This is a genomic window from Streptomyces angustmyceticus (assembly GCF_040701845.1).
GTDB lineage: Bacteria > Actinomycetota > Actinomycetes > Streptomycetales > Streptomycetaceae > Streptomyces > Streptomyces angustmyceticus_A.
On sequence record NZ_JBFBHQ010000004.1, the window covers coordinates 398,429 to 456,099 of the forward strand.

Annotated in this window: 38 protein-coding genes (2 of these 38 running past the window's edge); 19 read left to right on the top strand and 19 right to left on the bottom strand. The window is 73.4% G+C overall.

Annotated features, from left to right (window positions below; all coding sequences use genetic code 11):
- The 3 genes from AB0411_RS12560 to AB0411_RS12570 all read left to right on the top strand — a co-directional run.
- Positions 1–13,561 carry the 3' portion of a non-ribosomal peptide synthase/polyketide synthase gene (locus AB0411_RS12560; protein ID WP_366417247.1) on the top strand. Its footprint begins 6,470 nt before the window's first position, so only the last 13,561 of its 20,031 coding nucleotides appear in the window; its start codon lies beyond the left edge, outside the window; it ends in the stop codon at positions 13,559–13,561.
- Positions 13,562–13,823: 262 nt separating this feature from the next.
- Positions 13,824–14,027: an MbtH family protein gene (locus AB0411_RS12565; protein ID WP_366417248.1), complete on the top strand. Its 204-nt coding sequence runs from the start codon at positions 13,824–13,826 to the stop codon at positions 14,025–14,027.
- An 856-nt stretch (positions 14,028–14,883) separates the two neighbouring features.
- Positions 14,884–15,504, top strand: coding sequence for a GNAT family N-acetyltransferase (locus AB0411_RS12570; RefSeq protein ID WP_366417249.1), 621 nt, complete (start codon positions 14,884–14,886; stop codon positions 15,502–15,504).
- A gap of 25 nt (positions 15,505–15,529) precedes the next feature.
- Here the strand turns inward: AB0411_RS12570 and AB0411_RS12575 are convergent, their stop codons facing one another.
- Positions 15,530–16,285, bottom strand: a complete 756-nt coding sequence (locus AB0411_RS12575) for a dienelactone hydrolase family protein (RefSeq protein WP_366417250.1) — start codon at positions 16,283–16,285, stop codon at positions 15,530–15,532.
- A gap of 180 nt (positions 16,286–16,465) precedes the next feature.
- Between AB0411_RS12575 and AB0411_RS12580 the strand changes: the two genes are divergently transcribed.
- The gene (locus AB0411_RS12580) at positions 16,466–16,948 is read left to right on the top strand and encodes a hypothetical protein (RefSeq protein ID WP_366417251.1); all 483 of its coding nucleotides are present in this window, start codon (positions 16,466–16,468) and stop codon (positions 16,946–16,948) included.
- Here the strand turns inward: AB0411_RS12580 and AB0411_RS12585 are convergent.
- Positions 16,897–17,475 (bottom strand): hypothetical protein, encoded by a 579-nt coding sequence (locus tag AB0411_RS12585; RefSeq protein WP_366417252.1) that lies wholly within the window; start codon positions 17,473–17,475, stop codon positions 16,897–16,899. The two genes, AB0411_RS12580 and AB0411_RS12585, sit on opposite strands and share 52 nt — an antisense overlap.
- A 115-nt stretch (positions 17,476–17,590) precedes the next feature.
- Entirely contained in the window at positions 17,591–18,382 is a 792-nt protein-coding gene (locus AB0411_RS12590; protein WP_366417405.1) for an SDR family NAD(P)-dependent oxidoreductase, read from the bottom strand.
- 244 nt (positions 18,383–18,626) lie between these two features.
- On the opposite strand from AB0411_RS12590, the gene AB0411_RS12595 reads away from it, so the two are divergent.
- The 4 genes from AB0411_RS12595 (at position 18,627) to AB0411_RS12610 (ending at position 25,301) form a co-directional block, all read left to right on the top strand.
- On the top strand, positions 18,627–19,196 hold the full coding sequence (locus AB0411_RS12595; protein WP_366417253.1) for a TetR/AcrR family transcriptional regulator: 570 nt from the start codon (positions 18,627–18,629) through the stop codon (positions 19,194–19,196).
- Positions 19,197–19,634: 438 nt separating this feature from the next.
- Complete coding sequence (locus AB0411_RS12600; protein ID WP_366417254.1) at positions 19,635–22,298, top strand: LuxR C-terminal-related transcriptional regulator; 2,664 nt, start codon at positions 19,635–19,637, stop codon at positions 22,296–22,298.
- A 616-nt stretch (positions 22,299–22,914) separates the two neighbouring features.
- Positions 22,915–24,147 (top strand): acyl-CoA dehydrogenase family protein, encoded by a 1,233-nt coding sequence (locus AB0411_RS12605; RefSeq protein ID WP_366417255.1) that lies wholly within the window; start codon positions 22,915–22,917, stop codon positions 24,145–24,147.
- The gene (locus AB0411_RS12610) at positions 24,144–25,301 is read left to right on the top strand and encodes an acyl-CoA dehydrogenase family protein (protein WP_366417256.1); all 1,158 of its coding nucleotides are present in this window, start codon (positions 24,144–24,146) and stop codon (positions 25,299–25,301) included. The genes AB0411_RS12605 and AB0411_RS12610 overlap by 4 nt, the downstream gene beginning before the upstream one ends.
- A 106-nt stretch (positions 25,302–25,407) precedes the next feature.
- Here the strand turns inward: AB0411_RS12610 and AB0411_RS12615 are convergent, their stop codons facing one another.
- The 4 genes from AB0411_RS12615 to AB0411_RS12630 form a co-directional block, all read right to left on the bottom strand.
- Positions 25,408–28,410, bottom strand: coding sequence for an ATP-binding protein (locus tag AB0411_RS12615; RefSeq protein ID WP_366417257.1), 3,003 nt, complete (start codon positions 28,408–28,410; stop codon positions 25,408–25,410).
- Between the two features lie 27 nt (positions 28,411–28,437).
- Positions 28,438–30,600 carry a 3-hydroxyacyl-CoA dehydrogenase NAD-binding domain-containing protein gene (locus AB0411_RS12620; RefSeq protein ID WP_366417258.1) on the bottom strand — a complete coding sequence of 721 codons (2,163 nt, stop codon included), beginning with the start codon at positions 30,598–30,600 and terminating at the stop codon, positions 28,438–28,440.
- A gap of 55 nt (positions 30,601–30,655) precedes the next feature.
- Positions 30,656–31,861, bottom strand: coding sequence for an acetyl-CoA C-acetyltransferase (locus AB0411_RS12625; RefSeq protein ID WP_366417259.1), 1,206 nt, complete (start codon positions 31,859–31,861; stop codon positions 30,656–30,658).
- A gap of 103 nt (positions 31,862–31,964) precedes the next feature.
- The gene (locus AB0411_RS12630) at positions 31,965–33,113 is read right to left on the bottom strand and encodes a CaiB/BaiF CoA transferase family protein (protein ID WP_366417260.1); all 1,149 of its coding nucleotides are present in this window, start codon (positions 33,111–33,113) and stop codon (positions 31,965–31,967) included.
- Between the two features lie 786 nt (positions 33,114–33,899).
- On the opposite strand from AB0411_RS12630, the gene fabG reads away from it, so the two are divergent.
- Positions 33,900–34,661, top strand: coding sequence for a 3-oxoacyl-ACP reductase FabG (gene fabG / locus AB0411_RS12635; protein ID WP_366417261.1), 762 nt, complete (start codon positions 33,900–33,902; stop codon positions 34,659–34,661).
- Entirely contained in the window at positions 34,658–36,667 is a 2,010-nt protein-coding gene (locus AB0411_RS12640; protein ID WP_403147873.1) for an AMP-dependent synthetase/ligase, read from the top strand. Before fabG ends, AB0411_RS12640 begins: the two co-directional genes overlap by 4 nt.
- A 161-nt stretch (positions 36,668–36,828) precedes the next feature.
- Here AB0411_RS12640 and AB0411_RS12645 read toward each other — a convergent pair whose 3' ends face one another.
- Together AB0411_RS12645 and AB0411_RS12650 are read right to left on the bottom strand one after the other, a co-directional pair.
- Complete coding sequence (locus AB0411_RS12645; RefSeq protein WP_366417263.1) at positions 36,829–37,971, bottom strand: serine hydrolase domain-containing protein; 1,143 nt, start codon at positions 37,969–37,971, stop codon at positions 36,829–36,831.
- Between the two features lie 110 nt (positions 37,972–38,081).
- Positions 38,082–38,579 (bottom strand): MarR family winged helix-turn-helix transcriptional regulator, encoded by a 498-nt coding sequence (locus AB0411_RS12650; protein WP_366417264.1) that lies wholly within the window; start codon positions 38,577–38,579, stop codon positions 38,082–38,084.
- Between the two features lie 59 nt (positions 38,580–38,638).
- Here AB0411_RS12650 and AB0411_RS12655 point away from each other — a divergent pair, with 59 nt between their 5' ends.
- The gene (locus tag AB0411_RS12655; protein WP_366417265.1) at positions 38,639–39,595 is read left to right on the top strand and encodes an amidohydrolase family protein; all 957 of its coding nucleotides are present in this window, start codon (positions 38,639–38,641) and stop codon (positions 39,593–39,595) included.
- Positions 39,596–39,683: 88 nt separating this feature from the next.
- Here the strand turns inward: AB0411_RS12655 and AB0411_RS12660 are convergent, their stop codons facing one another.
- Positions 39,684–40,445, bottom strand: coding sequence for a class I SAM-dependent methyltransferase (locus AB0411_RS12660; protein ID WP_366417266.1), 762 nt, complete (start codon positions 40,443–40,445; stop codon positions 39,684–39,686).
- Between the two features lie 218 nt (positions 40,446–40,663).
- Between AB0411_RS12660 and AB0411_RS12665 the strand changes: the two genes are divergently transcribed.
- Positions 40,664–41,212, top strand: a complete 549-nt coding sequence (locus AB0411_RS12665; RefSeq protein WP_366417267.1) for a hypothetical protein — start codon at positions 40,664–40,666, stop codon at positions 41,210–41,212.
- Between the two features lie 216 nt (positions 41,213–41,428).
- Here the strand turns inward: AB0411_RS12665 and AB0411_RS12670 are convergent, their stop codons facing one another.
- Positions 41,429–42,586: a serine hydrolase domain-containing protein gene (locus AB0411_RS12670; RefSeq protein WP_366417268.1), complete on the bottom strand. Its 1,158-nt coding sequence runs from the start codon at positions 42,584–42,586 to the stop codon at positions 41,429–41,431.
- Between the two features lie 262 nt (positions 42,587–42,848).
- Between AB0411_RS12670 and AB0411_RS12675 the strand changes: the two genes are divergently transcribed.
- On the top strand, positions 42,849–43,022 hold the full coding sequence (locus tag AB0411_RS12675; protein WP_366417269.1) for a hypothetical protein: 174 nt from the start codon (positions 42,849–42,851) through the stop codon (positions 43,020–43,022).
- Positions 43,015–43,392: a hypothetical protein gene (locus AB0411_RS12680; protein ID WP_366417270.1), complete on the top strand. Its 378-nt coding sequence runs from the start codon at positions 43,015–43,017 to the stop codon at positions 43,390–43,392. The genes AB0411_RS12675 and AB0411_RS12680 overlap by 8 nt, the downstream gene beginning before the upstream one ends.
- 15 nt (positions 43,393–43,407) lie before the next feature.
- Here AB0411_RS12680 and AB0411_RS12685 read toward each other — a convergent pair whose 3' ends face one another.
- The gene (locus tag AB0411_RS12685; RefSeq protein WP_403147863.1) at positions 43,408–44,007 is read right to left on the bottom strand and encodes an MBL fold metallo-hydrolase; all 600 of its coding nucleotides are present in this window, start codon (positions 44,005–44,007) and stop codon (positions 43,408–43,410) included.
- A 236-nt stretch (positions 44,008–44,243) separates the two neighbouring features.
- Here AB0411_RS12685 and AB0411_RS12690 point away from each other — a divergent pair, with 236 nt between their 5' ends.
- The gene (locus AB0411_RS12690) at positions 44,244–45,833 is read left to right on the top strand and encodes an alpha/beta hydrolase (protein WP_366417272.1); all 1,590 of its coding nucleotides are present in this window, start codon (positions 44,244–44,246) and stop codon (positions 45,831–45,833) included.
- 160 nt (positions 45,834–45,993) lie between these two features.
- Here the strand turns inward: AB0411_RS12690 and AB0411_RS12695 are convergent, their stop codons facing one another.
- A complete protein-coding gene (locus AB0411_RS12695; protein ID WP_366417273.1) occupies positions 45,994–46,461 on the bottom strand; it encodes a VOC family protein in 468 nt (155 codons plus the stop codon).
- A gap of 476 nt (positions 46,462–46,937) precedes the next feature.
- Between AB0411_RS12695 and AB0411_RS12700 the strand changes: the two genes are divergently transcribed.
- Both AB0411_RS12700 and AB0411_RS12705 read left to right on the top strand, forming a co-directional pair.
- A complete protein-coding gene (locus AB0411_RS12700) occupies positions 46,938–47,624 on the top strand; it encodes an HdeD family acid-resistance protein (RefSeq protein WP_366417274.1) in 687 nt (228 codons plus the stop codon).
- A gap of 506 nt (positions 47,625–48,130) precedes the next feature.
- The gene (locus AB0411_RS12705; RefSeq protein ID WP_366417275.1) at positions 48,131–48,655 is read left to right on the top strand and encodes a MarR family winged helix-turn-helix transcriptional regulator; all 525 of its coding nucleotides are present in this window, start codon (positions 48,131–48,133) and stop codon (positions 48,653–48,655) included.
- 91 nt (positions 48,656–48,746) lie between these two features.
- Here the strand turns inward: AB0411_RS12705 and AB0411_RS12710 are convergent, their stop codons facing one another.
- Positions 48,747–49,427 (bottom strand): DUF4142 domain-containing protein, encoded by a 681-nt coding sequence (locus AB0411_RS12710; protein WP_366417276.1) that lies wholly within the window; start codon positions 49,425–49,427, stop codon positions 48,747–48,749.
- A 190-nt stretch (positions 49,428–49,617) separates the two neighbouring features.
- The gene (locus AB0411_RS12715) at positions 49,618–50,109 is read right to left on the bottom strand and encodes a MarR family winged helix-turn-helix transcriptional regulator (protein WP_366417277.1); all 492 of its coding nucleotides are present in this window, start codon (positions 50,107–50,109) and stop codon (positions 49,618–49,620) included.
- Between the two features lie 111 nt (positions 50,110–50,220).
- On the opposite strand from AB0411_RS12715, the gene AB0411_RS12720 reads away from it, so the two are divergent.
- On the top strand, positions 50,221–50,967 hold the full coding sequence (locus AB0411_RS12720) for a dienelactone hydrolase family protein (protein WP_366417278.1): 747 nt from the start codon (positions 50,221–50,223) through the stop codon (positions 50,965–50,967).
- An 82-nt stretch (positions 50,968–51,049) separates the two neighbouring features.
- Here AB0411_RS12720 and AB0411_RS12725 read toward each other — a convergent pair whose 3' ends face one another.
- Positions 51,050–52,768, bottom strand: coding sequence for a PKD domain-containing protein (locus AB0411_RS12725; RefSeq protein WP_366417279.1), 1,719 nt, complete (start codon positions 52,766–52,768; stop codon positions 51,050–51,052).
- A 514-nt stretch (positions 52,769–53,282) separates the two neighbouring features.
- On the opposite strand from AB0411_RS12725, the gene AB0411_RS12730 reads away from it, so the two are divergent.
- Complete coding sequence (locus tag AB0411_RS12730; RefSeq protein WP_366417280.1) at positions 53,283–53,711, top strand: hypothetical protein; 429 nt, start codon at positions 53,283–53,285, stop codon at positions 53,709–53,711.
- 234 nt (positions 53,712–53,945) lie between these two features.
- Here AB0411_RS12730 and AB0411_RS12735 read toward each other — a convergent pair whose 3' ends face one another.
- The 3 genes from AB0411_RS12735 to AB0411_RS12745 all read right to left on the bottom strand — a co-directional run.
- Positions 53,946–55,703: a beta strand repeat-containing protein gene (locus tag AB0411_RS12735; RefSeq protein ID WP_366417281.1), complete on the bottom strand. Its 1,758-nt coding sequence runs from the start codon at positions 55,701–55,703 to the stop codon at positions 53,946–53,948.
- 155 nt (positions 55,704–55,858) lie between these two features.
- Positions 55,859–56,650: an IPT/TIG domain-containing protein gene (locus AB0411_RS12740; RefSeq protein ID WP_366417282.1), complete on the bottom strand. Its 792-nt coding sequence runs from the start codon at positions 56,648–56,650 to the stop codon at positions 55,859–55,861.
- A 660-nt stretch (positions 56,651–57,310) separates the two neighbouring features.
- On the bottom strand, positions 57,311–57,671 hold the 3' end of the coding sequence (locus tag AB0411_RS12745) for an IPT/TIG domain-containing protein (protein ID WP_366417283.1). The gene runs 1,376 nt beyond the window's last position; 361 of the gene's 1,737 nt are visible here — the last part of the coding sequence; its start codon lies beyond the right edge, outside the window — the gene reads right to left on this strand; its stop codon occupies positions 57,311–57,313.

The window sequence follows — 57,671 nt, forward strand, 5'->3', positions numbered from 1 at the left end:
CCGCGCCGACCTCGAACGGCGCCCCGCCACCGGCCCGGAACCGGCCCGCCGCCCGCTGCCCGAGCACCCCGCCTACGTCATCTACACCTCCGGCTCCACCGGCCGGCCCAAGGGTGTGGTCGTCCCGCACGCCAACGTGGTGCGGCTGTTCTCCCGCACCCAGGACCGGTTCGCCTTCGACGAGCACGACGTGTGGACGCTGTTCCACTCCTACGCCTTCGACTTCTCCGTCTGGGAGATCTGGGGCGCGCTGCTGCACGGCGGCCGGCTCGTCGTCGTCCCGCACGAGGTCGCCCGCTCCCCCGAGGAGTTCCTGCGCCTGCTGGCCGACGAACGGGTCACGGTGCTCAACCAGACGCCCTCGGCGTTCTACCCCCTGATGCGCGCCGACGCCGAACACCCGGAGACCGGGGCACGGTTGGCCCTGCGACGGGTGATCTTCGGCGGTGAGGCGCTGGACCCGGGACGGCTCACCGACTGGTACGCGCGGCACCCGGACGCCGCGCCCGTCCTGGTCAACATGTACGGCATCACCGAAACCACCGTGCACGTCTCCTACGCGCCCCTCGACCGTGCCACGGTCACCGCCGCCACCGGCAGCTCCATCGGCCGTGGCATCCCCGACCTGCGCGTCCGGGTGCTCGACGGCCGCCTCGCGCCGGTTCCGCCCGGCGCCGTCGGCGAGATGTACGTGGCCGGCGAGGGCCTGGCCCGCGGCTATCTGAACCGGCCCGGCCTGACCGCCGCGCGGTTCGTGGCGGACCCGTTCGGCCCGCCCGGCACCCGCATGTACCGCACCGGCGACCGGGCCCGCTGGCGGCCCGACGGCACCCTGGAGTACCTCGGCCGGGCCGACCAGCAGGTCAAGATCCGCGGATTCCGGATCGAACCCGGCGAGATCGAGGCCGCCCTGACCGCCCACCCGGACGTCGCCGAGGCCGTGGTCGGGGTGCGCGAGGACACCCCCGGGGTGCGGCGGCTGGTGGCCCATGTCGTGGGCACCGGCCAGGGCGCCGCGCCGTCCGCCGCCGCGCTGCGCGCCCACCTGGCCCGGACCCTGCCCGCCCACATGGTGCCCGCCGCCTACGTCGCCCTGGACGCGCTGCCGCTGACCGTCAACGGCAAGCTCGACCACCGCGCCCTGCCCGCGCCCGGCCCGGACGGCTTCGCCGCCGGCGAGGACCGCACCGCACCGCGCACCGAGGCGGAGCGCCTCGTCGCCCGGGTGTGGGCCGAGGTCCTGGACGCCGGAGAGGTCGGCGCGGAGGACAGCTTCTTCGCCCTGGGCGGCGACTCGATCCTCGCCATCCGCGTCACCTCCCGCCTGCGCGCCGCCCTCGGCGCCGAGGTCTCGCCCCGGCTGCTGTTCACCCATCCCACCGTCGCCGCCCTGGCCGCCGCCCTGCCGGACCCGGCCACCGCCCGACGGGCACCGGACGACGCGATCCCCGCGGCCGACCGCACCGCCGCACTGCCGCTGTCGTTCCCCCAGCAGCGCCTGTGGTTCCTGGACACCTTCGAGCCGGACAGCACCGCCTATGTGACCTTCTTCGTGCTGCGCCTGCGCGGCCCCCTCGACGAAGCGGCCCTGCGCACCGCCCTGGACGCCCTGGTGGCCCGGCACGAACCGCTGCGCACCACCTTCGCCGAACAGGACGGCCACGCCCGCCAGCACGTCCACGCCCCCCGGGCGACCGACCTGCCGCTGGACGACCTGTCCACCGTCCCGGCCCACGCCCGCGACGGCGCACTCGACGCGCTGCTGGCCCGCGAGGGCGCCCTCCCGTTCGACCTGGGCAACGGGCCGCTGCTGCGGACCCGGCTGGTCCGGCTCACCGCCGACGAGCACGTCCTGACCCTGGCCATGCACCACATCGTCACCGACGGCTGGTCCACCGCCGTGCTCGGCCGGGACCTGGGCGAGCTCTACGCCGCCGCCCTCCAGGACCGCCGCCCCGACCTGCCCGAACTGCCGCTCCAGTACGCCGACTACGCGGCCTGGCAGCGGGCCCGCGCGGCCGACGCCGGCGACGTGCAGCTCGCCTACTGGCAGCGGAAGCTGTCCGATGTGGCGCCGCTGGAGCTGCCCACCGACCGGCCGCGGCCCGCCGTCCGCACCGAGAACGGCGCGCTGCTGGAGTTCTCCCTGCCCGCCGCGCTGACCGACCGGCTGCGGGAGACCGGCCGCCGCGCCGACGCCACCCTCTACATGACCCTGCTCGCGGCCTGCAAGGTGCTGCTCGCCCGCTGGGCCGGCCAGGAGGACGTCGCGGTCGGCACCGTCGCCTCCGGACGCGAACGTCCCGAACTGGAGCACCTGGTCGGGATGTTCGTGAACACCCTGGTGCTGCGCAGCCGGGTGCCCGGCGACCTGCCGTTCACCGCGCTGCTGTCCGAGGTGCGCGCCACCGTCCTGGACGCGTTCGCCCACCAGGACGTGCCCTTCGAGCAGCTCGTCGATGTGCTCCAGCCCGAACGTGACACCAGCCGCACCCCCCTCTTCCAGGTCATGGTGGCCCTGCACAACCTGGGCGGCGAGGCACCGCACCTGCCGGGCCTCGACGTCGAGACCGTCCAGCCGCCCGGCCGGCACGCCGCCTTCGACCTCGGCTTCGACTTCGTGGAGCGCGACGGCGGCCTCACCGGCTACGTCGAGTACAACACCGACCTGTTCGACGCGGACACCGTCGAGCGGGCGACCGCCCGGCTGCGCCTGCTGCTGGAAGCGGTCGCGGACGACCCCGCCCGCACGGTCGGCGACCTGCCGCTGCTGTCCGGTGCCGAGCGGCGCCAGATGCAGGAGGAGTGGCAGGGCGAGACCCTGCCCGTCCCGGACCGGACGTTCGTGGACCTCTTCGAGGCGCAGGCGGCGCGCACCCCGCACGCCACCGCCCTGGTGGCCCGGGACGCCACCCTCGACTTCGCCACCCTCAACGACCGCGCCAACCGGCTGGCCCACCACCTCATCTCCCTCGGCGTCGGCCCGGAGCGGGTGGTCGCCGTGCAGCTGCCGCGCACCTCGGACATGCTGGTGGCGCTCCTCGCCGTCCTCAAGGCCGGCGGCACCCAGCTGTCCCTCGACCCCGAACTCCCCGCCGAACGCCGCGCGTTCCTGCTCTCGGACGCCGCACCGCGGACCGTCCTGACGGCCGACGTGCTGCGCGACGTCCCCCTGGAGCGGCAGCCCGGCCACAACCCCACCGACGCCGACCGCACTTCGCCGCTGTACGGCGCCCACACCGCGTACCTCAACTACACCTCCGGCTCCACCGGCCGGCCCAAGGGCGTCGCCGTCGAACACCGCCAGCTCGTCAACCTCTGCCACGACCACCTGGCCGGGCTCGTCACCCCGCACACCACCGACGGCCGGCCGCTGCGCTTCGCGCTGAGCGCCGCCTTCTCCTTCGACACCTCGTGGGAGGGCCCGCTGCTCCTGGCCCTGGGCCAGGAGGTCCACCTCGTCGACGAGGACGTGCGCCTGGACCCGGCGGCCTTCGTCCGCCAGGTCGCCGAAAACCGCCTGGACTGCGTCAATGTGACACCGTCCTTCCTGCACGAGCTGCTGGCCGCCGGGCTGCTCACCGGCGACCACCACCGCCCCCGCCTCGTCATGGTCGGCGGCGAGGCCGTCGGCGCCCCGCTGTGGCGGGAGCTGCGGGAGACCGAGGGCGTCACCGCGTACAACGTCTACGGGCCCACCGAGTGCACCGTCGACGCCGTGTACGGCCCCTTCGCCGGCGACGCCGGGCGTCCCGTGATCGGCCGCCCGGGCCGCAACCTGCGCGCCCATGTGCTCGACGGCGCCCTGCGGCCGGTCCCGGTCGGGGTGCCGGGCGAGCTGTACCTCGCCGGCGCCCAGGTCACCCGCGGCTACCTGGGACGCCCCGGGCTCACCGCCGGGCGCTTCGTCGCCGACCCGTTCGGCCCGCCCGGCACCCGGATGTACCGCACCGGCGACCGTGCGCGCTGGGACCGGCACGGGCAACTGGAGTACCTGGGCCGCACCGACGAACAGGTCAAGATCCGGGGCTTCCGCATCGAACCCGGCGAGATCGAGGCCGCCCTGCTCGGCGACCCCGCGGTGGCCGACGCCGTGGTGGTGGCCGCCGACCACGCGGGACGGGCCCGGCTGGTGGCCTACGTGGTGCCCGCCGGGTCGCAGCCGCCCGCGGCCGAGGAGCTGCGGGTCCGGCTGCGCCGCACCCTGCCGGACTACATGGTCCCCGCGGTGTTCGTCCCCCTGGACCGGATCCCCAGGACCAGCAGCGGCAAGACCGACCGGCGCGCCCTGCCCGCGCCCCCCGCCCAGCCCGACACCACGACCCCGTACACGGCTCCGCGCACCGACACCGAGACCTGCCTCGCCGGCATCTGGGCGGAGGTGCTGGGCGCCCCCCGGGTCGGCGTCGAGGACAACTTCTTCGCCCTGGGCGGCGACTCGATCCTCAGCATCCAGATCGTCTCCCGGGCCCGCCGGGCCGGACTCGGCCTCACCTCCAAGGACGTCTTCCGCCACCAGACGATCGCCGAACTCGCCCTGCGCACCGCCGCCGTGGGCCCGCCGCCCGCCGACGGCACCGCGGCGCCGGCCGGCCCCGCGCCGCTCACCCCCATCCAGCACTGGTACCTCGACGACCGCCGGCCCGGGGACGCGCTGCGCTTCACCATGACCAACCGGCTGGAGCTGGCCCCGCACAGCGACGAGACGGCGCTGCGGCACGCGGCCGCCGCCCTGGTGGCCCACCACGAGGCGCTGCGCACCCGCTTCCGCCGCACCGACGGCACCTGGCACCAGGAGGTGCTGCCGGCCGCCCCCGGGGACGTCTTCGCGCGCCACGACCTGACCGGCCTCGACGCTCCCGGCCGGGAGGAGGCCGTCCAGCACGCGACCGCCGCCGCCCAGTCCTCCTTGGACGTCACCGAGGGCCGGGTCGTACAGGTCCTGTACTTCGACTGCGGGCCCGACGTCCCCGCCCAACTCGTCGTCACGGCACACCACTTGGTGGTCGACGGGGTCTCCTGGCGCATCCTGCTCGGCGACCTGGAGGCCGCCTACCGCGACGCCGCCGCCGGCCGGCCGCCCGCCCTCGCCCCGGCGAGCAGCGGCTACGGACACTGGGCGGCCCGGCTGGAGCGGCACGCCCGCTCGGGCGCCCTCGACGGCGACCTGGCGTACTGGACCCGGGCCTGCCGGGCCCCGGCCGGCCTCCCCGCCGACCGGCCGGGCGGCAACACCCACGGCACCGCCGCCACCCTCACCGTCAGCCTGGGCCGCGCCGAGACCGACGCCCTGCTGCGCCAGGTCCCCGACGTCTACCGCACCCAGGTCAACGACGTCCTGCTCAGCGCCCTCGGCCGCACCCTGACCCGCTGGAGCGGCCAGGACACCGTCCTGATCGGCGTGGAGGGCCACGGCCGCGAGGACCTCTTCGACGAGCTGGACCTCTCCCGCACCGTCGGCTGGTTCACCGCCGAGTTCCCGCTCGCGCTGTCCGTCACCCCGGACGCGGACTGGCGCGACACCGTCCGGTCCGTCAAGGAGCAGCTGCGCGCCGTGCCGCTGCGCGGCCTGAGCTACGGCGCGCTGCGCCACCTCCTGCCGCAGAGCCCGCTGCCCGACGCACCGGCGCCGTGCATCGGCTTCAACTACCACGGACAGTGGGACATCGCGGCAGCCGGCCGCCCCGACGACGACGGTCTCTACCGGGCCGCCCTGCCGCCCGCCGGCCAGGACACCGACCCCGACGAGACCCGCACCTACCTGCTCGACGTGACCGGCGTGGTCCAGGACGGCCGGCTCGAACTCGGCTGGACCTACCCGCCGGAGAGGTACGACGAGGCCACCGTCCGCCGCCTCGCCGAGGACACCGTCGCGGCGCTCACCGAGATCGTCGCGCACTGCGCGCTGCCGGAGACCGGCGGCCGCACCCCGTCCGACTTCCCGCTCGCCGGGCTCGACCAGCACCAGGTGGACCTGATCGCGGGCGACGGACGGGACGTGGCGGACATCCATCCGCTCACCCCGCTGCAGGCCGGCATGCTCTTCCACGGGCTGGTCGACTCGGCGGGCGCCTACTTCGACCAGATGGCGGTCCGGATCGCCGGCGTCGCCGACCCGCGGGCCTTCGCCGCGGCCTGGCAGCGGGTCGCCGACCACACCCCGGCGCTCCGCAGCAGCGTCCGCTGGCAGGGCCTGCCCCAACCGGTGCAGGTCGTGCACCACCGCGCCGCCCTGCCCGTCGCCCACCACGACTGGCGGACCCTGACCCCAGCCGAGCGCGACCGTGCCCTCGGCCGGCTGCTCGCCGAGGACCGGGCGGCCGGGATGGACGTGACCACCGCCCCGCTGAGCCGGATCACGGTGGCCGCCCTGCCCGCCGACGAGGTCCTGTTGGTGTGGTCCTCGCACCACCTGATGCTCGACGGCTGGAGCACCGGAGCGCTCTTCGCCGACGTGTGTGCGCAGTACGCGGCGACGGTCGACGAACGCACCGTCCGCCCGCCGGCCCGCCGCCCGTTCCGCGACTTCCTGCAGTGGCTGGCACAGCAGGACGAGGCGGAGGCCGAGCGGCACTGGACCGGCACCCTCGCCGGGTTCACCGCCCGCACCCCGCTGCCCTACGACCGGCCGCCCGTCGAGGCGCACCGCGCCCGGTCGGACGCGCTGGTGCACATGGAGCTCGCCCCCGAGGTCTCCGACCGGCTGCGCGAGACCGCCGGGCGCAACGGCCTGACCGTCAACACGGTGGTGCAGGGCGCCTGGGCGCTGCTGCTGGCGCGCTACAGCGGCCGTCAGGACGTGGTGTTCGGCACCACGGTCTCGGGCCGCCCGGCCGAACTGCCGGGCGTGGAGTCCATGATCGGCATGTTCATCAACACCGTGCCGACCCGCGCCCACGCCGAGGGCGGCCGGGGCGTCCTGCCCTGGCTGCGCGACCTCCAGGCCCAGCAGAGCGAATCGCGGCGCTTCGACTTCGTCTCCCTGGCCCGCATCCAGACCCTGAGCGAACTCCCGCCGGGCGAGGCGCTGTTCGACAGCATGGTGGTGTTCGAGAACTACCCCTTCGACGAGGCGGCCGCCGCCGACGCGGGCATCCGTATCCGGGACGTACGCGCCGAGGACGCCACCAACTTCCCGCTGTGCCTGCGCGCCTACCTCGCCGACCGCCTCGGCTTCGACCTCGCCTATGACGGGGCGCTGTTCGACCGTACGACGGTGGAGCGGGCCGCGGCCCACCTGGAGGCCCTGCTGACCGCGGTCGCCGACGGTACCGACCGCTCCCTGGACGACCTGGGCCTGCTCACCGCCGCCGACCGCGCGGTCCTGCACCGGTGGAACACCGCCGCACGCCCCGCCGTGGGCGGGTCGCCGGTGGACCTGTTCGCCGACCAGGCGCGCCGCACCCCGGACGCGGTCGCCCTCGCCGAGGTGGACGGCCAAGAGGTGACGTACCGCCAACTGGCCGACTGGTCGGACCGGGTGGCCGCCCGGCTCCGGGCGGACGGCCTGGCCCCCGAGAGCCGGGTCGCCCTGCTGATGGACCGCTCGGCCGCCCTCGTGGTGGCCCAGCTGGCGGTGCTCAAGGCCGGCGGTGTGTATGTGCCCGTGGACGGCCGCGCCCCCGAGGAGCGCCGGCGGATGCTGCTCGACCAGGCGGGAGCCACGGCCCGGTTGACCGCCGAGGACGTGACCGCCGCCCGCAGCGCCGCACCGGCCGCCGCGCCCGCTCTGCCGCCCGCCGACCCCGACCGGCTCGCCTACGTGATGTTCACCTCCGGGTCGACCGGCACCCCCAAGGCCGTGGGGGTGCGCCACCGCGACGTGGCGGCGCTCGCCACCGACAGCCGCTTCACCGGCCCCGGCTGCGCACGGGTCCTGCTGCACTCCCCGGTGGCCTTCGACGCCGCCACCTTCGAGGTCTGGGCGCCGCTGCTGAACGGCGGACGCGTCGTGGTGGCCCCGCCGGGCGCCGTGGACGCGGCCCTGCTGCGGCGGCTGGCCGCCGGGGGAGAGGTGACGGCCCTGTGGCTGACGGCCGGCCTCTTCCGGCTGCTGGCCCAGGACGCGCCCGGCTGCTTCGACGGGCTGCACCAGGTGTGGACCGGCGGCGACGTGGTCCCGGCCGCCGCCGTGCGCCGGGTACTGGCCGCCTGCCCCGCCCTGACCGTGGTGGACGGCTACGGACCGACCGAGACCACCACCTTCGCGACCTCCTTCGCCATGACCGACGCCGCCGCGGTCCCGGACACCGTCCCCATCGGCCACCCGCTGGACGACATGCGCGTCCATGTCCTCGACGCCCGGATGCGGCCCGTGCCGCCGGGCACCGCGGGCGAACTCTTCCTGGCGGGCGAGGGCGTGGCCCGCGGCTACCTCGGCCGCCCCGGCGCGACCGCGGACCGCTTCGTCGCCGATCCCTCCGGGCCGCCCGGCGGCCGGATGTACCGCACCGGGGACCTGGCCCGCCGACGGCTCGACGGCACGGTGGAGTTCCTCGGCCGCGCCGACGACCAGGTCAAGATCCGGGGCTTCCGGGTCGAACCCGGCGAGGTGGAAGGCGTGCTGGCCGCCCACCCCGGCGTCGCGGACGTGGCGGTGGTGGCCCGCGAGGAACGGCCCGGGGCCAAGCGCCTGGTCGCCTATGTGGTCGGGCACGACGGCCTCGACACCGAGGCGCTGCGCGCCCACGCCCGGCAGACGCTGCCCGACTACCTGGTCCCCACCGCCTTCGTCCCGCTGACGGCGCTGCCGCTCAGCACCAACGGCAAGGTGGACCGGGCGGCCCTGCCCGCACCCGGCACCGGCACCGACCGGCCCGCGCCGGTCGCCCCGCGCACCGAGGCTGAACGCCGCACGGCCGCGATCTGGGCCGAGGTGCTCGGCGTGCCGGACGTCGGCGTGGAGGACGACTTCTTCGCGCTCGGCGGCGACTCGATCCTGAGCATCCGCCTCACGTCACGACTGGCGGAGGCCTTCGGGACCGACCTCACCCCGCGGGCGGTCTTCACCCACCCGACCCCGGCCGGGCTCGCCGCCCTCCTGACGCAAGGGGAGCAGGCCCCCGCGGGGCAGGGCGCCATCCTCCCGGCACCCCGGGACACCGCACCGCCGCTGTCCTTCGCCCAGCAACGCCTGTGGTTCCTCGACGCGTTCGCGCCCGGCAGCACCGAGTACATCACCCCGCTGGCACTGCGCCTGCGCGGCCGCCTCGACACCGCCGCGCTCGGCGCCGCCCTGACCGCGCTGGCGGCCCGGCACGAGTCGCTGCGCACCACCTTCGACTCCGAGGACGGCCAGGGCATCCAGGTCGTCCACCCGCCCCAGGACGTGCCGCTGCCGCTGCACGACCTGTCGGCACTGCCCGCCGGCGAGCGCACGGCGCGGCTCGAACAGCTGCTGGCCGAGGACCGCACCCGCCCCTTCGACCTGCGCCAAGGACCCCTGCTGAGGGCCCAGCTGATCCGGCTGGCGGACGACGCACACGTCCTGACGCTGACCTTGCACCACATCATCACCGACGGCTGGTCGACCGCGGTCCTCACCGGCGACCTGGCCCACCTCTACCGGGCCGCGCTCGGCGCCACCACGGCCGAACTGCCGCCGCTGCCCGTGCAGTACGCCGACGTCGCCCACTGGCAGCGCACCGCGCACGGCGCGGCCGCCGAGGAGCAACTGCGGTACTGGCAGCAGCGCCTGACCGGCGTCGAACCGCTGAACCTGCCCACCGACCGGCCCCGTCCGGCCGTACAGACCAGGAACGGCGCGACGGCCCCGCTCGTCCTGCCGCCCGAAACGGCCCGCCGGCTGGCGGAGTTCGGCCGGGCCCGGCAGACCACCCTGTTCACCACGCTGATCGCCGCCGCCCAGACCCTCTTCGCCCGCCTGTCCGGACAGCGCGACATCGCCGTGGGAACCGTCACCTCGGGCCGCGACCGCGCCGAGACCCAGCGCCTGATCGGCTTCTTCGTCAACACGCTGGTGCTGCGCTCGACCGTCGACCCCGACACGGACTTCCCCGCGTTCCTGGCACAGGTGCGGGAGACGGTGCTCGACGCCTTCGCCCACCAGGACGTGCCGTTCGAGCAGGTGGTGGACGAGGTCCAGCCCGTACGCGACACCAGCCGCACCCCGCTCTTCCAGGCCATGGTCGTGCTCCAGAACGCGCCCGGAGCGGCCCTGGACCTGCCCGGCCTCGACGTGAGCGACATCGAGCCGGACACCCACCACGCGGGCTTCGACATCACCCTGGAGTTCGCCGAGACCGAATCCGGCGCCCTGCACGGGCTGCTCACCTACAACACCGACCTGTTCGACGACGCCACCGCCCAGCGGATGGCCGACCAGCTCACCACGCTGCTGACCGGCATCGCCGAGGACCCGCACCGCCCCGTCGGCGCCCTGCCGCTCGCCCCGGACGACGCGCTGCGCCGCCTGCTGGCCCACGGCAGCGGCACCGCCCGTCCGGTGCCCGCGGCCACCCTGCCCGAGCTGTTCCAGCGGCAGGCGGCCCGTACACCCGATGCGCCGGCGCTGATCGACGGCACCCGCGAGCTGACGTACGCGGAACTGGAGCGCGCGGCCAACCGGCTGGCGCACCACCTGATCGGCCGCGGGGTCGGTCCCGAGAGCGTGGTGGCGCTGGCGCTGCCCCGCTCGGCGGAGACGGTGGTGGCCCAACTCGCCGTCACCAAGGCCGGCGGCGCCTTCCTGCCCGTGGACCCGGCCTATCCGGCCGAGCGGCGGGACTTCATGGTGCGCGACGCGGGCGCCGCCATGGTCCTCGACGACCCCGCCGGCATCTGGCGCACGGAAGGACCCGACACCGCGCCCACCGACGCGGACCGGCGGGTGCCGCTGACGGACGCCCACCCCGCCTACGTCATCTACACCTCCGGCTCCACCGGCACCCCCAAGGCCGTGGTGGTCGCACACACCGGACTCGCCCCGTTCGCCGCGGCCGCCGCCGCCCGGTACGCGGTGCGCGCGGGGGACCGGGTCCTCCAGTTCGCCTCGCCCAGCTTCGACGCCTCCGTCCTGGAGCTGTGCGTCTCCCTGCTGGCCGGGGCGACGCTGGTCACGGGCGAGGAGGGGCCGCTGGTCGGCGACCGGCTGGCCCAGGTGCTCGACGAGCGGCGGATCACCCACGCCCTCGTCCCGCCCGCCGCCCTGGCCACCGTGCCGCCCGGGACCGCCGGCGCCCTGCCGCACCTGCGCACCCTGATCGTCGGCGCCGAGGCCTGCCCCGCCGACCTGGTGGAGCGCTGGGCCCCCGGCCGCCGGATGATCAACTCCTATGGCCCGACCGAGGCGACGGTGGTGTCCACCTGGACCGGCCCGCTGGCCCCGGAAGCCGGCGCCCCGCCCATCGGCCGCCCCCTCGGCACCAGCCGGGCCTACGTCCTGGACGCCGCCCTGCGCCCCGTACCGGTCGGGGTGACCGGTGAGCTGTACGTCGCCGGGCCCGGACTCGCCCGCGGCTACCTGGCACGCCCCGGACTGACCGCGGGCCGGTTCGTCGCCGACCCGTTCGGCGCCCCCGGCGAGCGGATGTACCGCACCGGCGACCTGGTGCGCTGGGGCGCCGACGGCGACCTGCGCTACGCCGGACGCGCCGACGACCAGGTCAAGGTGCGCGGCTTCCGCATCGAGCCCGGCGAGATCGAGAGCGCGCTGCGGCGCAGCCCGCACGTACGGGACGCGGTGGTCGCGGTACGCGCCGCGGCCGGTCAACACCCCACCGGCCCCGCACGGTTGGTCGCCTACGTGGTCCCCGCCGACGGCACCCCGCAGCCGCTGCCCGTCCCGGAGGTGCGCGACCACCTGGCCCGGCTCCTGCCCGCGCACATGGTCCCGTCGGTCTTCGTCCCCCTGGACCGGCTGCCGCTCACCCCGAACGGCAAGACCGACCGGCGCGCCCTGCCCGACCCCGACCCGGCATCATCCGGCACCACCGGCCCGCACATCGCACCGCGCACCGACACCGAACGCCGGATCGCCCAGATCTGGGCCGACGTCCTCGGCCTCGACACCGTCGGCGCCGACGACAACTTCTTCGACCTCGGCGGCGACTCCATCCTGAGCATGCAGGTGGTGTCCCGGCTGCGCCGGGCCGGCCTGCACCTGGCCACCAAGGACCTGTTCACCCACCAGACGGTGGCGGAACTGGCCACCGTCGTCACCACCGGAGCGGACCGGACCGACAGCGGCCCGGTGACCGGCGACCTGCCGCTCACCCCCATCCAGCAGTGGTTCCTTGCCACTCCCCGAGCCAACCACCACCACTTCAACCAGTCGGCGCTGCTCGAACTCGACGGTGCCCCCGACCCGGCCGCCCTCCACGCGGCGCTGGCCGCCCTGCTGGAGCACCATGACGCACTGCGCATGCGGTTCACCGAGGACGGCGGCGGCTGGCGCCAGCAGAACCCGCCGCCCGCGGAGCCGGACGGCCTCCTCGTCCGGCACGACCTGACCGGTCTGCCGTCCGACGAGGCCGACACGGCCATGGAGAAGGCCGCCGACGACCTGCACTCCGGCTTCGACATCGGCCAGGGCCCGCTGCTGCGCGCGGCGCTGTTCACCGGCGACCCGGACCGCCCGGCCTTCCTGCTCCTGGTGGCCCACCACCTGGTCGTCGACGCGGTGTCCTGGCGCATCCTGCTGGACGACCTGGAGACCGCCTACCAGCAGGCCGCGGCGGGGAGCGCCGTCACGCTCGACGAGCGCACCACCGCCTTCCGGGACTGGGCCAGGGGCCTGGCCGCCCATGTCGCCGAAGGCGGGCTGGACCACGAACTCCCGTACTGGGAAGAGGCGGTGACCTCCGCCCCGCTGCCCGTCGACCATGACACCGACACCCCGTCGGGCGCGTCCCGCACGGTCTCCGTGACCCTCGACGAGGCGGACACCACGGCGCTGCTGCGCGCCGCCCCCACCGCCTACCGCACCCGCATCAACGACGTCCTGCTGGCCGCCCTGGCCCTGGCGCTGGCGCGCTGGACCGGCCAGGAGCGGGTCTGCGTCGACCTCGAAGGACACGGCCGTGAGGACGTCCTGGAGGGCGTGGACCTCTCGCGCACCGTCGGCTGGTTCACCACCGTCTACCCGGTCGGCCTCCAGGTCCCCGACCCCGCGGACCTCGGTCCCTCCCGGGACTGGCGGGCCCTGGTCAAATCGGTCCGGCGCCAGCTGCGCGCCGTCCCCGGCAACGGGCTCGGCTTCGGCGCCCTGCGCACCCACGGCCCCGCCGAGGTGCGCGAGCGCCTGGACCGCACCGGCCGCGGGCAGGTCGTGTTCAACTACCTGGGCCAGTGGGACGCGCGGCCCGGCGGCTCGGACGGCACGCTCGTCCGTGCCGAGCACGGTTCCTTCGGCCAGGACCACGACCCCCGCGACGGCGGCTCCCACCTGCTGGAGGCCGTCGGCGCGGTGCAGGACGGCCGGCTCGCCTTCACCTGGCACTACCGCCCCGACATCCACGAGGAGGCGACCGTACGGGCGGTGGCCGACGACTTCGCCGAGGCCCTGCGCCGGATCGCCCGGCACGCCAGGGACGGCGCATGAGGGGCCCGGCGGCCGGGCCGCCGCCGCCGGCCTCGCACCGCGTACGGCGGATTGCCGAAAAACGCCCCGTGCACCGGCCGTTGACGGCAGCCTGAAGGAGATCAACCGCCCGGCCGGCGCCCCCGGCCGCACCACCTGACCGCCCGGCCCGAGCCCGCACCCCGACCGCACGCCGTGGCTCACCGCCACCCGACGAACCCGCCCCGCCCGACCGACCAGATCCGCCCGATCAACAAGTCAACCCACGATGGGAGAGCGTGACATGGACGAGAACGCCCGCTACCAGGTGCTGCGCAACGACGAGGACCAGTACTCGCTGTGGCTGGCCGACCTGGAGGTCCCCGACGGCTGGCACGCCGTGGGCAAGGAGGGCACCCAGGACGAGTGCTCCGCCTATGTCGACGAGGTCTGGACCGACATGCGCCCCCGCAGCCTGCGCGAGCGCATGGACCACGCCGCCTCCTGACCGGTCCTCCCGCAGGGCCTCGGCCGCCGCCGCGCCCTGCCCCCTCCCGCACCACCACCGTGCGGGCCGCGACACGGCCACCGGCCGGCGCGGCCCGCACGGCCCGTTCACCGCCTGTCTCTTGGCGCCGTACCCTTCCCGGGCGTGGAGCCGCCGTGCCCCGCCCAGCGGTCGCCGCGCCGTGCACCGCGCTGCCCCGCCCGGCCGTGTGCCCCGGCCCGCCGCCGAACCCTCTCCGCGCCGCCCGGCCGCCTGGCGCCCCTTGGTGACGTGGCCCGGCCGCCGGTGAGTCCTCGCTGCTCACCGCCGCCGTGAACGTCGTCCCGTCGCCGCTTCCCCTTTCCCGCCCGGCCATCGCCGGCGCAGCCCCGCGGCATGCGTCCCGTTGTCCACGGAAAATGGCAGGGTACGCCTTAATTACCTGGCATATCGGATTTGGCGCCAGGTAGTGACGATAGGGCGTTATTACGCTATACCAGTGACATGCGCCGCACAGGCCGGATGCCTGGGAGCGGAGTTCAAGACTTTTACGGGGTGAGGGAACTGCGGATCGCGGGGGATTTTCTCAGTGGCCGGTCCGTGACCCGGGCCTGTTTCGCCTGGCCGGAGCGCCGGGGACCGCTCCGTTCCGTCATCGGGCCGCGGCGGCGGTCGACGGCATGACGGGGTAACTGCCGCCGCGCAGTGCGGAGTTCGCACGAGATCACGCACTTTCCCACATGCCCGGACACGGCCTGCGCCGCGCCCGACTCATGACCGGCGCATTCCCGGAAGTCGACCCCTTCTGTTTGCGCGCCCGCATTGCCTTTCACCCCACCTGGATCACTTGTGCTTTCCCATGAGAAGGGACCTTGGAATGACCCCGATCTTGCGTACCGAGCGACTGGTTCTTTCGCCCTACCGGCCCGAGGACGAGGATGTCTTCGTGACCCTGCTCGGCGATGAAGAGGTCTGCCGCTGGATGGGCCAGGACCGCGTACCCGAAGAAGAGATCCGGGGCATTTTCCAAGCGATTCTCCACGAGATCTATGGAAAGAACCTGTTCGACGTGTGGGCCGTGTGGTCCGACGGTGTCTATGTGGGACACGCGGAGATCAAGAAGACGGGCAATGTCGACGGCTACGAGATGGTCGCCGCCCTGATCAAGGAGAGCCGGGGGAGGGGCGTGGGCAACGAATTGGTGCGCGGTCTGCTGCGCTACGCCGCCGACACCCTGCAACTCGACGAGGTCTACGGAATGGTGGGCGCCGAGAACGCCGCCAGCCTGGCCCTGGGCAAGAAACTGGGATTCACCCACGTCCGCGATGTCGTCGGGGACGACGGCACGGTGACGAAGATGCTGGTCCTCCCCACCGGCAGCAGCCGGTCCCCGGGCGCCAGCCCGTCTCCGAGCACCGTCCCTTCCCTGGACGGCGTCCCCTCCCAGGACAACAGCCCTTCACCGGGCGCCGGCCCTTCCGCCGTGTCGGTGGGCTGAGCGCCCCGGATGCCCCGTCGGGCAGTCAGAGGCACTGCCCGAAGAGGTCCAGCAGGTTGCGCCAATGGCGGGCGTCCGCCTCGGCGTTGTACGCGGCGGTGTCGGCCTGGGTGTAGCCGTGGTGGGCGCCTTCGTAGAGCTCGCTGCGGTAGCGCACGCCCGCGGCGTCCAGTGCCTGCTCCAGGCGCTCGATCTGCTCGGGCGTCATGGACTGGTCCTGGTCGGCGTGCCCGAAGTACAGCTGCGCGGTGATGCGGTCGGCGAGCCGGTGCGGGCTGTCCTCGGCGTCGGTGGCCAGGCGTCCGGCGTGGAAGGAGGCCGCGGCGGCGATCCGGTCGGGGTGGGCCGCGGCGGTGCGGACCGCGAGGACGCCGCCCATGCAGTAGCCGGTGGCGCCCACGGGTCCGTCGGTGACCAGCGGAGAGGCGGCCAGCCAGTCGAGGTAGGCCCCGGCGTCCCGCATCGCCAGGTCGGGGGTGAGGGTCTGCATGATCGGGAAGAGCTGCTCGAAGATCTCCGGCCGCTGGGACGGGTCGATCAACTCGGGCAGCTCCACCAGCGGGGCCCGGCCGGAGCGGTGGAGGACGTTGGGCACCAGCACCGTGTAGCCGTGCCCGGCCAGGCGCTCGGCCATCTCCTCCAGCGAGGGCCGCAGGCCGAAGGCGTCCATGTACAGCAGGACGCCGGGGTGCGGCGCGCCGTCGTCGGGGTGGGCGAGATACGCGTCGGCGACGCCGTCCGGAGTGGGGAGGTCCAGGGAGCCACCGTGCACGCTCGTCATGTCCGCGCCTTTCGTCGGGTCCGGGGGCGACGCAGGGAGGGCCGCCCGTCCGCCGGCCGGCCATGCCGCCGTCCTTGCCCACAGTAGACAGTCGATCTGTCCAGAGCCCACCACCCGCGTCCCGCAAGTCTGTCCCTGCACGCACAAGTCCCGTGCGTTTCGCCTGTGTTGGAATCAGACATGGCCACTACTCCTCCCGGCCCCGTGTCGGTTTCCCGGAACGAGCCCTCGAGCCGGCCGCGGGCCGAGGTCGAGCGGTTACGCGACGAAGCGACGCGGCAGAAGGACCTCGCACACCGCCGGGCCGAATTCTGGGTCAAGGTCGATATCGCGCTGGGCTTCCCCGCGGCGCTCCTGGCCGGCGTGTCCGGGGCCGCGGGGCTGGCGTCGGCGGACGCCCGGGTGCCCGCGGCGCTGGTGGCCCTGGTGGCCGCCGGGTTCGCGGCGGGGGCGGGCTTCCTCCGGAGCGACAGCAGGCGCCTGGCCAACAAACGCGCCCGGCAGGCCTGGGCTTTCGTCGAGGCCAGGGCCCGGATGAAGCTGGCGAAGGAGCGAGTGCTGCCCGAGGACCTCGGCGAGGTGCTGGAGAGCCGCCAAGCCGCGCTGGCTGCCTACGAAGGGGAGGAAGCCCCGCCCGGTCCGGCACCGGCGCTCCCGGGCTGACGCCGTGCGTCCCGTTCGGCCAGCTCCTTGAGGGTCAGGAGCTGCTTGCGCATCATGACGAGGTCGCCCCGGGCGAGAAGCCCGCGGCGCAGCCGGCGGGGAAGCGGCCCCCCGGCCTCGGTGACGACCTTCACCACCAGGCGGCAGCCCGCTTCGCGCGGGTTCAGGGTGTAGCTCACCGCCATCTGCCCGTGCCGCTCGGCGAGCCGCGCCGGGAGCACACCGGTGATGTGGGTGCCGGTCTCGAAGCCCGCGATCTCGAACACCAGGAAGGGCTGCCCCAGGGCCAGTTCCGGCAGTTCCGGGACCAGCGTGCGCGGGCTCTTCTGTCCGCGGAAGTCGATCCGGTCGTAGCTGTACGGCGCGATCGTCAACTGCCGCAGCCAACGGAAGACCAGGTCCGGCGGCGCCGCCACGTCCACGGCCCGGAACCACCCCTCGGCAGGCCCCGCCACCAGCGGGTCGCAGGGGTAGGGCGCGGCCCGCTCCGGCCGGGTGGCGCCCCAGACTTTCCCGCTCAGGTCCATGCCGCGACCCTACGTGACCGCCCTCGCGGCCGCCGCGCCCGTGACCCCGCCCGGTGCACCTCGCTCTGCGCCGCCCAGGCGACGTGCACCGGCCATGCGGGGCAGGACGCGACGGTCAGCGTTGGTGGCGCTGGGCCTGGGCGATCTGCTGGACGAGGGAAGCCGGCGCGGCCCTGCGCTGGACGACGGCCGCCAGGGTGGGGAAGAGCCCGCCGATGGCGCTGCCCAGGCGCAGTTCGAGCGGGGCCACATTGACTTCGGCCCGGTCGCGTTCGATCGCCTTGAGGGTGCCGGCCACGACCTGTGCGGGGCTGACGGTACGGATCCCGGCGGGTGGTGTGGCACCGGAGTCGGCGAACATCCCCGCGTCACGCACGAAGCCCGGCTGCACGAGGGACACCCCGACGCCCGTGCCGTGCAGGTCCTGCCGCAGGCCGTGCGCGAAGCCGCGCAGACCGAACTTCGCGGCGCTGTAGAGGGAGGTGGAAGGGGAGGACGTCCGGCCCGAGATGGAGCCGATCATGACCAGGTGGCCGCGGCCGGCGGCCACCATGCGCGGTGCCAGGAGCCGGGCGAGCATGAGCGGCGCGCGCAGGTTCACATCCAGCGCCCGGTCGAGCTCACGGGGCGTGTAGTCGAGCAGCGGCCCACTGGAGGGCAGGGCCGCGTTGGCGACCAGGATGTCCACGGGCCCGGCGCGTTCGGCGAGATCCTCGACCGCCTCGGGGTCGCTCAGGTCCGCGACCAGGGGCCGGGCGCCCAACGACGTTTCGAGCCGTTCGAGCGCGTCGGCACGCCGGCCGGTGACCACCAGATGGGCACCTCTGGCCGCGAACGCCCTGGCCAGCGCGTGGCCGATGCCTCCGCTGGCACCGGTCAGCAAGACGGTCGATCCCTTGACGGTCAGCACATCACCCTCCCTTATTGTTCGTTCGAACGAACAATAAGGGAGGGCGGCGGATTCCGCGAGACCCGATCCGCGTCCGGTCCGTATCTGATCTGCGCCCGTTCCGGGCCCGTCCCACGCCCGTTGGTTCCGTGGCCGATCCGCGGCCCCCGCTCTCGATCCGCGCCCGGTCCGCGACGATCCGGCGCGGAGGGCGGGGCACCGTCCCGGATGATGTCCCGGCCTGCCATGGGACGATGACGTCATGCCGAACACCTCCCCGGCCCGCGCGCGCATCATCGCGGCCACGCTACGGATCATCGGCGACGACGGGATCGCCGCGGTCACCAACCGTCGTATCGCCAAGGAGGCCGGCGTCTCACTCGGCTCGGTCACCTACCACTTCGCGACCCAACACGACCTGCTGCGCGAGAGCCTGCGGTCCTTCGTCGATCAGGAGACCTGCCGTTTCACCGACCTGGCCGCGCGCTACTGCGACGGCCCGACCACCCCGCAGCACGCCGCCGCGGTGATCGGCCAGGTCGCCGCCGACACCGCCTTCGACAGCGAGCACATCGCCCCCTTCGAGCTCTACCTCCAGGCCGGCCGCGACCCCCAGCTCCGCGTTGCCGCACAGGAGTGCTTCGCGGCCTACGACCGTCTGGCCGCCTCCCTCTTGGGTGCGATCGGCGCCCCCGATCCGGACCGCCTCGCCGGCCCGGCCGTCGCCCTCGTCGTCGGCCTCCAACTGCGCCGCCTCGCCACCGGCACCGGCACCGACGACCTCGTCGACGCACTGCTCCTGCTCGCGGGCATCCCGGCGCAGACGACCTGAGCGATGAGCGAGACGGGGCGGAGCCGGCACCGCGACGCGTGACTCCGCTGCCGTCCGGGGGCAGGGCCCCCGGACGGCAGCGGAGCGCTTGCCTCCACGCCTGCCGGGGCGCGCCGGGCAGACGTCCCTGACCCTGCGATCCCCCAGCCCCTCCCGGCCGTACGGGAGCGACCGCGGCGGCCCGCCGGCGCTGTGGCCCCCGCCCCCCCGAAGCCCCCATCGCGGACGGCCGGCACCCCCTTGCCGGCACCAGTGCTTCTACGGATGCGCACCCCCACCCACGCCCGCTGAGCTGGACCTCTGTCAGGGAACCCGGGGTGCTCGGGGCCCGGTGGGTGGCGCGAGGAAGCGGAACGGCCCGGTGGGGCGGTCCGGTGGCGGAGCGGCCCGTCCGTGCCGCCACACCCCGTCGCCCGCTCGACGTCTGGGAAGGACACCATGGCCACCGCCGTGCAGACCGCGCCGTACGCCCCGTCGTGCTCCGTGCCGGGAGCGGAAGGACCGGTGCTCGTCGGGCGGTCACCGCTGGTCGGGCGGGAGCGGGAACTCGCCGTCGTGCTGCACTGCTTGAGCCGGCAGGCCAAGGGCGGCGGGATCTGGATCACCGGGGAGCCCGGGGTCGGCAAGACCCGGCTGGCCCAGGAGGTCGTGGCGGCGTCGCAGCCGGCCCCGCGCGCCGCCCGTCCGCCGCTCGCCGTGGACCCGCGAAAGGGCCCGGGCGTCGGTGGTCTGCCGTACGAGCCGGAGGCGGACGGGGGTGCGTCGGCGGGGATCGAGTGTCTGACGGCGGTCGAGGTCCTGGACGCGGCGGGGCCGTTGCTGCGGACCGATGCGCGTCGCCCCAGGACGCTGTGGATCGAGGACGCCCACCTGCTGGATGCCCAGGGGGTCGCGGTGGTGATGCGGATCGCCCACCGCGGGACGCACAAACTCCTGATCACCGCGAACGCCGACCAGGCCGCTCCCCGGCTGCACACGCTCTGGAAGGACCAGTACCTGGCCCGCCTCGACCTCGCCCCGCTGGACGCCGTGTCCGCACGCCGGCTGGCCGCCGCCCTGCTGGAGGGCCGGCTGAACCGGTCCGGTGCCGTCCGGCTCGCCGAGATGTCGGCCGGCAACCCGATGCTGCTGCGCGAACTGCTGCGCGCCGCCCTCGGCCAGGGGCTGCTGACACGGGACGGCGACCAGTGGCACCTCGGCGACGGGACCCCCACGTCCAGCGCCCTGCGAGACCTGGTGGCCCCCGGCATCGCGGCGCTGCCGGACACCGAACGCACCGCTCTCCAACTGATCGCGCTGGCCGAACCGGCGCGCCTGGCGGTACTGGAGACCGTGGTCGGGTCGGCCACGCTGCTGCGCCTGGAGGACCGGGGGCTGGTGCGGGGGCGGGGCCACGGCGGGGGTTCCGGACCGCGACCCGTCGGGGCGCTCGGCATCGCCCACCCCTATCTGGGACAGGTGCTGCGACAGGACGCCGCGCCGCTGCGCAGCAGGGAGTGGGTGCGGACCTGGGCCGCGGCGCTCGACGCCCGCGGCGACCAACTGCCCGCCGAGCGGGTCCGGGTGGCCCAGTGGCAGTTGGACACCGGGCTGGTCCCCGACGAGCCGTCGCTCCTCGACGCCGCCCGGCACGCCCTGCACGGACACGAACTGCCCGCCGCGGCACGGCTGGCGACGGCCGCCTGGCGCACCCACGGCACCGCGCTCGCGGCCGAGCTCCTCGGCCGGGTCCTGCTCGCCGGCGCGGACCTCGACGAACTGATCGGCTTCGCCGCCGAGGCGGGCGCCGACCGCCCGGACGTCGCCTCCCGCCTCGACCCCCTCGCCGCTCGCGCCCTGGCCCTCCAGGGCCGGCACGCCGAGGCGGACCGGCTCATCGAGCGGCTGCACGGCGACGAGCAGGAGGCCGCCCGGGCCGTGTCCGCCTGCTTCCGCGGCCGTGCCGACCGCGAACTCACCGAAGCCGTCCCACCGGTCGCCCGGCCCGGCGCCGCCCACCGCACCGAGTCCGCGCTGCTCGCCATGGCGGCCCTGTGCCGCCAGGGACGGCCGTTGGACGCGTTGGAGGTCCACCGCCACCTGCAGCAGCAGGGAGCCGGGGAGCCGGGTGCGGGCGGGCTGTGCGACGCGGACTGGCTGGCGGAGGCGCATGCCCTCGCGCTGCTCTGCGCGGGGCGGCTCGAAGCCGCCGAGAACCTGCTCACCCGCGCCTACCGGTCCGCCGCCGAGGGGCACCGGGTCAGGGTGGACGCCCAGCGCGGGCTGGCGCTCGGCTGCGCCCTCTACGAACGCGGCCGGCTGCGCGAAGCGCTCCCGTACGTCACCTTCACTCCGGCCTACCGCGTCGGCTGGCCACCGTGGCAGACCAAGGCCCGCATCTACGCCGCACTGATAGCCGGCTGCCTGCCGCCGCACGGACTGCCGGCCGACGACGACACCTTGCGCGGCCTGTCCGGCGGGCGCCATGCCACCGCACTCGCACTGGCCCGGGCGCGGCTCGCCCACCGGGACGGCGATCAGGACACCGCCGCCCGCCTCCTGGGCGCCGCCGCGGACACCGCCCTCGACGACGAGGCGTACGGCGACGCCGTGACGGCGCTGCACGAGCACGCCAGGCTCGGCCTGCCGCCCCACCCCGGCGCCCTCGCCGATCTGCCGGTCCAGGGGCCGTTCCTGCGCGCCCGGCTGCACTACGCCCGTGCCCTGGCGACCGGCGACGCCAAGCTGCTGGGCCGGACGTGCCATGCCCTGGCCGACTGCGGGGCGAGCCTGTACGCCGCCGAGGGCTATGCGGAACTCGCCCGGCTGCAGCGGGACGCCGGCCGGGAGCGCGCCGCCACCGCCGCGACCGCGCAGGCCCGCGGCCTGCTCCGGCGGTGCGGCGACGTGATCACCCCGCCGCTGCACTTTCTGGGTGACGGCCCGTCGCTTTCCTTGCGGGAGCGCACCGTTGCCGCGCTCGCCGCCCGCGGCATGGCCGACAAGGAGATCGCCGCACGACTGGTCGTCTCCCCGCGCACCGTCAGCAACACGCTCTACCGCGTCTACCGCAAACTCGGCGTCGGCGACCGGCGCGACCTGCGGCGAATGCTGTCCGCCTGACAGCCGGCCGGCGCCTGGTGGGCCGCGCCGGCGACTCCAGCCGTACGGCTGGTGCCTGCTGGGCCACGGCCGGGACCTCAGCTGTCCGCCCGGCGGCCTTCTGACCTCGCCCACACCCCGACCCCCGCCCGTCCCTCCCACCCCGGTCGAACCACCTCCACGCCCCGGCGCCCCCGGCCGGGGAGCCGGCCGCCCCCGCCATCCCCTCCCGCGAAGGAGTAACGATCACCCACCCGGTGCCGTCCGGCCGATGGTCCACTGGAGAGCAGCGGCAGGGACGTGGGGACGTCCCGCCGGCCGCAGGCTCCGGACGCCTCCTCCCTGGGCTGCCCGGGCCGTTCCTACTCCGCCCTCGTGAGCGAAGAGCGGAAGCCCACGGGGGCGGAGGAAGGACCCGTCGAACCCCACGCCCGCGGCCTTGCGTTCCGCCGCGCGCACCCACCGGGCGGACCGGCTTCCGGGACACCGGAGGACCTGGACGGACACCCTCCTCCGGCCCGCCCCCGACGGCACGCCGCATCCGCCGGCCGGCACCCCGGTCCGGCCGGGCCGTGCCGCACCCCGCGACCTCCCACGAGCCGCGGGAGACACCCCGCAATCCCGAGAGGAAATCCGCATGGCACCAGCACAACCAGGGCGCGGCAGGCACGCCGCCACCCCCTGGACGGCCGACCGGATCCGGACCGCCGTCCGGGACCGACTCGCCGACCACGACCCGCAGGCCACCGACCCGACCGACTTCCTGAGCGCCCTCTTCGACGCGGGCCTCGCCTGGGTCCACTTCCCGCCGGGCTACGGAGGGCTGGGCGCCCCGCGCGCCCTCCAGGCCGTCGTGGACGGGGAACTGGAGGCCGCCGGCTTCCCGCCGGCCGCACCCGGCCTGCACACCATCGCCCTCGGCATGGCCGCACCCGTGCTGCTGGCCTTCGGCGACGAGGCGCAGAAACAGCGTTTCCTGCGGCCGCTGTTCACCCGGCAGGAGGTGTGGTGCCAGCTGTTCAGCGAGCCCGGCGCCGGTTCCGACCTGGCGGCGCTCGCCACCCGGGCCGTCCGGGACGAGGCCTCGGGGGACTGGATCGTCAACGGGCAGAAGGTGTGGACCTCGGTCGCGCACGAGGCCCATTGGGGGCTCCTCGTCGCCCGGACCGATCCCGCTCTGCCCAAGCACCAGGGCCTGACGTACTTCCTCGTCGACATGACCGCCCCCGGCGTCGAGGTGCGTCCCCTGCGCCAGGCCACCGGCGAGGCCGAGTTCAACGAGGTGTTCCTGACCGACGTACGGATCCCCGACAGCCGGCGGGTCGGGGCGGTGGGGGACGGCTGGAAGGTCGCCAACGGCACCCTGATGAACGAGCGGGTCGCCATCGGCGCGGGCGCGCTGCCCCGCGAGGGCGGCATGGTCGGGGCCCTGGCCCGCACCTGGCGCGAGCGGCCCGAACTGCGCACCCCCGGGCTGCACGCGGACGTGCTGCGGTCCTGGGTGGAGGCGGAGGCGCTGCGGCTGACCGCGGAGCGGCTGCGCCAGCAGCTCGCCGCCGGACAGCCAGGGCCCGAGGGATCGGCCGCCAAGATCGCCTTCGCCCGCCTCAACCAGCGACTCTCCGGGCTGGCCCTGGAACTCCTCGGCGAGGAGGGCCTGGCGTACGACGACTGGACCTTCCGGCGCCCCGACCCGGACGAGGACCTGTCCGGGCGCTCCTTCGGCTTCCTCTATCTGCGGGCCAAGGGCAACTCGATCGAGGGCGGCACGACGGAGATCCTGCGCAATGTCATCGCCGAGCGGGTGCTGGGCCTGCCGCAGGAGACCCGGACCGACAAGAAGACCCCGTGGAAGGACCTCCCCAGGTGACCACCTCACCCCGTACCGCAGCCGGCCTCGGCTCCGCCGACACCGGCCTTCTGTACAGCGACGTCGAGGACGACCTCCGCAAGGAGCTGCGGACCCTGCTGACCGACCGCTGCCCCTCCGCGGACCTCCCGGCACGGGTGGAGACCGAGCAGCCGCACGACACCGGCCTGTGGACCGCTCTCGCCGCGGAACTCGGCGTGACCGGGCTGCCCGTACCGATGGAGCGCGGCGGCGCGGGCGCCGGCTGGCGGGAGACCGCCGTGGTGCTGGAGGAGCTGGGCCGGGCCGCCGCCCCCGTGCCCTACCTGGCCAGCAGCGTCCTCGCGACCGCGGCGCTGCTCGCCGCGGGGGACGACCGGCTGCTGCCCGAGATCGCCTCCGGGGGCCGGATCGCGGCGCTCGCGGTGCCGTTCTCCAGCCCGCCGGACCTGCCCTTCCCGGACGCGGTGACGTACGCCGACGGCGGGCTCAGCGGCACCGTCACCAGCGTCGCCGGAGCGCGGTCGGCGGATCTGCTGCTGGTCCCGGCGTCCGGCGGCGACGGGCCCGGACTGTACGCCGTCGACACGGCCGCCGCGGCGCACACCGTGCGCCGCACCGCGCGCTGTTCGCTGGACCTGACCCGGCCGCTGGCCGACGTCGCCCTGCATGCGGCGCCCGCCACCGCCCTGGCCACCGGCGACGAGGCCGGCCGCCTGCTGCGCCGCGCGCTGACCACCGGGGCCGCCCTGCTGGCCTCCGAACAGCTCGGCGTCGCCCAGTGGTGCCTGTCCACGACGGTCGCCTATGTGCAGGAGCGGCACCAGTTCGCCCGGCCCGTCGGCTCGTTCCAGGCGGTCAAGCACCGGCTGGCCGACCTGTGGGCGCTGGTGATGCAGGCCCGCGCGGTGGCCCGGCACGCCGCGGCGGCCCTCGATTCCGGGGCCGCGGACCTGGCGCTGGAGGCCGCCCTGGCCAAGGCGTTCGTCTCCGAGGTCGTCGTCGAAGCCGCCGAGACGGCGCTGCAGTTGCACGGCGGGATCGGCTTCACCTGGGAGCACCCGGTGCACCTGTATCTGAAGCGGGCCAAGAGCAGCGCCCTGGCGCTCGGCACCGCCGACCGGCACCGCGCCGCGCTGGCCCACCTGGTGGACCTGCCGGCGCCCGGCGTCTGAGACCGGCCACGACGGCGGACGACCGACCGTGCCCGTGCCGCGCCCGTGCGGTACGGGCACGGCCCGTTCGCGCCGCGTACGGCCCGAAAGCGGCGGAAGGGAGCCGTCAGCCGAACAGGTCCGGGTCCTCGTGGAAGAGCCGCACCAGCTCCCTGCGGGACGTGATCCCCAGCCGGGGAAAGATCTTGTACAGGTGGTACTCGACGGTCCGGGAGCTGAGGAAGAGCCGCGCGGCGATCTCCTTGTTGGTGCTTCCCTCCGCCGCGAGCCGCGCGATCCGCAACTCCTGCGGGGTGAACCGCCCTTCGCCGCCCCGCGCCACGCCCTCCCCGCCGTCCTGCGGGCTCTCGCCGGCGGCCCGCAGCTCCTGCCGGGCCCGCTCGGCCCAGGGCCCGGCACCCACCCGGGCGAACGTCGCGGCGGCCGAGCGCAGATGCGTACGGGCGTCCCGCCGCCTGCGGGCGCGCCGCAGGGACTCGCCGAAGTACAGCTCGGTGCGCGCCTTCTCGATCGGCACGCTGCCGCTGTGCAGCTCCAGCGCCTCGGCGAAGAGCCCGGCCGCCGTGGCGTCGTCGGACGCCAGCAGGGCCCGCGACCGGGCCAGCAGCGCCCTGGCCTCGCCGTGCGTCGACCGGCCCTGCCACCGCTCGAACGACTCCAGCGCCTCCTCGGCGGCCTGCCGCTCCCCGGCCCTGACGGCCGCCTCGATCCGGTCCGGCAGCGAGAAGAACGCCACGAGCGGATGCCCGGAGCCGGGCTCGGGCACCGCCACCAGGTCCAGCAGCCGCAGCGCCTCGCCGTACGCGCCGTGCATCAGTGCCACGCAGGCCAGCGCGTGCCGGGCGGTGGCGGCGGCGATGCCGATCCGGCGCGCGAGGGCCGTGGCGAGGGCGGCCTCGGCCGCCTCCCGGCACCGGCGTTCGTCCCCGCGCAGCGCGCACATGAAGGCGCGCCGCGCCAGGTGGATGGCGGCCAGGTTCTCCTGTCCGGACTCCCGGGCCAGTCGCAGTCCCTCGTCGTTGAGGGCCTCCGCACCGGACATGCGTCCGCTGAACATCTCCAGCTGGGCGGTGAACTCCAGATTGCTGGAGAGCACCCCCGCATGGCCCGACGCCCGGGCCTCGTCGGCCACCCGGGCGAGCAGCTCCAGCGCCGCGGCCGCCTCCCCGAGGTAGAACGTGCCGACGCCGGCCCAGGCGACCAGCAGCGGATCACCCGCGGTGTGTGCCGCGGCGACCCCGGCATGAATGAGCTGCGCACCCCGGTCCGTGTCCACCGCCACGACGTGCCCGATGCCGGTGAGCAGCAGCCGGGTGCAGTCGACGACGGGGGAGCGGCCCGGCAACCGGCCCGCGGCCCGGCCGAGTTCGCCGTACCGGGCGAGGTCGCCGATGTGGGAGGCGGCCTCCGCGGCCTGTATCAGGCTCCGGGCCGCGTCGTCGGGCGCGTCGGCGGCCAGCAGCCGGGCCGCCCTGACCAGGGTCAGGTAGGCGTCGGTGAGCACCCCGCCGCGCAGTTCGACGGCACCGCGCAGCCGCAGCAGCCGGCCCGTCGTCCCGGGCCGGTCCGTGAGGGTCAGCGCTTCGCGGACCAGGTCCTCGGTGCGTGCGGCCTGCCCCGCCTGCCAGGCGGCGCGGGCGGCGTCGTGGAGCCGCTCGGCGCGCCGGTCCGCGTCGGCGGTGAGCTGCGCGGCGCGGTCCAGCAACACGGCACAGCCGGCGTACTCCCCGCGCCGGTGCGCGAGTTCGCCGGCCTCCTGCAGCTCGGCCGCCACGGCCTCGTCCGGGCCGAGCGCGGCCGCCGCGAGCTGCCGGGCCCGGCGGCCGTCCCCGGCCCGGGCACGCAGCACCTCGGCCAGCGCCCGGTGCACCAGCCGGCGCCGGGACGGAGGGGCCGCGCCGTAGACGGCGGTGCGCAGGGCCGGGCTGCGGAACGCGATCCGCCCTCCGGTGACGCGCACCAGCCCGGACGCCTCCGCCGCGTCCACGCTCGACGGCTCCGCCCCGAGGTGCCCGACCGCGGCGGCCACCGCCGGCAGATCGCCGCTCTCCTCCGCGGCCGTCACCAGCAACGCGAGCCGGACCGCGGAGGGCAGTTCGCGCACCGGCCCGAGGAACGCCCCGAGGACCCCGGGCTCCAGGGGGAGCGGACGGGGCAGGGCTTCCCTGCCGGTGAGGTGACGCTCGGTCAGGGCCATGCCGAGTTCGCCCAGCAGCAGGGGGTTCCCGCCGGTGGCGGCCGTCACCTCGCGCACGACCGCCGGGTCCGCCCGCACCCCCGACCGCCGCGACAGCAGCGCGCCGGCGGCCTCCGCGCCCAGTCCCGGCAGCGCGAGGCGGGGCAGCACGGGGTCGGCGAGCCGGGGCGGCCCCGGATCCCGCTGCGCCAGCAGCAGGCCCACGCCGTCGGGCCCCAGCCGGCGGGCCACGAACAAAAGGGTGTCCAGGCTGGGCCCGTCCAGCCACTGGGCGTCGTCGACCAGGCACACCAGGCCCCCGCCGGCCGTCGCGGCCCCGGTCAGCAGCGACAGGGCCGCCACCGACACCAGGAAACGGTCCTCGTGCGGCGCCGCGGTCAGCCGCAGCGCCCCCGAGAGCGCCGCGGCCTGGGCCGGCGGCAGGGCCGCGAGGCCCGGCAGCAGGGGGCGCAGCACCTGGTGCAGCCCCGCGTACGCGAGGGGGAACTCGGCCTCGGCGCCGCGCGCCGTGACCACGGTCGCCCCCAGGGCCCGGGCGCGCCGCCCGGCCTGCTCCAGCAGGGCGCTCCGGCCGCAACCGGGTTCGCCGTGCAGCAGGAGCAGGCCACCGCGGGAGGCCGTGACGCCGCCGAGAACGCGGTCGATCCCGGCCAGTTCGTCGTCACGGCCGAACAGCTCGGCGTACCTGTCGATGATCCATGCCTCCGTACCGGGAGCCGCCGGCGGGCGGAGCCGGTCCCAGGGCCTGCCGTCACGGTCCCGTCGTCCGCCCGGGGCAGGCGGGACAGTGCGGGCCGGCCCTGCGGCCCGTGCCCCGGCGGCGAGGGTTCCATCGTAGAGCGGGCCGGCCTGCGGGAACGGGCGGCCGGCCCGGACGGCCGCCGCGCGGGGCGCGGCCCGCGCCCGGCCCACCCGGGAACCGCCCCCGCGCCCTGCGGGCTACTCGTACAGCTCGCCCCGCTCGGCGCGGGCCACCAGCGACGCCGGCGGCGCGAACCGCTTCCCGTAGCGCGCGGCCAGTTCGCGTGCCCGGGCGACGAATCCGGCGGGCCCGCCCTCGTACTGGTTCACGTACTGCAGCACGCCGCCCGTCCACGCGGGGAACCCGATCCCGAGGATCGACCCCACATTGGCGTCCGGCACCGACCGCAGCACCCCCTCCTCCAGGCACCTGACGGACTCCAGCGCCTCGGCGAACAGCATCCGTTCCTGCATGTCGGCGAACGGAACCGGCGGGCCGTCGGCCGGGAAGGCGTCGGCCAGTCCCGGCCACAGCCGCACCCGCTCGCCGTCCGCGTAGTCATGGAAACCGGCGCCCTCCAAGCGGCCGGGGCGCCCCCACTCCACCATCCGGTCGATGACGTCATAGGCCGCCTGATGGGGCAGCGTGCGCCCCTCGGCCTCATAGGCGGCCTGCGTCTCCCTGCGGACGTGCTGGGCCAGCTTCATGTTCAGCTCGTCGAACAGGGCCAGCGGCGCGGTCGGGTAGCCGGCCTGCATCCCCGCCTGCTCCACGGACGCCGGGGCGGCGCCCTCGGCGACCAGGCTCAGCGCCTCGTTGAGGAAGGTGCTGATCACCCGGCTGGTGAAGAAGCCGCGGCTGTCGCCCGCCACGATCGGTGTCTTGCCGATCTGCCGAGCGAGGTCGAAGGCCTTGGCCAGCGTCGCGTCCGACGTCTTGTCGCCGACGATGATCTCCAGCAGCGCCATCTTGTCGACCGGGGAGAAGAAGTGCAGGCCGACGAAGTCCTCGGGCCGGCGCACCCCCTCGGCGAGCCCGGTGATGGGCAGGGTGGACGTGTTCGAGGCGAGCACCGCATCCGGTGCCAGATGCGGTTCGATCTCGGCGAACACCTTCTTCTTGAGCCCGGCGTCCTCGAAGACCGCCTCGATCACCAGGTCCGCCCCGGCCGCGTCCTCGGCCCGGTCGGTGGGCGTGATCCGGTCCAGCACCGCCGCGCGGCCGTCCTCGGTGAGCCGCCCGCGGGAGACGGCACGGTCCAGGATCTTCCGCGAGTACGCCTTGCCGCGCTCGGCGGCCGCCCCGTCGACGTCCTTGAGGACGACGTCGATGCCGGCCGCGGCGCACACATACGCGATGCCCGCGCCCATCATGCCGGCGCCCAGCACCACCGCCCTGCGCACCCGGTGCGCCGGGAAGCCCTCGGGGCGGCTGCCGCCGTTCGCGATGTGCTCCGTGTCGAAGTGGAAGGCCTTGATCATGTTCGAGGAGATCTGCCCGCAGGCCAGTTCGGCGAGGTAGCGCGTCTCGATGGCCAGCGCGGTGTCGATGTCGACCTGGGTGCCCTCGACCGCCGCGGCCAGAATGTGGTGCGGGGCGTCCACCTTGGTGCCCCGGCCCCGGTTGCGGACGGTCGCGGAGAACGGCACCACGACCGAGTGGTTGAAGGTCTGGGACGTCGCGGCACCGCCGGGGATGCGGTAGCCCTCGACGTCCCACGGCTGCGCAGCTCCGGGCGTCCGGGCGAGCCATTCCCGGGCCCGCAGGAACATGTCCTCGGCGGATTCGGCGACCTCGTCGACCAGGCCCTTCTCCAGAGCCTGCTGCGGGGTGAACAGCCGGCCCGTCAGCACGACGGAGGACAGCGCCTCGTGCAGGCCCAGCATGCGCACCGTACGGGTCAGCCCGCCGGCGCCCGGGAGGAGCCCCAAGGTCACCTCGGGCAGCCCGATCCGGCTGTCCGCCGCGTCCAGCGCGATCCGGTGGTGGCAGGCCAGCGCGACCTCCAGACCGCCGCCGATCGCCGCGCCGTTCACCGCCGCGACCACCGGGCGGCCCAGCGTCTCCAGCCGGCGCAGCAGGCCCTTGAGGTGGTCCGAGCCGCGCGCGAGCTCCGCCGCCCGTTCGGGCGCGGTCCGCCGGAGCACGGTGAGGTCGGCGCCGGCGAAGAAGCTCCGCTTGGCGGACGTGAGGATCACGCCGGTCACGGTCTCCCGCTCGGCCTCCAGGCGTTCCACTGTGGCGTCGAGCGAGGCGGCGAAGACGGCGTTCATCACGTTCACGGAGCCGGTGGGGTCGTCCATGGTCAGGACGACGATGCCGTCCTCGTCCTGCTCCCAGCGGATCATGGTGTCGGTCATGCGAGGGGTCCTGTTCGGTAGCGGTGGCGGACGGCGGGGCGGGCGGAGCGGGCGGTCACAGCCGCTCGATGACGGTGGCGATGCCCATCCCGCCGCCGACGCAGAGCGTGACGAGGGCGCGGCGGGCCTGGCGGCGCTCCAGTTCGTCGACGACGGTGCCGACGAGCATCGCTCCGGTGGCGCCCATGGGGTGCCCCATCGCGATGGCGCCGCCGTTGACGTTGACCTTCTCCATCGGCACGCCGAGCTCCTTGACGAACTTCAACACCACGGCGGCGAACGCCTCGTTGAGCTCGAAGAGGTCGATGTCGTCGAGGGTGAGCCCGGCCAGGTCGAGCACCTTGCGGGTCGCCGGGGCCGGCCCGGTCAGCATGATCAGCGGGTCGGTGCCGGTCAGGGCGGCGGCCACGATCCGGGCGCGCGGCGCGAGGCCGAGAGCGGCACCGGCCCGCTCGCTGCCGACCAGCACCAGGGACGCCCCGTCGACGATGCCGGAGGAGTTCCCGGGGGTGTGCACATGCTCGATCCGCTCCACCCAGTGGTACTTCTGCAGGGCGATCGCGTCGTAGAGGGCACCCGGCGCCGCGAACGACGCGGGCAGCGCGCCGAGCCCGCTCAAGGTGGTGTCCGGCCGCACCAGTTCGTCGTGGTCGAGCACCGGCACGCCGTGGTCCACCACCGGGACGACGGACTTGGCGAAGTGGCCGCCCGACCACGCGGCCGCGGCGCGCTGCTGCGACTGCAACGCGTAGGCGTCCACGTCCTCGCGGGTGAAGCCCTCGATGGTGGCGATCAGGTCGGCGCTGACGCCCTGCGGCACGAAGGCGCCCTTGCGGCTGGTCTCCGGGTCGAAGGCCCACGGGCCGCCGTCCGAGCCCATGGGCACCCGCGACATCGACTCCACACCGCCGGCCACGATCAGCTGGTCCCAGCCGGAACGCACGCGCGCCGCGGCCGTGTTGACCGCCTCCAGGCCCGAGGAGCAGTAGCGGTTGAGCTGGACGCCGCAGACCGTGTCGGGCAGGCCCGCGGCCAGCGCCGCCGCCTTGGCGATGTTGCCGCCCTGGTCCCCGACCGGCATGACGGAGCCCAGGACGAGGTCGTCGATCGCCGCCGGGTCCAGGTCGGGGTGCCGGCGAAGGAGTTCGTCGATCAGGCCGGTCAGCAAGGTGATGGGTTTGGTGCCGTGGAGGGCGCCGTTCTTCTTGCCGCGCCCGCGCGGGGTGCGGATCGCTTCGTAGAGGAATGCCTCGGTGGTCATGAAAGGTCCCTTGTCCGGGGGATGGGTGGAAGAGAGGGGTGGAAAGGCGGAAGGGGGAGGGCATGGGGCGATACGGCACATGGCCGCCGCCCGCCGGGTGCGCTCACCCGACGGACGAGGCGGCGGCCACCACCCCGGCGGCCAGGAGCTCCTCGACCTCCGCGGCCGAGTAGCCCGTCTCGGCGAGTACCGCGGCCGTGGCGTCGCCGGGCCGGGCGGCCCGGGTCGGTGGTGCGCAGGGGGTGTCGCCGAAGCGTGGCGCCGGTGCGTGCTGGACCAGCCCCTCGCAGGTCACAAAGCTCTCGCGGGCCGCGAAGTGCGGGTGCCGGGGTGCCTCCTCCAAGGAGAGGACCGGAGCGAAGCAGGCGTCGACGTCCTCGAACACCGCACACCACTCGTCGCGCGTGCGCTGCCGGACCACCTCGGCGATCCGCTTCTTGTACTCCGGCCACCGGCTCCGGTCCCACGCATCGGTGAAGTCGGCCGGGTCCAGCCCCAGGGCCCGGTACATCGCCTGCTGGAACTGCGGCTCGACCGCACCGAAACTCACATGGCGGCCGTCGGCGGTCTCGTACGTGTCGTAGAAGTGCGCACCGCCGTCCAGCCAGTTGGTGCCCGCCCCGGGCAGCCAGCTGCCCTGCTGGCTGAGGCCGTAGAAGATGCCCATCAGCTGCGCCACGCCGTCGGCCATCGCCGCGTCCACCACCTGACCGCGGCCGGTGGTGGTGCGTGCCTGGAGCGCGGCGAGGATACCGACGGCCAGCAGCATGCCCCCGCCGCCGAAGTCGGCGAGCAGGTTGAGCGGAATCACCGGGCCGCTGCCCGGCCGGCCGATGGCCGACAACGCCCCCGACAGGGCCGTGTAGTTGATGTCATGACCGGCGGCCCGGGCCAGCGGCCCGGTCTGCCCCCAGCCCGTCATCCGCCCGTAGACCAGGCGCGGGTTGGCGTCGAGACACGGCCCGGGCCCCAGCCCCAGCCGCTCCATGACACCGGGCCGGAAGCCCTCGATGAGCACATCGGCGCGGTCGGTCAACCGCTGTGCCACCGCGCGGCCTGCGGGGGACTTCAGATCGACGGCGACCGACCGCCGGCTGCGGCCCAGGATGACGTCGTTGAACGGGCGGTCCACTTCGGCCGGCCGGTCGATCCGTACGACCCGGGCGCCGAGATCCGCCAGGACCGTCGCACAGAACGGCCCGGGCCCCTGGGCACCGATTTCGACTACCTGCAGACCGGTCAACGGCCCCATGCGCGCCTCCTTGCGTGCGCCGCGGGGACCTCCTTCACGGCACGCCCGAGTGCCCGGCGGCCGACCCGGAACGGCGCAGGGCGCGGCCGGGCGAGGCGGGGTGTTCGGGTGCCCCTCCCGGTCCGTTGCGGACAGGCGGGATGCCGGCCCGGGAACGTGGGGGAGTGGTGAGTGGAGGTCCGCCGCGGATGTGCGGATGGATCCCGCGCGGTGGCGGGATGGGACGCGACCCCGGGACTCCGCATGGCAGACGGTGCGCACGGGCTCGACGCCCGGAGGAATCCCGCGGTGGGTGACCGCCCGCTCGGCGGGCGCCGCTGGCCACAGTGTTAACGGTGATCAGCGCCCGTGTCCAGCGGACCGGTGCCGTGGCAGCCGTCACATCGCAGGTGTCCCGTCCGGCCCGCCCCGCGGGAGGCGAGCCCGCCATGGAGATCGCTGTGACGGATCAACGGGCAGCCATCACAAGGGAGTTGGGTCCCGCATGGCGTTCCCCCCGCCCCCGCCCGGCGGACCACAGGAGCCGGACCGAGACCCCGGGGCGGCACCGACGGCCGTCCCCGGAACCAGTGTTCCTACGGATGCGGTGCTCCGCCCCCGGACCGTTGGATGCAGGGAGCGCCGGCGGTGCCGCCCCGGGTGACGGTGGCAGCGCTGCGCACACACCGTGCACCACCACCCGTGCCGGGTGCCCCGCGGACCGACGCGGGCCGCCCGGCCCCGCTCGCCGAGCCGAGCGGCCCACCGCACCGCCCTGGACCCCAGGGCCCTCCCGGGAGGAACACCATGCCGGACCCGTCCCACCGCGTAGCCGTTGTCACCGGCGGTGCCCGAGGTATCGGCGCCGCCACCGCCGCACGCCTCGCCGCCGACGGCATGTCCGTCGCGGTCCTGGACCTCGACGCCACCGCCTGCGAGCCCGTGGTCGCCGCCATCACCGCGGCCGGCGGCCGGGCCCTGGCCGTCGCGGCGGACGTCTCCGACACCGACCAGGTCGACGCCGCCACAGCCCGCATCGCCGGTGAACTCGGCCCGCCGACGGTACTCGTCAACAACGCGGGCGTGCTGCGCGACAACCTCCTGTACAAGATGTCGGAGGCCGACTGGGAGACGGTCATGGGCGTCCATCTGCGCGGCGCCTTCCTGATGACCCGGGCGGTCCAGCGGTACATGACCGAGCAGCGCTGGGGCCGGATCGTGAACCTGTCCTCGACCTCCGCACGCGGAAACCGGGGTCAGGCCAACTACGCGGCGGCCAAGGCGGGACTCCAGGGATTCACCAGGACGCTCGCCGTGGAACTCGGCAAGTTCGGCATCACCGCCAACGCGGTCGCCCCGGGCTTCGTCGTCACCGAGATGACCCGCGCGACCGCGGCCCGCGTGGGCGCCGACTTCGAGGAGCTGCGGGCGCACATGGCCGCGCTGATCCCCGTCGCGCGGGTCGGCGAGCCCGAGGACATCGCCCACGCCGTGTCCTTCCTGGTGGGGGAGGAGGCCGGCTTTGTCTCCGGCCAGGTCCTCTACGTCTCGGGCGGCCCGCAGGGATGAGCGTCCCGGGCCCGCACCCCGCCGGCGCACCGCACCCGGCGACACCGCTACCGTCCGCAGCCGGCCGCGCGGCGCCGCGCGTCCGCAGAGAGGTGACAGTGAACCTTCCGCCGACCGACGGGGACCGTCCGGTCTCCCTCGCGCATCTCTTCCTCTCCCGCGTCCGGTCCACCCCGGAGGCGGAGGCGTACCGCCACCCCGTGCCCACCGGACCGGGCGGCGCGGACGAGGAGCAGTGGCAGTCGATGAGCTGGGAGCAGACCGGGCAACGCGTACGGGCCGTCGCCGCCGGACTGCTGTCACTGGGCATCGGCGCCGAGGACCGGGTGGCGATCGCCTCCGGTACGCGCCTGGAGTGGATCCTCGCCGACCTGGGCATCCTGTGCGCCGGCGCGGCCACCACCACCGTCTACCCCAGCACCGACGCCGACGAGACGGCCTACATCCTGGCCGACTCCGGCAGCCGCCTGCTGTTCGCCGAGGACGCGGCGCAGGTGGCCAAGGTCCTCGCCCACCGTGCCGAACTGCGCGCGCTGGCCGCGGTGGTCACCTTCGACCCGGTGCCGGCGCCCGACAGCGACGGGCCGGCCGCGGCGCTCCCGGTGCTCTCCCTCGCCGACCTGGAACGGCGCGGCGCGGAGCATCTGCGCGCGCACCCCGGAGCCGTCGAGCAGGCCGTTGCCGCCATCGACCGGGAGCATCTGGCCACCCTCATCTACACCTCCGGCACCACCGGCCGCCCCAAGGGCGTACGGCTGGTGCACGACTGCTGGGCCTTCCAGGCGCAGGCCGCCCGCGACCTGGGCCTGCTCACCACGGCCGACCTGGAGTACGCCTGGCTGCCCATGGCCCACGCCTTCGGCAAGAACCTGTTGTGCGGTCAGATCGCCGTGGGGTACGCCCTGGCGGTGGACGGCCGGCTCGACCGGATGACCGCCAACCTGCAGCGGCTCCGGCCGACCCTGATGGCCGCGGTGCCCCGGGTCTTCGAGAAGATCTACAACTCGCTGGCCGCCGAGGCGCGCGGCCGGGGCGGCCTGCAGCGGCGGATCTTCGACTGGGCCGCCCGGGTGGCCCGCGACTACGCCGCGGCCGCCCAGGAGCGGGGCGCCGCACACGGCGGCGGCATGGAAGCCGGCCGGCGCCTGGTGCCGTTCCCGCTCGCCGCCCGGCACGCCCTCGCCGACCGGCTGGTCTACGCCGGCGTCCGTGAGCTCTTCGGCGGCCGGATCCGGGGCTGTCCCACCGGCAGCGCCCCGCTCGCCCCCGACATCGGCCGCTTCTTCAGCGGCGCGGGGATACCGGTTCTGGAGGGGTACGGGCTGACCGAGTCGGCGTGCGGGGCGTCCATGAGCCTGGCGGAGTTCCGTACCGGCACGGCCGGCCGGCCGCTGCCCGGCGTCGAGGTGCGCATCGCGGACGACGGGGAAATCCTGATGCGCGGCCCGAACATCATGCGCGGCTACCACAACCTCCCCGAGCGGACGGCCGAAGTCCTCGACCCCGACGGCTGGTTCCACACCGGTGACCTCGGGGAACTCACGCCCGACGGCTATCTCCGCATCACCGGCCGCATCAAGGAACTGATCAAGACGTCCGGCGGCAAGTACGTCGCCCCGCTGGAGATCGAGAGCCGTTTCAAGGGCCTCTGCCCCTACGTCGCCAACATCGTCGTCATCGGGGACAACCGCAACTTCTGCACCGCACTGGTCACCCTCGACGAGGCATCGATCATGTCCTGGGCGAAGTCCCGCGGAACGACCGGCCGTTCGTATGCCGAGGTGTGTGCCGCGGCCGAGACCCGCGCGCTCGTGGAGCGGTACATCGGCCAGGTCAACGACGGCCTCCAGCGCTGGCAGACGATCAAGAAATTCGCCGTGCTGCACCGGGACTTCGACCTCGCCCACGGGGAACTGACTCCCAGCATGAAGGTCCGGCGGCGCCAGGTCGAACGCAGCTTCGCCGACCGGATCGAGGCCATGTACGAGGGCGCCCGCGAGCGTTGAGCCGGGCCGGAGGCGGCGGGCACCGGAACGGTTCCGGTGCCCGCCGTCTCCGGCCTGCCCGCGTCCGGGAGCCCGCGTCCGGGAGCCTGCGGCCCGCACGGCGTCGGCGCCCCCGGGGGAGCCGCACGGCACGGCACCCCCGGGAGCCCGCCGGGCCGGCGTCAGCCGAGCAGCGTGCCGTAGACGGCCGCGAGGAGCTTCATACAGCGGTCGTCCGTGGCCGCGCCGTGGTCCACCATGCGGTTGGGGACATAGGCGAACGCCATTCCGGCGTCCAGGTCGACCAGGCAGGCGGAGCCGCCGGCCCCGCCCCAGAAGCCGACGCGGGCGTGGGGGGAGACGGGCAGGCTGTCACTGGGCAGGGCGAAGCCCAGCCCCCAGCGGACCGGGAACTGCAGAATGCGGTCGAGCCCGTCGGTCTGGGTCCGGAACACCGCGTCGCAGGTGGCCTCCGACAACAGCCGCACGCCCCGCGCCTCGCCGCCGCCCGCCAGTACGGACTGGATCGCCGCGATCCCGTACGCATTTCCGTGCCCGTTGAACGCGGGCAATTCCGCCTCCCGCCATTCCGTGGTCCAGGCGACTTTGTGACCCGTCTCGTAGATCGGCGGATTGTTGAGGGCCTGCACCATCGGATGGTCCATGGGCACGCCCTCCGCTATCACCGGCGGCGGGATGACGGGGGACACCCGGTGATGCTGTGCCCGGGGCAGACCGATATGGAAATCGGCGCCGAGCGGGCGGGCGATTTCCCGGGAGAGGAAGGTGCCCAGGCTCAGGCCGGTGATCCGGCGGACCACTTCGCCGATGAGGTGTCCCTGGGTGTACCCGTGGTAGCCGCTCGCCGTGCCGGGCTCCCAGCGGGGCGTCTGCCGGGCGAGGAGGGCGGTGGACTTCCGCCAGTCGTACACGTCCTCGAAGGTCACCGGCTCGTCCCAGGCCGGCAATCCGGCGGAGTGCGCGAGCAGATGCCTGACCAGCACGTTCTCCTTGCCGGCCTGAGCGAACTCCGGCCAGTACCGGGCGACCGGGGCATCGAGGTCGAGCGTGCCGCGGTCGGCCAGCACCAGTGCGCACAGGGCCGTGACGGTCTTGGTGGTGGAGAAGACGTTGGTGAGGGTGTCGCGCTGCCACGGGCGGGTGCGGGCCTCGTCGGCATGGCCGCCCCAGAGGTTCACCACCGGCTCGCCGGCCAGAAAGACGGCGACGGACGCTCCGACGTCCGTGCCGTTCTCCAGATTTTCCCGGAACAAGTCCTCGACGGCGGAGAATCGCGCGTCGCAAGAGCCATTTATGTCGTTCATGCCGGCCAACTTAAAGGCGCCCGACTTCCGTTGCACGGGACACGGGGCGGGAATGCGGAAATGGAGTAGCCCTTACCCACCCGCCCATACCCGGAACAGGTGACGCTGTCCTACATTCCGTCGATCAGTTCCGTGAGCCGTTGGGTGAGTTCGGTGACGGCGGAGCGCTGTTCGGGACTGAGGTCGCGGTAGGCGCGCAACTGCCGCTCGCGCAGGCGGTCGCGGTGCTCGGCGAGCAGGGTGGCCCCGGGGTCGGTGAGGGCGATCTCCACCCGGCGTTCGTTGCCGGGGGCGCGGGTGCGGGTGATGACGCCGTCGCGTTCGAGCTGCTTGAGCATGCGGGTCGCCGTGGGGGCGGCGACGCCGGCGTGCTCGGCGACCTCGCCGACACCCAGCGTGCCGTGATCGGCGAGGGCTTCCAGGAGCTGGATCTGGGAGAGCGAGAGCGCCGGCCGGCCCTCCCCGGCCAGGCGCCCGCGGCTGCGGCGGACCGCGACGAGGAGGTGGTGCACCGCCCGGGTGAAGTCCTGGAACTGGGGATCGTCGGCCTGGGGTGCCGCCTCGGCGGGGTGCGCGGGAGCGGGGCCTCTTTGCGGTGCTGGGGTCACGGGAGTACGGTACCAGCGAGCTAATACTTAGCTTGCTAATTAACAGAGAGGCGCGAGTCATGACCCAGCGTGGCCGTATCGACACCCACCACCACATCGTTCCGCCGGACTACCGGGACTGGCTGCTCTCCCGCGGCGAAAGCGCCGGCGGCCTTCCCGTGCCCACCTGGAGCGCCGAAGCGGACCTCGCCTTCATGGACGGCCTGCGCATCGCCACTGCCGTACTGTCCGTCTCCACCCCGGGCACCCACCTCGGTGACGACGCCGAGGCCCGCACCTGGGCCCGCAAGGTCAACGACCACGCCGCCGAAACCGTGAAGGACCGCCCCGACCGCTTCGGCTTCTTCGCCAGCGTGCCCCTGCCCGATGTCGACGGCGCCCTGGACGAGGCCGCCCGCGCTCTGGACGAACTCGGGGCCGACGGCGTCATCCTGCTCACGAACTACCGCGGGGCCTACCTCGGCGACCCCGCCTTCGCGCCGCTGATGGCCGAACTCGGGCGCCGCGGAACCACCGTGTTCGTCCACCCGGCCGAACTCCCCGGCCCCACCGCCCCCGGCATCCCGCCCTACGCGGCCGATTTCCTCCTGGACACCGTCCGCGCCGCCATGAGCCTCACCCTGTCCGGCACCACCACCCGCCACCCGGACATCGCCTTCCTGCTGTCCCACGGCGGTGGCTTCCTGCCCTACGCCGCACACCGCATCGGCCTCGCGCTCGAAGGCCATCAGCGGGCCACCGGAGTCCACCCCGTGATGGACCGGGAAGCGCTCCTGGCCGGGCTGCGCCGCTTCTACTTCGACACGGCCCTGTCCGCCGGCCCCGCCACCCTCCCCAGCCTCCTCGCCTTCGCCGACCCCACCCGCATCACCTTCGGCAGCGACTACCCCCACGCCACCCCCGAAGGCGCCGACCACGTCACCGAGCAGCTCGACGCCCATCCCCTCGACGACGCCCAGCGCGCCGCCATCGAACGAGGCAACGCCGAGGTGCTCTTCCCGCGGCTGAGGGCGTGATCCAGGGGCGGGGAGGGCGCCGGCCCGCCCCGTGCGGTGGCCCCCACGCGGACCGAGCGCTCAGGGACGGGCACCTGCGAACGAGCGCTCAGGGGCGAGCCGCCACCAGCAGATCGACCACATAGCGCTCCTCCACCGAGCCGGCGGGGAAGAGCTCGCGCAGGCGGGTGTGCTCGTCGGCGAGGAACGCCTGCGCGGCACCCTCGCCGAGGACGAGGAACGCCGAGTGGCTGCTGATGTTGGCGAGATGCGTCTCCAGGGAGACGGTCCGGCCCCAGCCCACCTGACGCCGCGCGACACGGAGCCCTGAGAGCCCCGCGAGCCGCACGGCGTGACGGTCGTCCGGAAGCGCCTCGGAGGACGGTTCGCCCCCGCAGTGCCGGGCGATGCGTTCGTGCTGCGCGGCGATCCACGGCACATCGAGGGCGTGGGTGTTCCACCAGACGGCCAGAGCGCCCTCCGGCCGCAGCACCCGCAACGCCTCGGGGACCGAGCGGTCGGTATCCGTCCAGTGCCAGGACTGCGCGTACGTGACCAGGTCGCAGGAGGCATCGGCGAGGGGCAGGGCATTGCCGTCGCCCCGGACGATCGGCACGTCGGGGAGCGTGCCGCGGAACTGGGCGGCCATACCGTCGCCCGGCTCGACGGCGAGGACACCGGCGCCGCGTTCCCGTAACAGGGCGGTGGCGATGCCCGTGCCCGCACCGACGTCGGCGACACGGGCCCCGGCGAGGGGGCGGCCCCAGAGCTCCTCGACGGCGTCCAGGAGAGCGGGCGGGTAGGAGGGCCGGTTCGCGGCGTACCGGGCCGCCGCCGTGTTGAACGAATGGGCACGCGAAAGAGAGGTCATCCCGCCATCCTCGCCTACTGCCCACCGCCCCGCCCTTCTCCGACGGGCGCTCGCCCGCCATCTGACGAGGCGTCCCCTTCGTCCGTCCGGGGCGACCGCGCCGCCACGGCAACCTGACCGCTCGCCGTTCCCACGGGCCGCCCGCCGCGGCGGCTAGGGTGCGCACAAGGTGCCCGGGCGGCAGTCGGACCGCCGGGCCGCCCGGAACGGAGCGTACGGTGACACTCTCGCCCTCGGTGCGAAAAGGGATCTGGATCGCCCCCCTTCTGCTGGCGACCCTGGGCATCGGTGTGGCCGTCGTCGTGGGCGTCGCGGATGCCGGCCCCACGGAACAGACCGAACCCGCCGCCTCCGCCACCTCCGGCAGCCCGCTGCTCACCGAGGTCGCCGAGCAGATCGCGCTGCCGGCGCGGACCTGGACCGCGTCCGGCACCCACACCGCACAGGGTTATACGACCGAGGCGGCCAAGACCATCAGCGTCGACGGCATGAAGGCCGACTGCGACAACATCAACCTCAACAAGAAGCTGGCCGCCGACTTCCGCAGCGACGTGTTCGGCCCCGGCATGAAGGGCTTCTTCCCCAAGTGCCAACGGGTCGCCCCGGGCACCAACAAGTACTGGTTCACGATCAGTTCCGCGGACCGCGCCCAGATCGACAAGCTCTGTGATCCCCGCACCACGTACCCGGTCGTCCACGACGAGCAGCACCGGACCTACTGGATCGACAAGCCCTTCACCTGCACCAGCCGCGTCGGCCCTTCGTAGCGCGTCGCCCCGGGACGACGCGGCACCAGCGTCCCGGAAGCGCGCCGGACCGGCCGCACCCGTGGCGTGAGGGGCACCGGCCGGGATCCACGGTGCCATGGACGGGGCAGCACCCAGGTGGCGCCGGTGGCCCGTACGGACGGCACTCCCCGCCGCTTTGCTGCTTCGGCTCCTCCGTCGTCGACGCCCTCGGCGGCGCCCCCGGCTCCGGCGGCGCTAGGCGAGTGCGGCCTCGTGGACCGCCTTCGACAGGCGGGCGTTCTCGGGTGCGGCGCCGCCCGGGAAGGCGAAGCGGCGGCGGGTGTAGCCGTAGGCGAGGCCCGAGCGGGGGTCGCCGAAGGCGAGGGAGCCGGCTGCGCCGCTGTGGCCGAAGGCGTGGGCGGCGAGTGCCGGGAACAGCATGCCGACGGCCTCGAAGCCCAGCGCGAAGGTGCTCGGGTTGTGGAAGACCAGGTCGGTGCCGACCGAGTGGATGCGGGAGAACTCGGCGACGGTCTCCGGCTTGAGCAGCGCGCCCAGGCCGTTGAACGCGCCGATGGTCGCCGCGTACATCCCGGCGATGCCGCGCGCATTGCCCACGCCGCCGACCGAGGCCGGGCTCTTGGCCAGTGCGGCGTCGGAGTTGACGAACGCGGTCAGGTCGAAGGACGGGTCGGCGCTGCGGTTGAAGGCGATGGCGGCGCGGCTGTGGCGGCCGCCCGCGTTCGCGGTCAGCTCGGCGAGCTGCTCGGGGGTCGGCAGCATCGGCAGCACGTCGCGGTGCCGGGCCCGCTCGGACTCGGGAAGCCCCAGGAAGAAGTCGAGGGCGTACGGTGCGCGGACCCGCTCCTCGTAGATCTCCTGGAGGGAGCGGCCGGTGGTCCGCCGTACGACCTCACCGGTGAGCGCGCCGATCACCAGGGCGTGATAGCCGTGGCCGACGCCCGGCTGCCAGAACGGCCGCTGACCGGCGAGCCGTTCGGCGATCACGCGGTCGTCGGCGAGTTCCTCCGGGGTGAAGCCGTCGTCCGCGCCGATGACGCCGGAGCGGTGCGCGAGCAGCTCGCGCAGGGTCAGCGCGCCCTTGCCCTCGGCGGCGAACTCGGGCCAGTAGTCGGCGACCTTGCGGTCGAGCTCCAGGACACCGTCCTGCACGAGCAGCGCGACCACCAGGTGCGCGGCGCCCTTGGTGGTGGAGAAGACACCGGTCAGCGAGTCCCCGGTGACGTCTCCCGCCCACAGGTCCACCACCAGCTCGCCGTCCTTGTACGTGGCGAGCTGCGCGCCCGGGTCGTGCTCCTGCTCCGCGACGAACGCGGCGAACTCCTCGCGTACGCCTTCGTACCCCTCGGCGACGGTGCCGTGGACCGTGGTGCCGGCCGTGTCGTTCGACATCAGTTTCCCCTCGTATCCCACTCGCTGGGTGCGGTGTGTCGGCGCGCTGCCTACGGAAGAGGCCAACCGGCGGCCGGCGCCCGTCATTCCCGCGGCACGGGGAGACGTCCCGCGCCGACACCATGGGACGTACTGCCGATACCCGCCGTCATCTGTTGGACGTACGGGAATTGCCCTGGGCGCGGCTGAACTCACCTGCCACAGGGCGATGTTGAGGTCACCAGCGGGGGTCACGCGGTTCGCGTCCCAGTAGCCTGCCGTCATGGAATGGGAAGCCTTGGTGAGCACCCTCGCCGCCGTCACGACCGTGCTGCCGGTGCTTGCTTCGCTGGTGCGCAAGTGGCTGCGACGGGAGCACGAGATCCAGCGGATCGAGAGTGTGGTCCGCAGGACCACCGGCCGTGACCCTCGCAGCGAGGAGGGCATCGGTGGCTGACAAGAAGGTGCGCGCCCGGTCCATCCACGCGGAAGACGTGAGCAGCGTGGGTGTCGCCGGCCTCGTGGTCACGGTCGGGTTCAATCTCGGCGCGAACACATGGCCGGGTAAGTGCTTGATCTGGTCCTCGCTGTTCCTCGTGCTGCTTCTCCCGCCGCTCGTCGCCGCCGCACTGAACGTGGTCGACGACCGGCTGCGGTACTGGCAGTGGAAGGGGCTGCGGAACAGGCTGCAGAAGACGCTCGACAAGACCACCGATGCCGACTCCCGGCGCCTGCTGCAGGCCGAGATCCACAAGGCGGACCTCGAACTGGCGAAGATCCTGGTGGAGAGCATGCGCGGCATCCACGCGGAGAAGGCGGAGTCCTGAGGGCGGCCGGCTCCGTCACGGTGCGGAGGAACCCGCCGGAAGCCAGTCGTAACAGCCGCCGCACTCGCGGGTGAGCCAGCCGTTGATGCTGCCGAGCCCCCGCTCGTTGATCTGCCCGTCGTGGATGCCGTACGCCCGTTCCGGACCCACGGCGCGTACGAAGTCGATGGTCTCCGCCGTCTTCAGCCACGACCCCTGCAGGGGGACGAGCAGGGTCTCCACCGGCCGCTCGGGAACGTGCAGCGCGTCCCCGGGGTGGTAGAGGCCCTCCCCGAGGAGGTAGCCGAGGTTGGCGCACTCCGGGAGGCCGTCGTAGACGTGGGCGTGCCGCCCGCCGTGGGCGGTCACCCGGAAGCCGGCCGCGGTGAACTCCTCGCCGGCCGCGACACCGATGAAGTCCAGGCCCGGGATCCGCGCCGCCCTGGGCGCGTAGACGGGCACGTTCAACGCCGTCAGCCGTGACACGTCGACGTGGTCGTTGTGCTCGTGGGTCACCAGAACCGCATCCGCGCCGTCGAGCACCTCGGGCTCGCTCCAGACGCCGGGGTCGATGACCAGCGTGCCGCCGCCGTGTGCCAACCGGACGCAGGAGTGGGTGTACTTGGTCATCCGCACCCGCAGGAGCATAGCCGCAGCGTCGCGCCTTCCCCGGAGAAGTGGCGCGATCCGGCGGCGGTGAAGGCGGGGCTGTGACCCGGGTGGAGGATACGGCACACCCCGTACGACTCCAGGACCATTTGTCCGGCGGTCCGTCCGCCCATGGTCGGACGCACTGTGACCCGTTGAGGGATTCGTCCCAACTGCCTTTTGCGCAAGGGTGAGTGCGTCCCAGACGTATGGATCCGAAGGGCATGACTTACGTGCGAAGCAGACGAATAGCCCCCGTTCTGGCGGTGAGTGCGCTCGCGGCACTGGTTCCGGCGGTCACGCCGGCGACCGCCTCCGCCGCGGCGCGCTCGTTACCGGAGTACGCCCAGCAGAAGCCCGCCTGGCACCGCTGCGGCAGTGCCACCCCGGCAGCCTTCCAATGTGCCACTCTCAAGGTTCCGTTGGACTACAGCCGTCCGGACGGCAAGAAGATCGATCTCGCGATCTCGCGGATCAAGGCGAGCAGCCCCGCCGAGCGCCGAGGTGTTCTGCTGCTCAATCCCGGAGGGCCGGGTGGGTCGGGACTCGACCTGCCGGAATCGCTGAGGACCGCGATCCCCAAGTCCGTGACGAAGAAGTACGACCTCATCGGCTTCGACCCGCGGGGCGTCGGCGCGAGCTCGCCGCTCGGCTGCGGGCTGACCGCCGACGAGGAGAACTGGCAGCGTCCCTACAAGGCCGCGGAGTACGCCAAGGACGTCAAGTGGGCCCGGACCGTCGCCGAGAAGTGCGACGCCAAGCAGGGCGACACGCTGCGCCACATCACCACCCGCAACACCGCCCGCGACATGGACGTGGTCCGGGCCGTGCTGGGCGAGAAGAAGATCTCCTACCTCGGGTACTCGTACGGCACCTATCTCGGCGCCGTCTACACCCAGATGTTCCCGCGGCGCACCGACCGCTTCGTCCTCGACAGCGCCATCGACCCCGCGCGGATCTGGCGGGGCATGATGCAGGTCTGGTCGGAGGGCAGCGAACCCGCGTTCACCAGGTGGAGCAAGTGGACCGCCCGGCGCGACGCCACCTACAAGCTGGGCAGCACCCCGGACAAGGTCCGTAAGACGTTCTGGGATCTGGTCGCCCGGGCGAACCGGAAGCCGATCGTGTTCCACGGCGCCCCGCTGAGCGGCGACGACATCCGTGCGGGCCGTGCCATGTTCTTCAGTGTGCGCACGGCGGCCGAGACGGTCGTCGAACTGAAGAAGGCCGCCGCGGACAAGAACCAGGCCGTCACCCCGGGCACCGGCAAGCGCGAGCGGCCCACGCCGCCGGCGTTCGGCCGCGCCGTGCCCTCGGACAACTCCACCGCCGCCTTCTGGGCGGTCGTCTGCGGTGACACCCGCGCCTGGCCGCGAGACCCCGAGCAGTACCGCCGTGACGCGGTGCGGGACAAGGCCAAGTACCCCCTGTACGGCGACTTCGCCTCCACCATCAAGCCGTGCGCGTTCTGGAAGAAGAACGGCAGCGAACCCGCCACCACCATCGACAACAAGGTCGGCGTCCTCACCCTGCAGAACGAGTGGGACCCCCAGACGCCCCTGCCCAGCGGCCTCGGTATGCACCGGGCCCTGAAGGGCTCGAAGATGGTCATGGTCGCAGGCGGCGTCGGACACGGCATCTACGGTTCCAAGTCGTGCGCCGACAAGACGGCCACCGCGTACCTGACCACGGGCAGGCTCCCGGCGAAGGACGTGGTCTGCCAGGCACCGGCGCCCGCACGTGAGAGCAGCAGCGTAGGAAATCTGCCGCTTCCCGCGCCGCCGGGCCTTCCGGGGATGCCCGGTCGTTCCTGATCCGGCGGTCCGGCGGTCCGGTGAGCCGCCCCCCACCCGACCCGGCGATCCGCTGCGGATGAGGTGGACGGAGGGAATGACGTAATGAAGTGAGGCGATGTGGCGTGGGGTTTCTGCCCGGCGGGGCGGGCCCCGCGTCGCATCGGCTCCGGTGCTCCGGCTATCCGGAACTGCTGTCGGTGCGGGCGTAAATGCCTTGCAGCATGCCGGTGGCCTGTCCGACCTCGATCAGGTGGCCGTCGGGGTCGCGCAGGTAGCAGCGGAGTTCGGCCCGACGGTCGAGGGGCGGTGTCAGGAACTCGGCTCCCTTTGCGCTCCATTGGGCGTAGCAGGCCTCGATGTCGGCGACCCGCAGGTTGATGAAGGCGGAGACGGTGTGCGGATCGTCGGGCGGGACCAGGGTCACATCCGGCTTGTCGGGGGTCGGGCCGCCGCCCGGGTTCATGATGATCCAGCTGTTGGCGAGCCGCACGATGCAGGGGTTCTCCGCGAGGACCACCCGCCCGCCGATCACCTCGCTGTAGAAGCGGCGCGACCGTGCCACATCGCGCACCGTCAGGAAGTGGGTCACCAACAGCCCCTCGCTCGGGGCGGGGAGACCGTCGTCGGGAAGACCGTCGTTGTCCATGCCACGCCTCTCTCCGCCGGACGCGATGCCGCGACCTTCCGCGGCATCCGCAGCATCCGCGACGTCCGGCGCATTGTCGAGCTGTACGAGTCCGAGTCCGGCACCGCCGACGTGCAGACCGCCGCGGCCCAGAGGTGCGAGGTGCGCCTTGCCATGAGCGGCACCTCGGGAATGCGCACAGCTCCATGGGAGAGGGGCCGAGGAAGACGACCGGCACCTCAGCGAGGGCGATCGGCCCCGCGGTGCCCTCTGGCTCTTGGGGCCTGTGCTTTCCATGCAAGCCCGTCACCGAGCGTGCCGCAACCCACGGGCGCACGGTGGGCGTGCGGTGGGCCGTTCTGCCTGATCGGGACCCGGAGGGCCGGCTGTGGCCACGGACGGGACGCGGGAGCGTCCGCCGGGCGGGACGGGGCCGGGCGGGTGACGATGGAACTGGAACGATCCGACCGTGTTCTTCCGTGGAGGAGGCAGACGGCATGACACACCCCACCGATTCCTCAGGCACCGGCCCTCCGCGTGACACCGGGACACGGGACGTCTCCCCGGACGAGGGCCTGACCGCCCTGGCGAACATGGGCTGGCAGTTCCTGCTCACCACGGGCCTGGCTGCGATCGCCCTGGGCGTCGTCGCGCTGGCCTGGCCGAGTCAGACCCTGCGGGTCGTCGGCGTGCTCTTCGGCATCTACCTGCTGGCCATTGGCGTCTTTCAGCTGGCCGCCGCCTTCGGGACGCATGTCCCCCGGCATCTGCGGGTGCTGCATTTCGTCACCGGCGCGATCTCCGTCCTGCTGGGCCTGGTCTGCTTCCGGGGCACCCTGGAGTCGATTCTGCTGCTCGCGCTGTGGATCGGCTTCGGCTGGCTGATCCGCGGCATCATGATGACCGCCACGGCGGCTTCCGCCGAGGGCATCCCGGCACGTGGCTGGCAGGTGTTCCTGGGCATCCTCACGACGCTGGCGGGCATCGTGCTGATCGTGTTGCCGTTCGGCTCGATCGCCGCGCTGACCTTCGTGGTCGGGGTCATGGCCATCGTCCTGGGCGCGGTCGAGGTCTTCCACGCGCTCAAGTTGCGCGCCGAAGTCGGCCGCCGCCTCACCCCGGGCTCCGCCCCCAAGCGGCGGACCCTGTTCCACTCCGGCCCACGTCCCCACCCTCAGCACTGACCAGGGGGACACGGCGGCCGACGGCGGGCCCTGTGCCCCTCGGGCCCCCACCCCCATCAAGCGGACGCGACGGTTGATCCGGCCGGGAAGCACGGCCGGATCAGTGGCCGAGGAGCGAGACCAGGGCGTCCGGCTGCCCTTCTCTCGCCCACCGTGACCCACCGCAGCCAGGTGAAGCGGGAGATCCGCACCCTCCTCGCCCGCGCCCTCCTCGCCCGCGCCGCCGCCCCGTGCCGCCGCCTCCGACGTCTCCGCGCCTCCTCATGACCATGCCTCCCGCCCGGCCGCCCGCAGCTGCCGCCCCGCCCGGACACGTCGCAGCGATCATCGCCGCCACTCCGGCCGCCGTGGCCCTCTACATGCCTCCGCGGCCTCTTTCGCCTGCCGCGGCTCCACCGGTGGCTCCGCCGTCACCGCCGCAACCTGCGCCCTTGCCCCCCCCCGTCTCGGCCCTCCAGGGGCGGCCGAGTGAGGGTGCGGAGAGCGGAGGACGGTAAAAAGGGGGAATGGCCGAGCGTGAAGCCCCCGCGGGGGACGTGGATGATGTGGACGCGGTGACCCGTGCGGTGCTCACGGCGTCGAGGTTGTTGGTGGCGGTGTCTGCGCGTTCGCTGGCAGAGGTCGAAGAGCGGGTGACGCTGCCGCAGTTCAGGATGCTGGTGGTCCTCTCCACGCGCGGCTCCGCCAAGTTGGTCGTCCTCGCCGAGCTGCTCCAGGTCGCCCCCTCGACCGCGATGCGGATGGTGGACCGGCTCATCGCGGCGGGTCTGGCGGACCGGCAGACCAACCCCGCCAACCGGCGCGAGACCGTACTGCGGCTCACCGACGAGGGGCGGCGCACCGTGGAGAACGTCACCAGCCGGCGCCGCGCCGAGATCAGCGCGATCGTCGAGCGGCTCGCCCCGGACCAGCGCACGGCCCTCATCAAGGCCCTGGCCACTCTCAACGAGGCGGGCGGTGAACCGCCCGCGGAGGAAACGGAGTTGCACCCCCTGGGGTGGGTCGACGCCCCCGCGGGGCGCGGTGCATGACTCCGGTGCCCACCGGAGCCCGCGGGAGGCGCACCGCGCGCCCGACTGCCCGGCGAGGGCTGCATGCCGCGCAAGTAGCCGCCTGTGCTGCTCACTTGGGAATGGTCGAGGCGACGTCGTCGAGCGTGGCGTCGGTGACCAGGCCGGTGTCCTCCAGCACGCTCATGTGGTCCTGGACGGTGTTGTTGGTCTGCGTGGCCAGTCGCCGGATCAGCGAGTTCTTGGTCGCGGCGCGGACCTCGCCGATGGTGATGAAGATCTTGCCGTGGGAAGCGCGCAACAGGTCCACGAAGAGCTGGTCGAACTCGCGGCCCCGGGCGTTCTTCAACTGGTCCACCCAGCCCTGTTGTTCGGCGGTGGCCTGGTCGGGTATGGGCACGTTCAGCGCCTCGGAGTCCTCGCGGGCCAACTCGTCGAGTGTGCTGTGCCCTTCGAGCAGGTGCATTCCGGCGCGCTTGATGGATTCACTCGACGCATGCGTCTGGGCGAGCCGGCCCGCGGGCATCTCCCACAGTCCGGCCTGCCGGACCTTGGTGAGGAAGGTCTTGTCCAGCGCATTGACCGGGCCCGAGTTGGCGGGCTGACCGGACCGGGGCCCGGCCGGGCCGGCATGTGCCGCCGGGAGGTTGGCGGAGACCGACTCACCGGCGGAGCTGTTTCTCTGGTAGAGCCAGACGGAAGCGGTGGCGATGACCGCCAGCACGGCGACCGTGAGGGTGAGCACCCGACCACGACCGGCTGACGGCTTGGTGTTCCGAGCGTGAGACTTCATCATGCCTCCTGGAGGGCGCGGCAATGCACCGGGGGCACTGTGGCGCGGTGGACTGCTGGGGCATGAGCCACGCTAATCTTTGCATCAGGCAAACGAATTGATTCAGTGATGATGCACAAAAGCGGGTGGCGCCCGCGCACCATCCGCTACGATCCCGCCTTTGCCCCCGGAGGCCCGGAACTCCCCGGGACTACGCCGGGTCGGAGGTCCCGGTGTGGTGGTCCAGCAAGCGGATGAGCAACTGCACCAGCTGGTCGCGTTCGGCCGGACTCAGCGGTGCGAGCAGTTCGTCGTGGAGACCGTCCAGGACCGTGTCGAGGCGGCGTAGCCGACGCCGGCCCCGGGCGGAGATCGTGATGATGTTGCGGCGCCGGTCGCCGGGGTCCGGCGCCCGCTCGACGAGGCCGCGCTCGGCCAGTTCGTCGAGCACGCCGACCAGGTCGCTGCGGTAGATGCCGGTGCGTCCGCTCAGCTCCGCTTGGCTGCCGGGTCCGAGGTCCTGCAGCGAGGCGAGCACGGCGTAGTGCCATTTGCGGGCGTCGACCCGGGCCAGCCCCTCGTTGACCAGCCGGTCGGACCGCACGGTCAGCTGCGACAACAGCCGGCTCGCCCGTCGGCGCAGCCTGTCGGGTGTCCTGGGTGCGCCGCCCTCGGGCAGGTCGGCGGCTTCGGCTCCGGTCATGGCGTCCATCCTGCCCATTGCGTTAGTCCGACTAACGATATACGTTCACCGACACTCCGAAAACGTCAGTCCCACCAACGTTGTTGGAGTGCCCCTCACGGAAGGAAGAACTTGCCCCTCACGACGCTGCAGATTCCCACCACGGACGGCCGGGCCGACGCCTTCGCCGCCTACCCCGACCACGGCGAGCGGCACCCCGGGGTGCTGATGTACGCGGACGCCTTCGGCATCCGGCCCGTGGTGCAGGAGATGGCCCGCGAACTGGCCGGCCACGGGTACTACGTGCTCGTCCCCCACTTCTTCTACCGGCACGGCCCGGCACCACTGGTCGAGCTTCCCGAGCACATCGGAGAAGAGGCCCGCTCCGCACTCGTCGCGCAGCTGATGCCCTTGATCGAGGCGCACACCACCGAACGTGTCCTCGGCGACGCCGACGCCTACCTCAGGTTCCTCACCACCCGGCCCGAGGTCGCCGACGGGCCGGTCGCGGTGACCGGCTACTGCATAGGCGGGCTCCTGGCGATGCGCACCGCCGCGGCCCACCCCGGCCAGGTGGCCGCCGTCGCCGGATTCCACGGCCCCGTGGTCGCCGGCGGTCCCGACAGTCTGCACCGCCTCCTGTCCACGCTCACCGCCCAGGTCCACCTCGGCCACGCCGAGACGGACATGACGCCCGAGGCCCTCGGCGAGCTCAACCGGGCCCTGGACGCCGCCGGTGTCGCCCACACCTCCGAGATCTACCCCGGCACCCTCCACGGCTTCACCATGGCCGACACCGACGCCTTCAACCCCTCGGCCCTGCGGCGCCACTGGGACCGCCTGCTCCCCCTCCTCGCCCGCACCCTCGGCACCAACTGAGGTTCCTGCGGATCTCTTGGGCTCCGGTTGCGCGGACCCGAGGGGCGGCCCGCACCCGCGAGCCGCCCCTCGGTCGGCACCGTCAGTCCACGGCGAGGGCCCGGCCGGCCTCGACCAGGACCTTTCCGCCGTCCGGGCCGGTCATCACGAGCCGTGGCAGCCACGGCCCCTCGTGGTCGTACGCATGGGTGACGGCCGGCTCGGTGGTCTCCTGCTGCGTACCGTCGCCGAAGTACCAGTGGTAGCGGTACCCGGCCGGGGGCTTTCCGCCCACCGTCACCGACAGGGGCACCTCACCGCCGACGTGCGCGCTCTCCGGAACGTGCAACTGCGCCCGGGGCCCCTGCCGCGGGAGGTGGAACCATGCGCGCACACTCGGATTGAGGAGAAAGGCGTCGGCGTACTGCCGGGCGCCCGCGATGTCGGGGTGCGCGACGGCCGCCGTCAGGCACTGCGCGGGAGTCGCGCTCAGCTCGGGGCAGGCGCGCGTGCGCAGCGGGAACGCCGGGTCGGACACCGGAGTGTTCCAGACCTTGGAGTCCCGGGTGAGCAGGGCGTTGTCCACGGTGAACAGCCCGTCGGCCGCGACGGCGTACGCACCGTCGTTGGACGCCTCGTTGGCGGCGGCCGCCGCCTGGTGGTAGGCGGCATTGGCCAGTTGGGTGTACTGCTCGTAGCGCTCGGCCACGCCCCCGAGGGCGCTCCGGCAGGAGGACAGCCGCGCCCCGGTGACGCCCGGGACCGAGCAGTTCTTCACCGGGATCGGCGAACTGCTGCGGCTCAGCGCGTAGTAGAAGTCGGCCACGAGCACCTTCGGGCGCCCCGGCAGGGAATGCGCCTTCTCGATCGCCGCCCGCATCCCGCGTCCGCCGTATCCGACCTTCGCGCCGCTGAAGTACGGCACGTCCTTCGCGGGGTTCTCCGCCGCCGCGCCGACGCCGGAGCACTCGCGCCGCACCGCCTTGGGCAGGTCCTCCGAGCCCGGGGTGATGCCGGCGCCGATGCCGAAGAAGGGATCGAGATCGTTGATGCACCCGTTGATCACGACCAGATCGAGTCCGTAGCCACCCGCCCGTGCCTGCGCGCCGGCCTTCTCCAATTGGCAGAACACATCGGGAGTCTGCTGGGTGACCTCGCCGAACTCCATCTCTCCGTCGCCGTCCGGGTCCTGCTGCTCCGTCGTACGGAGGCAGTCCGCGTCCTTGTTGCCCGCGGGCAGGTCGGGCGCGTCGAGCACCGCGCCCGAGATCGCATAGTCCATGACCTGCCGGCCCCGGCCGGTCTCGCGCCCGAGCAACTGCCCTGTCAGATAAGGGAACTTCTGATCGTGGTCCAGGCCCTGCCCCCAGACCACGGAGTCGCCGACGGACGCCACCCGCACCGGGTCACAGCCCCGGCGGATCGTGTCCCGCCAGACCTTGCCGTAGCGGCCGGACGCATGACCGCCGCCGGACGACGCGGCGACGCGGGCATCGATCCGCAAGGCGGTCTCGGATGCGGGCACCCGGTCGTACGGAATGGTGAACTCCGCCGTGCCGACGCGGGCGCCCATGTCGAGGCGCCCGCCGGCCAACTGCTCCTCACCGGCGCGCACCCGCCACTCCACGGTCGCCCCGGACTTCGCCGCGGCGGGGTCGTAGATCTCCACCCGGCCGCGTACGGGCCCACGGCACGCCGGATTCGGCGTCATATCCACGTCGAGGACGAGAGGGAACGCCGACCCCGGCAGGACGCCGGCCCGCGCCGCGGCGGGACCCGCGCCGAGGAGCTGCCCCAGGAGCACGGCAACGGCACCGACCACCGCGATCCGCCGCCCTGCCCCCGAGCGACGAGCCGTCCCCGGGCCCCTGGTGACCCCGGGGCGATGGGCCGCCCCCGAGCTCCGCGAAAGGGAACCCGCTCGGGCGCCCGCCCTCCTGCGCGCACCCCACCACAACCACGCTGATCTCACTCCAACACCCCTGATGTCACTGCCATTTCCATCCGTGCGGAGGCGGCTTCCTTCCGCATCGGTAGGGATCATGGCAGTCGGGAGACCGGTACATGCCGCGGCGAGTCCCCGCACCGAGTGAAACTGATCACTTACCTTCAGTTACAGGCTGCCGCGGTGCCGGGACGAGGCCTGCGAAGCGGGGTCGCGCACTCGTACCGGCACAGCGAAGACGCAGGGCCGCCGGCGGGCGCGACATGGCCACCGGACACCGGACAGCCGTGCCCCGCACCAGGGTTGACGCCTACCGGACCGGAAGCTTTAGTGAGCGCGACCATCTTTAAACGATCACCGTGCAGTGATCCGTGATCTCTTGGGGGAATCGATGCGCGCTCTCACCTCGGCCGGGGCCGCCCTGGCCGCAGTCGGCCTCAGCCTCGGCCTGGCGTCCGCACCGGCATCCGCGACGCCCGCCGCTTCTGCCGTCTCCGGCACGTCCCAGCCGTCCCTCTCGGCCGCCCCGGCGGCGAAGGCCCCGCCGAAGTCGGGGAAGGACAGCATCAAGTGCAACGACACGAACGCGCGGGTCAACTTCTCGTGGAAGACCGGCTGGGAGAGCACCACGGTCTACTACAACAACCACTGCCTGGGCGGCACGCGCACCACCGCCGCCTTCAAGTTCTACAACGGCGGATCGACGCCGTTCTACAAGTGCGTCACCTTCCAGGGCGACGCCCAGGGCAAGTACAAGTTCGCGCACATCAACGAGATCATGGATGTCAGCAAGGACACCAAGAAGTGCAAGAACAACTGAACATGCCGCACTGATGGGCTGGTTGGCCGAACGGATGCGGTCCGTCCGGCCAGCGGCCATGCAGCACCATAGGGAGCGGGTCGAGCCGCCGACCCCGGCCGGGTCCGGGAGTACCACACGGCTCGCCCCGCTCCCACGGCACATCCGCCGACGGCACACCCGGACCACCACCGACCGGCAGCCCCGAGCGAACTGCCAACGCCCAGGGCGGCGGGCTGGGCGGACCTGGCCGGACTAGGACGGGTCGTAGGCAAACGGCAGCGCGTTGCTGTTCCCGGCCGGGGTGTGCGCCACGACGCTCACCGTTCCGGGCGCGCCGGCCGGGGAGGTCGCGACGACCTGGGTGTCGGAGATCGCCGCGAACGACGCCGGGACACCGCCGAAGGTCACCGCGTCGGTGTAGGTGAGGTTGCTGCCGCCCAGCACGATCGCGTCGCCCCCGAGGTCAGCGCCATGGGAGGGGACGAGGCTGGTCAGGACGGGCGCCCCGAGATAGGTGTAGTACGGATTCCCGGTGGCCGCCGTACTGGTCCCGCCCGGCGTGGTGACGGTGACGACGACCGTGCCGGACCCCGCCGGAGCGGTCACGGTCAGTTGGTTGTCGGACACCACCGTGATGGCCGTCGCCGGATTCCCCCCGAAGTTCACGGCGTTGGTCAGCGTCAGATTGGCGCCGAAGACGGTGACGGTGTTGCCTCCGGTGGCCGGGCCCAGGTGCGGGGACAGATCGCTGAGGGTGGGCGCGGCGAGATAGAAGTACGGCAGGGGATTGCTGGTCCCGCCGGCCGTGGTGACCGTGACATTGACCGAGGACGGCGGCCCCGCGGGCGCGATGGCCGTGATCTGACTCGCGGTATTGGTGACAACGGCGGCCGTGTTGCTCCCGAACTTCACCGAGGTCGCGCCGGTGAGGTTGGTGCCGTTGAGGGTGACCACGTTGCCGCCCGAGGTGGGGCCTGAGGTGGGGTTGAGGCTGGTGAGGGTGGGGACGGGGGTGGCGACATAGGAATAGGTGAGGGCGTTGCTGGTGCCGCCTGCTGTGGTGACGGTGACGTTGACATTGCCGGTGCCTGGTGGGGCGGTGGCGGTGATCTGGGTGGCGGTGTTGGTGAGGATGGTGGCGGGGGTGGGTCCGAAGAGGACGGTGGTCGCGCCCGTGAGGTTGGTGCCGTTGAGGGTGACCACGTTGCCGCCCGAGGTGGGGCCTGAGGTGGGGTTGAGGCTGGTGAGGGTGGGGACGGGGGTGGCGACATAGGAATAGGTGAGGGCGTTGCTGGTGCCGCCTGCTGTGGTGACGGTGACGTTGACCGAGGAGGGTGGGCCGGCGGGGGCGATGACGGTGATTTGAGTGGCGGTGTTGGTCAGGATGACCCCCGTGTTGCTTCCGAACTTCACCGAGGTCGCGCCGGTGAGGTTGGTGCCGTTGACCGTGACCACGTTGCCGCCCGCCGGCGGACCCGAGGTGGGGTTGAGTGTGGTGAGGGTGGGTGCGGGGACGGCGGTGTAGGTGTAGGTGAGGGCGTTGCTGGTGCCGCTTGCCGTGGTGACGGTGACGTTGACCGAGGAGGGTGGGCCGGCGGGGGCGATGACGGTGATCTGGGTGGCGGTGTTGGTCAGGATGACCCCCGTGTTGCTTCCGAACTTCACCGAGGTCGCGCCGGTGAGGTTGGTGCCGTTGAGGGTGACCACGTTGCCGCCCGCCGTGGGGCCCGAGGCAGGGGTGAGTGTGGTGAGTACGGGGACCGGGGCGTAGGTGAAGAACACGTTCTGGGTGCTGGTGCCCGTCGGCGCCGTGACCGTGACCTGGACCGTGCCGGTTCCTGCGGGCGTCTTGGCCGTGATCTGCGTATCGCTCACGATGACAAAGGTGGTGCCGTTGGGACCGAACCTGACCATGGTGGCGCCGGTGAAGCCGGAGCCGGTGAGGGTGACATGGGTGCCGCCCGCCGGAACGCCTTGGGTCGGGCTGATGCTGGTCACTACGGGGGCCATGATGCTCTTCTCCTTCTCTTACCGCCTGGGCAATCGCGCCCTGGCCGGCGGTTGCCGACCAGGGCGCGGGGGGTGTCACCGGCCGAGCGCGCCAAGCGCTGGGGACGGGCGGCGACTTGGTGGTCGTGCCGTTGACCCCCGGCCGTCTGCGACGGTCAGGTGACGGTGAAGGCCTGGGCGTTGGAGTTGCCGCCGCAGGTGTGGACCGTGATGGTCCCGGCGCCGGTGGCGAGGCCGCCGGGCACGGTGGCGACGAGCTGGGTGTCGCTCACGGGGGTGAAGACCGCGGTGGCGGTGGCGGCGGCGCTGTCGGTGAAGGTGACGGTGTCGACGCCGACGAAGCCCGTTCCGTTGACGGTGATCTGGTCCCCTGCGGTGCCCGAGGTGGGAAGCACCGAGGTGATGGCCGGCGCGAGGTAGTAGTCGATCAGCGTGGTGCCCGAGGGGCTGCTGCCGCCGGCGGTGGTGATGGTCACCGCCTGGGTCGACACCGTACCGACCTGACCCGGGTTGGCCGGGGCGGTGAAGGTGACCTGGCTCGACTGGGTGGGGGTGACCGCCACATTGCCGACGCTGCCCACCCCGACCTGCGTTCCGGAGAGGAAGTTGGTGCCGAACAGCGTCACCGAGCCACCCGTGGCGGCCGATACGCAGGTGACGCTCAGCCCCGTGGTGGTCGGCGAGGCGATGACGAAGAACGGCAGCGCGTTGCTGGTGGCGCCGGTGCTGCTGGTGACGCTGACCGATACCTGACCGGAGCACGGCGCCGTACTGGGCACCACGAAGGTGACCTGGGTGGCGGTGACACCGGTCGGGGTGACCGTCGCCGAACCGAAGTTCACCCTCGTGGTGGTGGACAGAGCCGATCCGTTGATCTGGACCGTGTCGCCGGGCTTGCCCTGATTGGTGGTGGTCGTGGTGTCCACCAACGACGTGATGGTTGCCATGATCTTTTCTCCTTCGAACGTGCCGCACTGGTGGGGTGCGCAGGAGCGGGCGGCTGACTGAAGCGGCCCGCAACCGCATGGGATGTCCCCTCGTGGGGCGGAAAGGGGAAGGCGGAGACCGTTGCCTCAGGGCGCCTGGGCGGGTCGTCCTTGTGAAGCGGCGCGGCGCAGCATCACGGGGCGCCGTCAATCTCGCTTGATTTGATTAAAGCCAAAGGGTGAAGGGGGCGATAGGTGAAACGGGGGCATCGAGGAGTCTGTGTGTAAATCGGTAAAGGGTTCGCCGTTCAACCCCGGCCGCCGTTGCGCGCCCTGCGGGTGCGATAGGGCGGAGTGCCAACAGGCCTGACCACGACCACCTCTTGTCGGTGCGCCGAGCGCTGAGGCGTGCGGAAGTGCGCCGTTCGGGGAAGAGCGCCGGGCGGCCCGGACATCGCCGTGTCTGCGGGAAAGGGGGCGCCTCGCGTGGTCCTGGGGGCGGGTTGGGAGTGAGCGGCCCGGCGGTTCCGAGAGAAGCCGACGACGGCTCCAGGGGCAGGCCAACGGTCCCGGGAAAGCCGACGACTCAGGGTGAAGAGACGGGCGTCCGGGCACTCACGGCCGCCCGAGTCGGCTGCGGCCGGACCGCCTGAGCCGCGTAGGCAGGAGAACGCCCGTCGATCAGGTGTAGACGAAGGCCCCTGGCGCAGTGGCGGTGCCGCCCGTCGTCGTGACGACGACATCCGCCGGACCTGGGCCGTCCGCGGCAGGGGTGACGGCGGCGATCCGCGTGGGGGAGATGATCCCGAAGGCGGCCGCGGCCCCGTCGATCGTCACCGACTGGGTGAACGCGAGGTCGGCGCCCTCGATCAGGACCGGCTCGTCGCCCGGTGTCGAGCCGGTGGAAGGGGTCACGGAGGTGATGTGGGGCGGCCCCACGTAGGTGTAGACGGCCCGCCCGTACGAGTTGCTCCGTGTGACCACGGTGACCGGCACGGGGCCGGCGGTCTGTGCGGGCGGCACCGTCACGGTGACCTGGTCG

What these genes read in the sequence shown, in the direction of transcription:
- AB0411_RS12565 (WP_366417248.1), top strand. Translation starts at nt 13,824, where the DNA reads ATGGACGAGAACGCCCGCTACCAGGTGCTGCGCAACGACGAGGACCAG.
- AB0411_RS12570 (WP_366417249.1), top strand. Translation starts at nt 14,884, where the DNA reads ATGACCCCGATCTTGCGTACCGAGCGACTGGTTCTTTCGCCCTACCGG.
- AB0411_RS12575 (WP_366417250.1), bottom strand. Translation starts at nt 16,285, where the DNA reads ATGACGAGCGTGCACGGTGGCTCCCTGGACCTCCCCACTCCGGACGGC.
- AB0411_RS12580 (WP_366417251.1), top strand. Translation starts at nt 16,466, where the DNA reads ATGGCCACTACTCCTCCCGGCCCCGTGTCGGTTTCCCGGAACGAGCCC.
- AB0411_RS12585 (WP_366417252.1), bottom strand. Translation starts at nt 17,475, where the DNA reads ATGGACCTGAGCGGGAAAGTCTGGGGCGCCACCCGGCCGGAGCGGGCC.
- AB0411_RS12595 (WP_366417253.1), top strand. Translation starts at nt 18,627, where the DNA reads ATGCCGAACACCTCCCCGGCCCGCGCGCGCATCATCGCGGCCACGCTA.
- AB0411_RS12600 (WP_366417254.1), top strand. Translation starts at nt 19,635, where the DNA reads ATGGCCACCGCCGTGCAGACCGCGCCGTACGCCCCGTCGTGCTCCGTG.
- AB0411_RS12605 (WP_366417255.1), top strand. Translation starts at nt 22,915, where the DNA reads ATGGCACCAGCACAACCAGGGCGCGGCAGGCACGCCGCCACCCCCTGG.
- AB0411_RS12620 (WP_366417258.1), bottom strand. Translation starts at nt 30,600, where the DNA reads ATGACCGACACCATGATCCGCTGGGAGCAGGACGAGGACGGCATCGTC.
- AB0411_RS12625 (WP_366417259.1), bottom strand. Translation starts at nt 31,861, where the DNA reads ATGACCACCGAGGCATTCCTCTACGAAGCGATCCGCACCCCGCGCGGG.
- AB0411_RS12630 (WP_366417260.1), bottom strand. Translation starts at nt 33,113, where the DNA reads ATGGGGCCGTTGACCGGTCTGCAGGTAGTCGAAATCGGTGCCCAGGGG.
- fabG (WP_366417261.1), top strand. Translation starts at nt 33,900, where the DNA reads ATGCCGGACCCGTCCCACCGCGTAGCCGTTGTCACCGGCGGTGCCCGA.
- AB0411_RS12640 (WP_403147873.1), top strand. Translation starts at nt 34,658, where the DNA reads ATGAGCGTCCCGGGCCCGCACCCCGCCGGCGCACCGCACCCGGCGACA.
- AB0411_RS12645 (WP_366417263.1), bottom strand. Translation starts at nt 37,971, where the DNA reads ATGAACGACATAAATGGCTCTTGCGACGCGCGATTCTCCGCCGTCGAG.
- AB0411_RS12655 (WP_366417265.1), top strand. Translation starts at nt 38,639, where the DNA reads ATGACCCAGCGTGGCCGTATCGACACCCACCACCACATCGTTCCGCCG.
- AB0411_RS12660 (WP_366417266.1), bottom strand. Translation starts at nt 40,445, where the DNA reads ATGACCTCTCTTTCGCGTGCCCATTCGTTCAACACGGCGGCGGCCCGG.
- AB0411_RS12670 (WP_366417268.1), bottom strand. Translation starts at nt 42,586, where the DNA reads ATGTCGAACGACACGGCCGGCACCACGGTCCACGGCACCGTCGCCGAG.
- AB0411_RS12675 (WP_366417269.1), top strand. Translation starts at nt 42,849, where the DNA reads ATGGAATGGGAAGCCTTGGTGAGCACCCTCGCCGCCGTCACGACCGTG.
- AB0411_RS12690 (WP_366417272.1), top strand. Translation starts at nt 44,244, where the DNA reads ATGACTTACGTGCGAAGCAGACGAATAGCCCCCGTTCTGGCGGTGAGT.
- AB0411_RS12695 (WP_366417273.1), bottom strand. Translation starts at nt 46,461, where the DNA reads ATGGACAACGACGGTCTTCCCGACGACGGTCTCCCCGCCCCGAGCGAG.
- AB0411_RS12700 (WP_366417274.1), top strand. Translation starts at nt 46,938, where the DNA reads ATGACACACCCCACCGATTCCTCAGGCACCGGCCCTCCGCGTGACACC.
- AB0411_RS12705 (WP_366417275.1), top strand. Translation starts at nt 48,131, where the DNA reads ATGGCCGAGCGTGAAGCCCCCGCGGGGGACGTGGATGATGTGGACGCG.
- AB0411_RS12710 (WP_366417276.1), bottom strand. Translation starts at nt 49,427, where the DNA reads ATGAAGTCTCACGCTCGGAACACCAAGCCGTCAGCCGGTCGTGGTCGG.
- AB0411_RS12715 (WP_366417277.1), bottom strand. Translation starts at nt 50,109, where the DNA reads ATGACCGGAGCCGAAGCCGCCGACCTGCCCGAGGGCGGCGCACCCAGG.
- AB0411_RS12730 (WP_366417280.1), top strand. Translation starts at nt 53,283, where the DNA reads ATGCGCGCTCTCACCTCGGCCGGGGCCGCCCTGGCCGCAGTCGGCCTC.
- AB0411_RS12735 (WP_366417281.1), bottom strand. Translation starts at nt 55,703, where the DNA reads ATGGCCCCCGTAGTGACCAGCATCAGCCCGACCCAAGGCGTTCCGGCG.
- AB0411_RS12740 (WP_366417282.1), bottom strand. Translation starts at nt 56,650, where the DNA reads ATGGCAACCATCACGTCGTTGGTGGACACCACGACCACCACCAATCAG.